46 protein-coding genes and 1 pseudogene are annotated in these 47,056 nt (G+C 58.9%); 21 read left to right on the top strand and 26 right to left on the bottom strand.

All coding sequences use genetic code 11. The features are described 5' to 3' along the window. The first annotated feature begins 131 nt into the window (after positions 1 to 131). Together ligA and BMY49_RS09265 are read left to right on the top strand one after the other, a co-directional pair. Positions 132 to 2,168, top strand: a complete 2,037-nt coding sequence (gene ligA / locus BMY49_RS09270) for an NAD-dependent DNA ligase LigA (protein WP_044629985.1) — start codon at positions 132 to 134, stop codon at positions 2,166 to 2,168. Continuing rightward, the gene (locus BMY49_RS09265; protein WP_044629984.1) at positions 2,165 to 2,437 is read left to right on the top strand and encodes a YheU family protein; all 273 of its coding nucleotides are present in this window, start codon (positions 2,165 to 2,167) and stop codon (positions 2,435 to 2,437) included. Before ligA ends, BMY49_RS09265 begins: the two co-directional genes overlap by 4 nt. On the opposite strand, the gene mnmC is transcribed toward BMY49_RS09265, so the two are convergent. Both mnmC and BMY49_RS09255 read right to left on the bottom strand, forming a co-directional pair. Continuing rightward, on the bottom strand, positions 2,431 to 4,461 hold the full coding sequence (gene mnmC, locus BMY49_RS09260) for a bifunctional tRNA (5-methylaminomethyl-2-thiouridine)(34)-methyltransferase MnmD/FAD-dependent 5-carboxymethylaminomethyl-2-thiouridine(34) oxidoreductase MnmC (RefSeq protein WP_089675427.1): 2,031 nt from the start codon (positions 4,459 to 4,461) through the stop codon (positions 2,431 to 2,433). The two genes, BMY49_RS09265 and mnmC, sit on opposite strands and share 7 nt — an antisense overlap. 157 nt (positions 4,462 to 4,618) lie before the next feature. Continuing rightward, positions 4,619 to 4,918, bottom strand: a complete 300-nt coding sequence (locus BMY49_RS09255; RefSeq protein WP_054641335.1) for a YciI family protein — start codon at positions 4,916 to 4,918, stop codon at positions 4,619 to 4,621. Between the two features lie 131 nt (positions 4,919 to 5,049). On the opposite strand from BMY49_RS09255, the gene BMY49_RS09250 reads away from it, so the two are divergent. After that, complete coding sequence (locus tag BMY49_RS09250; RefSeq protein WP_089675428.1) at positions 5,050 to 6,006, top strand: PHP domain-containing protein; 957 nt, start codon at positions 5,050 to 5,052, stop codon at positions 6,004 to 6,006. A gap of 55 nt (positions 6,007 to 6,061) precedes the next feature. Continuing rightward, the gene (locus tag BMY49_RS09245; protein WP_058579610.1) at positions 6,062 to 6,685 is read left to right on the top strand and encodes an L-threonylcarbamoyladenylate synthase; all 624 of its coding nucleotides are present in this window, start codon (positions 6,062 to 6,064) and stop codon (positions 6,683 to 6,685) included. A gap of 62 nt (positions 6,686 to 6,747) precedes the next feature. Here BMY49_RS09245 and BMY49_RS09240 read toward each other — a convergent pair whose 3' ends face one another. Beyond that, entirely contained in the window at positions 6,748 to 7,650 is a 903-nt protein-coding gene (locus tag BMY49_RS09240; RefSeq protein ID WP_054641336.1) for an ion transporter, read from the bottom strand. Between the two features lie 38 nt (positions 7,651 to 7,688). After that, positions 7,689 to 8,585 carry a CYTH domain-containing protein gene (locus BMY49_RS09235; RefSeq protein ID WP_089675426.1) on the bottom strand — a complete coding sequence of 299 codons (897 nt, stop codon included), beginning with the start codon at positions 8,583 to 8,585 and terminating at the stop codon, positions 7,689 to 7,691. 131 nt (positions 8,586 to 8,716) lie between these two features. Here BMY49_RS09235 and BMY49_RS09230 point away from each other — a divergent pair, with 131 nt between their 5' ends. The 4 genes from BMY49_RS09230 to BMY49_RS09215 all read left to right on the top strand — a co-directional run bounded on the left by BMY49_RS09230 (position 8,717) and on the right by BMY49_RS09215 (position 12,455). Then, positions 8,717 to 9,397 carry a TIGR00153 family protein gene (locus tag BMY49_RS09230; RefSeq protein WP_044629978.1) on the top strand — a complete coding sequence of 227 codons (681 nt, stop codon included), beginning with the start codon at positions 8,717 to 8,719 and terminating at the stop codon, positions 9,395 to 9,397. Positions 9,398 to 9,406: 9 nt separating this feature from the next. Beyond that, a complete protein-coding gene (locus BMY49_RS09225; protein ID WP_089675425.1) occupies positions 9,407 to 10,672 on the top strand; it encodes an inorganic phosphate transporter in 1,266 nt (421 codons plus the stop codon). 179 nt (positions 10,673 to 10,851) lie between these two features. Further along, positions 10,852 to 12,168 carry an amino-acid N-acetyltransferase gene (argA, locus tag BMY49_RS09220; protein ID WP_058578697.1) on the top strand — a complete coding sequence of 439 codons (1,317 nt, stop codon included), beginning with the start codon at positions 10,852 to 10,854 and terminating at the stop codon, positions 12,166 to 12,168. 89 nt (positions 12,169 to 12,257) lie between these two features. After that, positions 12,258 to 12,455, top strand: a complete 198-nt coding sequence (locus tag BMY49_RS09215) for a hypothetical protein (protein ID WP_044629975.1) — start codon at positions 12,258 to 12,260, stop codon at positions 12,453 to 12,455. 60 nt (positions 12,456 to 12,515) lie between these two features. Here BMY49_RS09215 and BMY49_RS09210 read toward each other — a convergent pair. Continuing rightward, positions 12,516 to 12,737, bottom strand: a pseudogene (locus tag BMY49_RS09210) (SDR family NAD(P)-dependent oxidoreductase); the annotation flags it as partial. 374 nt (positions 12,738 to 13,111) lie between these two features. Here BMY49_RS09210 and BMY49_RS18000 point away from each other — a divergent pair. After that, positions 13,112 to 13,246 (top strand): hypothetical protein, encoded by a 135-nt coding sequence (locus BMY49_RS18000; RefSeq protein ID WP_254893829.1) that lies wholly within the window; start codon positions 13,112 to 13,114, stop codon positions 13,244 to 13,246. A 14-nt stretch (positions 13,247 to 13,260) separates the two neighbouring features. On the opposite strand, the gene xseA is transcribed toward BMY49_RS18000, so the two are convergent. Continuing rightward, positions 13,261 to 14,604 carry an exodeoxyribonuclease VII large subunit gene (gene xseA, locus BMY49_RS09205; protein WP_058578696.1) on the bottom strand — a complete coding sequence of 448 codons (1,344 nt, stop codon included), beginning with the start codon at positions 14,602 to 14,604 and terminating at the stop codon, positions 13,261 to 13,263. A 228-nt stretch (positions 14,605 to 14,832) separates the two neighbouring features. Between xseA and BMY49_RS09200 the strand changes: the two genes are divergently transcribed. From BMY49_RS09200 to guaA, 4 genes are all read left to right on the top strand, one after another. Next, positions 14,833 to 16,032: a sodium:phosphate symporter gene (locus BMY49_RS09200; RefSeq protein WP_074210981.1), complete on the top strand. Its 1,200-nt coding sequence runs from the start codon at positions 14,833 to 14,835 to the stop codon at positions 16,030 to 16,032. A gap of 25 nt (positions 16,033 to 16,057) precedes the next feature. Further along, positions 16,058 to 16,744: a phosphate signaling complex PhoU family protein gene (locus BMY49_RS09195; RefSeq protein WP_058578694.1), complete on the top strand. Its 687-nt coding sequence runs from the start codon at positions 16,058 to 16,060 to the stop codon at positions 16,742 to 16,744. 162 nt (positions 16,745 to 16,906) lie between these two features. Further along, positions 16,907 to 18,376 carry an IMP dehydrogenase gene (gene guaB / locus BMY49_RS09190; RefSeq protein ID WP_058578703.1) on the top strand — a complete coding sequence of 490 codons (1,470 nt, stop codon included), beginning with the start codon at positions 16,907 to 16,909 and terminating at the stop codon, positions 18,374 to 18,376. 88 nt (positions 18,377 to 18,464) lie between these two features. Further along, positions 18,465 to 20,042, top strand: coding sequence for a glutamine-hydrolyzing GMP synthase (gene guaA, locus BMY49_RS09185; protein WP_044630771.1), 1,578 nt, complete (start codon positions 18,465 to 18,467; stop codon positions 20,040 to 20,042). A gap of 342 nt (positions 20,043 to 20,384) precedes the next feature. Here guaA and cadR read toward each other — a convergent pair whose 3' ends face one another. Next, positions 20,385 to 20,795 carry a Cd(II)/Pb(II)-responsive transcriptional regulator gene (gene cadR, locus BMY49_RS09175; RefSeq protein WP_170968092.1) on the bottom strand — a complete coding sequence of 137 codons (411 nt, stop codon included), beginning with the start codon at positions 20,793 to 20,795 and terminating at the stop codon, positions 20,385 to 20,387. 78 nt (positions 20,796 to 20,873) lie between these two features. Between cadR and BMY49_RS09170 the strand changes: the two genes are divergently transcribed. Further along, complete coding sequence (locus tag BMY49_RS09170; protein WP_042924021.1) at positions 20,874 to 21,779, top strand: cation transporter; 906 nt, start codon at positions 20,874 to 20,876, stop codon at positions 21,777 to 21,779. A 106-nt stretch (positions 21,780 to 21,885) separates the two neighbouring features. Here BMY49_RS09170 and BMY49_RS09165 read toward each other — a convergent pair whose 3' ends face one another. From BMY49_RS09165 to BMY49_RS17205, 6 genes are all read right to left on the bottom strand, one after another. Beyond that, positions 21,886 to 22,794, bottom strand: a complete 909-nt coding sequence (locus BMY49_RS09165; RefSeq protein ID WP_044630773.1) for a cation diffusion facilitator family transporter — start codon at positions 22,792 to 22,794, stop codon at positions 21,886 to 21,888. A 108-nt stretch (positions 22,795 to 22,902) separates the two neighbouring features. Next, positions 22,903 to 23,097: a DUF6316 family protein gene (locus tag BMY49_RS09160; protein WP_044629833.1), complete on the bottom strand. Its 195-nt coding sequence runs from the start codon at positions 23,095 to 23,097 to the stop codon at positions 22,903 to 22,905. Between the two features lie 81 nt (positions 23,098 to 23,178). Beyond that, on the bottom strand, positions 23,179 to 26,325 hold the full coding sequence (locus BMY49_RS09155; protein ID WP_062363111.1) for an efflux RND transporter permease subunit: 3,147 nt from the start codon (positions 26,323 to 26,325) through the stop codon (positions 23,179 to 23,181). Positions 26,326 to 26,338: 13 nt separating this feature from the next. Further along, the gene (locus BMY49_RS09150; protein WP_062363107.1) at positions 26,339 to 27,553 is read right to left on the bottom strand and encodes an efflux RND transporter periplasmic adaptor subunit; all 1,215 of its coding nucleotides are present in this window, start codon (positions 27,551 to 27,553) and stop codon (positions 26,339 to 26,341) included. A 23-nt stretch (positions 27,554 to 27,576) separates the two neighbouring features. Further along, positions 27,577 to 28,887 carry a TolC family protein gene (locus BMY49_RS09145; RefSeq protein WP_062363104.1) on the bottom strand — a complete coding sequence of 437 codons (1,311 nt, stop codon included), beginning with the start codon at positions 28,885 to 28,887 and terminating at the stop codon, positions 27,577 to 27,579. A 63-nt stretch (positions 28,888 to 28,950) separates the two neighbouring features. Continuing rightward, a complete protein-coding gene (locus BMY49_RS17205) occupies positions 28,951 to 29,277 on the bottom strand; it encodes a hypothetical protein (protein ID WP_137093405.1) in 327 nt (108 codons plus the stop codon). 130 nt (positions 29,278 to 29,407) lie between these two features. Between BMY49_RS17205 and BMY49_RS09135 the strand changes: the two genes are divergently transcribed. Continuing rightward, positions 29,408 to 29,668 carry a hypothetical protein gene (locus BMY49_RS09135; RefSeq protein WP_044629828.1) on the top strand — a complete coding sequence of 87 codons (261 nt, stop codon included), beginning with the start codon at positions 29,408 to 29,410 and terminating at the stop codon, positions 29,666 to 29,668. 15 nt (positions 29,669 to 29,683) lie between these two features. Here BMY49_RS09135 and BMY49_RS09130 read toward each other — a convergent pair whose 3' ends face one another. After that, on the bottom strand, positions 29,684 to 30,640 hold the full coding sequence (locus BMY49_RS09130; RefSeq protein ID WP_062363099.1) for an arsenic resistance protein: 957 nt from the start codon (positions 30,638 to 30,640) through the stop codon (positions 29,684 to 29,686). Positions 30,641 to 31,200: 560 nt separating this feature from the next. Between BMY49_RS09130 and BMY49_RS09125 the strand changes: the two genes are divergently transcribed. From BMY49_RS09125 to BMY49_RS09115, 3 genes are all read left to right on the top strand, one after another. Then, positions 31,201 to 32,004, top strand: a complete 804-nt coding sequence (locus BMY49_RS09125; RefSeq protein ID WP_074210977.1) for a PhzF family phenazine biosynthesis protein — start codon at positions 31,201 to 31,203, stop codon at positions 32,002 to 32,004. 169 nt (positions 32,005 to 32,173) lie between these two features. Then, on the top strand, positions 32,174 to 33,124 hold the full coding sequence (locus BMY49_RS09120; RefSeq protein WP_074210976.1) for a DUF808 domain-containing protein: 951 nt from the start codon (positions 32,174 to 32,176) through the stop codon (positions 33,122 to 33,124). Between the two features lie 75 nt (positions 33,125 to 33,199). Then, complete coding sequence (locus tag BMY49_RS09115) at positions 33,200 to 33,712, top strand: LabA-like NYN domain-containing protein (protein WP_074210975.1); 513 nt, start codon at positions 33,200 to 33,202, stop codon at positions 33,710 to 33,712. On the opposite strand, the gene BMY49_RS09110 is transcribed toward BMY49_RS09115, so the two are convergent. The 3 genes from BMY49_RS09110 to BMY49_RS09100 are packed head-to-tail and all read right to left on the bottom strand — an operon-like array spanning position 33,673 to position 35,060. After that, positions 33,673 to 33,969, bottom strand: a complete 297-nt coding sequence (locus tag BMY49_RS09110; RefSeq protein ID WP_058578686.1) for a DUF1330 domain-containing protein — start codon at positions 33,967 to 33,969, stop codon at positions 33,673 to 33,675. The two genes, BMY49_RS09115 and BMY49_RS09110, sit on opposite strands and share 40 nt — an antisense overlap. A 60-nt stretch (positions 33,970 to 34,029) precedes the next feature. Continuing rightward, a complete protein-coding gene (locus tag BMY49_RS09105) occupies positions 34,030 to 34,578 on the bottom strand; it encodes a hypothetical protein (RefSeq protein ID WP_244154940.1) in 549 nt (182 codons plus the stop codon). Between the two features lie 29 nt (positions 34,579 to 34,607). Then, the gene (locus BMY49_RS09100) at positions 34,608 to 35,060 is read right to left on the bottom strand and encodes a MerR family transcriptional regulator (protein WP_044629818.1); all 453 of its coding nucleotides are present in this window, start codon (positions 35,058 to 35,060) and stop codon (positions 34,608 to 34,610) included. Positions 35,061 to 35,131: 71 nt separating this feature from the next. On the opposite strand from BMY49_RS09100, the gene BMY49_RS09095 reads away from it, so the two are divergent. Continuing rightward, on the top strand, positions 35,132 to 36,157 hold the full coding sequence (locus BMY49_RS09095) for an SO_0444 family Cu/Zn efflux transporter (protein WP_089675424.1): 1,026 nt from the start codon (positions 35,132 to 35,134) through the stop codon (positions 36,155 to 36,157). A 39-nt stretch (positions 36,158 to 36,196) separates the two neighbouring features. Here the strand turns inward: BMY49_RS09095 and BMY49_RS09090 are convergent, their stop codons facing one another. From BMY49_RS09090 to BMY49_RS09070, 5 genes are all read right to left on the bottom strand, one after another. Continuing rightward, positions 36,197 to 37,588 carry a metal-dependent hydrolase family protein gene (locus BMY49_RS09090; RefSeq protein ID WP_052509948.1) on the bottom strand — a complete coding sequence of 464 codons (1,392 nt, stop codon included), beginning with the start codon at positions 37,586 to 37,588 and terminating at the stop codon, positions 36,197 to 36,199. 286 nt (positions 37,589 to 37,874) lie between these two features. Beyond that, the gene (locus BMY49_RS09085; protein WP_044629816.1) at positions 37,875 to 39,158 is read right to left on the bottom strand and encodes a PQQ-dependent sugar dehydrogenase; all 1,284 of its coding nucleotides are present in this window, start codon (positions 39,156 to 39,158) and stop codon (positions 37,875 to 37,877) included. Continuing rightward, positions 39,155 to 39,583 (bottom strand): DUF2231 domain-containing protein, encoded by a 429-nt coding sequence (locus BMY49_RS09080; protein WP_044629815.1) that lies wholly within the window; start codon positions 39,581 to 39,583, stop codon positions 39,155 to 39,157. The genes BMY49_RS09085 and BMY49_RS09080 overlap by 4 nt, the downstream gene beginning before the upstream one ends. 212 nt (positions 39,584 to 39,795) lie before the next feature. Next, positions 39,796 to 40,935, bottom strand: coding sequence for an MFS transporter (locus BMY49_RS09075; RefSeq protein WP_089675423.1), 1,140 nt, complete (start codon positions 40,933 to 40,935; stop codon positions 39,796 to 39,798). Next, complete coding sequence (locus BMY49_RS09070; RefSeq protein ID WP_044629813.1) at positions 40,932 to 41,459, bottom strand: TetR/AcrR family transcriptional regulator; 528 nt, start codon at positions 41,457 to 41,459, stop codon at positions 40,932 to 40,934. The genes BMY49_RS09075 and BMY49_RS09070 overlap by 4 nt, the downstream gene beginning before the upstream one ends. 243 nt (positions 41,460 to 41,702) lie before the next feature. On the opposite strand from BMY49_RS09070, the gene BMY49_RS18170 reads away from it, so the two are divergent. Next, positions 41,703 to 41,837 carry a type 2 periplasmic-binding domain-containing protein gene (locus BMY49_RS18170; RefSeq protein ID WP_235253799.1) on the top strand — a complete coding sequence of 45 codons (135 nt, stop codon included), beginning with the start codon at positions 41,703 to 41,705 and terminating at the stop codon, positions 41,835 to 41,837. Positions 41,838 to 41,865: 28 nt separating this feature from the next. On the opposite strand, the gene BMY49_RS09060 is transcribed toward BMY49_RS18170, so the two are convergent. From BMY49_RS09060 to BMY49_RS09045, 4 genes are all read right to left on the bottom strand, one after another. Beyond that, positions 41,866 to 43,941, bottom strand: coding sequence for an FUSC family protein (locus BMY49_RS09060; RefSeq protein WP_089675422.1), 2,076 nt, complete (start codon positions 43,939 to 43,941; stop codon positions 41,866 to 41,868). Positions 43,942 to 43,943: 2 nt separating this feature from the next. Continuing rightward, the gene (locus BMY49_RS09055; RefSeq protein ID WP_089675421.1) at positions 43,944 to 44,828 is read right to left on the bottom strand and encodes an efflux RND transporter periplasmic adaptor subunit; all 885 of its coding nucleotides are present in this window, start codon (positions 44,826 to 44,828) and stop codon (positions 43,944 to 43,946) included. Between the two features lie 35 nt (positions 44,829 to 44,863). Then, a complete protein-coding gene (locus BMY49_RS09050; protein WP_089675420.1) occupies positions 44,864 to 45,082 on the bottom strand; it encodes a DUF1656 domain-containing protein in 219 nt (72 codons plus the stop codon). 140 nt (positions 45,083 to 45,222) lie between these two features. Next, positions 45,223 to 46,125, bottom strand: coding sequence for a LysR family transcriptional regulator (locus tag BMY49_RS09045; protein ID WP_089675419.1), 903 nt, complete (start codon positions 46,123 to 46,125; stop codon positions 45,223 to 45,225). Positions 46,126 to 46,295: 170 nt separating this feature from the next. Between BMY49_RS09045 and BMY49_RS09040 the strand changes: the two genes are divergently transcribed. Continuing rightward, positions 46,296 to 46,874: an NAD(P)H-dependent oxidoreductase gene (locus BMY49_RS09040; RefSeq protein ID WP_089675418.1), complete on the top strand. Its 579-nt coding sequence runs from the start codon at positions 46,296 to 46,298 to the stop codon at positions 46,872 to 46,874. Positions 46,875 to 47,056 lie beyond the last annotated feature (182 nt).

Here is a 47,056-nt window from a genome sequence, read left to right as displayed (position 1 = left end):
ATGGCTTAGTCGTTCTTCATGAACCGCCGTGGTACGGAACCGTATGCCCGGTGGTGTGGGAGGGCGCCGGGGGTGACCCCGGCCCCTACCCGATACTAATTACCTGTTTTATTTGTCTTCGGAACCTCTGAATGAGTCAGCCTGACCCCACCCTGCTGGAAGAGATCAGCCAACTACGCGCTGATCTGGATGACGCCAACTACCGCTACTACGTGCTAGACGAGCCAACGTTAACCGACGCTGACTACGACCGTAAGTTGCAGCGCTTAAAGCAGTTAGAGGGCGAGCACCCCGAGTTGATTTCCCCCGACTCGCCCACTCAGCGAGTCGGCGCCGCTCCGGCAGAGGGCTTTCCCGAGGTTGCCCATGCCATTCCGATGCTCTCGCTGGATAATGCCTTTAGTCGTGACGATATTGTGGCCTTTGCCGAACGCGTGGCGGAACGCTTGGAGTGTCAGTCGGAAGAGATTGAGTTTAGCTGCGAGCCGAAGCTGGATGGCGCGGCGGTATCGCTGGTGTATGAGCAGGGCGTGTTGGTCAGCGGTGCGACCCGTGGGGATGGTCGCACGGGGGAAGGCATTACCTCTAACCTGCGTACCTTGCGCTCGGTGCCGCTTAAGCTCATGGGCAAAAACGTGCCTGAGTTGGTCGAAGTGCGCGGCGAAGTGATTATGCGCCACTCCGGCTTTGAAGCGCTCAACGAGCGCGCCAGAGAAGAGGGCAGCAAAGTATTTGCCAACCCGCGCAACGCTGCGGCTGGCAGCCTGCGTCAGCTCGACCCGCGCATTACGGCGACCCGCCCGTTGGAGTTCCACGCCTACCAAGCAGCACGCTTGGAGCCAGACTTGGGCGATGCCACCCACAGTGCGCTGATGGCACGGCTGTCCACCCTGGGCTTTCGCACTAGTGCAGAGTTAACCACGATGTACGGCCCCGACGCGGTAGCCGACTACTGCGAGCAGCTAGGCGCTAAACGCGACCAGCTTGGCTATGACATTGATGGTGTGGTGATTAAGGTCAACGACCTGCGCCACCAGCGAGAGCTGGGTTTTGTTGCCCGTGCCCCGCGTTGGGCGGTGGCGTTTAAATTCCCTGCCCAAGAAGAAGTCACGACCCTCAACGATGTGGAGTTTCAGGTAGGTCGCACCGGGGCGATTACGCCGGTGGCGCGCCTTGCGCCGGTCACCGTTGCGGGAGTGACGGTCTCTAACGCCACGCTGCATAACGCCGATGAAATTACTCGCTTGGGCGTGATGATTGGCGATACGGTAGCCATTCGCCGCGCAGGGGATGTGATTCCACAAGTGGTGCGAGTGGATGAAGAGAAGCGCCCGGCGGATGCCCGTGTGATTACCTTCCCCGACCACTGCCCCGTGTGCGGCTCGGATATCGAGCGCCTGGAAGGCGAGGCGGTGGCACGCTGCTCTGGTGGGCTTTACTGCGCTGCCCAGCGTAAAGAGGCGCTGAAGCACTTTGCCAGCCGTAAAGCGCTGGATATCGACGGCCTGGGCGAGAAGCTGATTGAACAGTTGGTGGATCAGGAGTGGGTGAAGACGCCTGCCGATCTCTTCCATCTCAGCGTAGAGCAGCTAAAGAGCCTGCCGCGTATGGGCGAAAAATCCGCCACCAACTTGGTTAACGCCCTGGAAAAGGCCAAGCAGACCACGCTGGCGCGGTTTATCTACGCGCTGGGCATTCGTGAGGTGGGCGAAGCCACGGCTGCTAACGTCGCCAACCATTTCGGCACGCTGCAAGCGCTGCAAGACGCCGATCAAGCGGCGCTGGAAGCGGTGAATGACGTAGGCCCCATTGTTGCCAAGCATATCCACACGTTTTTTCGCCAGCCCCATAACCTGGAAACACTCCAAGCGCTGATTGAGGCGGGCATTACTTGGCAAGAGTCAGAAGTCACCCAAGGCCCCACGCCGCTAGAGGGCCAAACCTGGGTGCTGACCGGTGCCATGGAGAGCATGACCCGTGACGAAGGCAAGGCGCGGCTTCAGGCGCTGGGGGCCAAGGTAGCGGGCAGCGTCTCTAAAAAAACGACTTGCCTAGTGGCGGGCGAAGCTGCAGGCAGTAAGCTCACCAAAGCCGAGCAGTTGGGGGTTGAAGTGATCGACGAAGCCACCTTTATTGAGCGTTTAGCCGCTTGGGAGCAAAGCGAATGAGCCGGTTTATCGAAGTGCCCGCGCGGATGCTGCCGCCAGAAACCTTAACCGCGCTGCTGGAAGCGTTTGTTACTCGACAAGGCTACGACACCACCGATACCGGCGAAGGCATGAGCGGCTGGGTCGCTGAGCTTAAGCAGCAGCTTGACCGACACGAGCTGATCATTGCCCACGACCTAGAGCTGGAAATGACCGAAGTGATGACCCTCGCCCAGTGGCGCTCCTTTGGGCGAGAGTTAGCAGATGATGAAGAAGAGGGCGATTACTGAGCCCGCACCAGCGCGCTAATGATGCGCCGCCCTGGGTGAAGGTGGTCAGCCAATGGCTGCTCGATGGGCAGCGGTTCATCGCAAATGCGCGATGCGATAACCTCCGCGCACAGCGGCGCGCTGGCCAGCCCTCGGGAACCGTGGGCGGTGGAGATCCACAGCCCTGGATGGTGCTCGCCATTAACAGGCGGCACTTTCGAGGCATCTTTACGCAGCACTGCGTAATCCCGCTGCCACGCGGCTGTGTGGGGCACCGGCCCGGCGTAAGGGGTTTTATCGGGGCTGGCGGCTCGCACTGCAGCCCGGCCTTCCAGCGCTTCTGGGCTTAACGTAACGCCAGCTGCCTCTAGCGCGGCGACCCACTCTGGCAGCGCTTGGCGTAGCTCATCAATATTGCGCTGGTGCTCTTCCTCGACCACTTGCGTTGTGGCGTTATTGGGCACAAAGCTGGCGCCAAAGGTCAGTACGTTATCCATCGGTGGTGATACATAGCCTCCCGCACATACCACTTTAGTGGGCACCTTCGTACCTGCTGGCAGCGTTAGCTCGCTGACCTGGCCGCGCACCTGCTGCAACGGCAGCTCGGCGGTTTGAGCAAACTGGTTAGCCAGGGATGCTGTAGCCACGACCACATGATCAGCCTGCAGCGTTTCGCCGCTGGCCAGAGTGACCTGCCACTGCGCCGTTTGAGAGGCTTGCTGTAGCTCGCTGACGTCGCCTTGCCGTAGGGTGATATTGTCGTGCTGCAACAACTGTTCGCAGAGCTTTTTGGGCTGAACCCAGCCCGCCTGGGGATAAAATAGCCCGTGGGCCGCAGAGACCGGTACTTCCGCCAGCTCGCTTAGCGCATTGGTCTGTGCAGACACGACCGGCTCCGGCAGCGGATGATTGGCCATAAAACGCTGCTGGCGGGTCGCCTCTTTATTACTTAGCGCGAGCTGTAACACGCCACAAGGCTGCCAGAGCGGCGGCTCCTGTGGGTGAGCTGAGGCCAGTTGGCCAAACCAGCGCTGGCTATACAGCAGCCCCGCTAAATAGAAGCGGCTTTGATGATTGGTTTCCACCGCCAGCTTCACATAGAGCGCCCCTTGACGATTGCCGGAGCCGCCCGCGCCAGGGGCGTCACGCTCAACCACCGTGACTTGCTTGCCGCGCTTAGCCAGCGCTGCCGCTACGCTGCTGCCCGCCATGCCCGCGCCAATTACAATCACGTGCTTTGCATCGCGGTGGGCAGGGGGCGTGAACCAGGGCGCCGCGTTGCGCCGCGTATCTGTGGGCGGTGCTTCTATACCGCCCGCTAGCATCTCCCGCTTACGGCCAAACCCCGGCACTTTTTTCCAGTGAAACCCCGCCGCTTTCAGCCCGCGCTTGACGATGCCTGCGCAGGTAAAGGTGGCAAAGGTGGCACCGGGGCGCGAACGGGCCGCCATGGCTTCAAAAAGCTCGGGCTGCCACATCTCGGGGTTTTTAGAGGGCGCAAAGCCATCTAAAAACCAAGCATCCACTTGGCCCTCCAGCAGGTTCAGCCGCTCGGTGGTGTCGCCAAAGTGCAGGTCGAGGGTGACGCGCTCGCTTAGGTGCAAACGGTGGATGCCGCTTACCGCCTCTGGCCATAGTTCGCACAGCACTTGTGAATAACCGGCCAGCGACGGCCACGCGCTTAGGGCGCGGGTAAGCGCTTCCCGGTCGAGGGGAAATTTTTCTGTGGATAACAGATGCAGCCGTGCGCCTTTTGGGGCGTGCTGCTCAAAGCAGGCCCAGGCGCACAGTATATTTAGCCCGGTGCCAAAGCCTGTCTCGCCAATCACAAAGGCCCGTGCTTCCTGCCAAGCCGCAAACCGCTCGGGAAGTCGGTTGGCCCCTAAAAAAACGTGCTCGGTTTCTGCACGCCCATCCTCACGGGAAAAATAGACGTCGTCGAAGGCGTCTGAATGGGGAGAAGTGTCGTTCCACGTCAGCTGTGGGGCGGTTAACGCTTCAAGTGGGGGTAGAGCACTAGGGGATTGAGCAGGGCGTTGAGTCACGCGAGCATCCGTGGTGGCGATAATTGGTTAAAAAATGATCAATTTGTTAATCGGGGCGCTATCTCTGGCTTATAGAAAAGCGTCCGCCGAGTTTTCACAGAGTTTTCCACAGGCTCTGTGAAAAAGCGGGCGGACCCTCCACACTCGCCCCTATTGGTCAAGGCAAAACTTTTTTGAACGGCTTAACAATTACCTTGGCATAGACCCCAGCGATGATGTATGGATCGGCATCTGCCCAGGCTTGGGCGTCCTCTAAACTATCGAATTCCGCCACCACTAAGCTGCCGCTAAAGCCCGCATTGCCGGGGTTGTCGGAATCAATGGCGGGGTGCGGGCCGGCCAGAATAAGCCGCCCCTCATCGCGCAGTGCTTCAAGCCGCGCTAAGTGGTCGGGGCGGGCTGCTAAGCGGCGCTCTAAGCTGTTGGCAACATCTTCACTGATAATGGCGTAAAGCATGGGGATAACTCCTTGAAGGCAGGGGTAACGTATCGGCCATAGCATTGACCGTACTCCGGTTAGCGCGCACCATGGCGAGCTTGTTCGTGTTCAACACGCCTATTCTAAACTCGCCACACGGCGTCATGCTAATGCCACTACTTCCTAACGCTCTTGCCTCCGTACTGCCTACCGCATTCGATGCCGACCAGCGCTACTCGGTTGACCTGCACATGCACTCAACCGCTTCTGATGGGGCGCTTTCCCCGACGGATCTGGTAACCCTATGCGCTGGGCGTGGGCTTACTCACATGGCGCTCACCGACCATGACACGATGGAAGGGGTGGAAGAAGCGAGCCGCGCCGCCCAGCAGGCAGGGCTTTGCCTGGTGCCGGGGTGTGAGTTATCCACCCGCTGGCAGGGGATTAATATTCACGTGGTAGCGCTAATGCCCGGCGGGCTGCAGGGGCCGATGATAGAGGGGCTTGAGCAGCAGCGGGAAGCGCGTATCAAGCGCGCTGAAGTGATCGCCGAGCGTTTAGAAAAAATGGGTTTACCCAACGCGCTGGAAAAAGCCCGCGCCCAGGCAGGCGGCGACCGCCCCCTAGGGCGACCTGACTTTGCCCGAGCGCTGGTGGCGGAAGGTGTGGTAGCCGATTGGGCCGGAGCCTTTAAGCGCTACCTGGGCAGTGGTAAAAAAGGCGATGTTAAAGCCCATTGGCCGGAAATTAGCGAAGCAGTGGGTTGGGTAGTGGCGTCTGGCGGAGTGGCCGTGCTGGCCCATCCGCTGCGCTACGGGCTTACCCGGCGCAAGTGCGGCCTGTTGATGGATACCTTTATGGAAGCCGGTGGCCAAGGCGTAGAGCTTGTTAGCGGCCAGCAAAACCCAGACGCCACCCGTGATTTGGCGCGCCAGTTGGTAGAGCGGGAGCTGTACGCCTCGTTGGGCAGTGATTTCCACTTTCCTGGCAGCCATGCAGCGCCTGGCAGCATGAGTCCGGTGCCCCGTACCGCCGCGCCGCCTATTTGGCAGCACCCCCGTTTAGCCCACCTGCGCGATGCCCCGAGCGGTATGCTGGGTGCTAAGCCGCTGAATAAGCTAAGCTAAAAGTGATATCGCTAAAAACCTTAGCTAACCAGATGCCTACGGGCAGGAGTAAGCGATGAGCCAATATTTTCAGATTCATCCGGAAAACCCGCAAAAGCGGCTGATTGACCAAGCCACCGAGATTATTCGTAAGGGTGGAGTAGTCGCTTACCCAACGGACTCAGGCTACGCGTTGGGCTGCCATTTAGGCGAAAAAAAGGCCATCGAGAAGATCAAATGGCTGCGCTCGCTGGATGACAAGCATAACTTTACTCTAGTGTGCTCGGATCTTTCCGAAATAGGCACTTACGCTAAAGTGGATAATGCCGTGTTCAGGCTGCTGAAGGCTCACACGCCCGGCCCCTACACCTACATTCTGGATGCCACTACCGAAGTGCCGCGCTTGCTGCTGCACCCTAAGCGCCGCTCAATTGGTGTGCGGGTGCCCGATCACCGCATCACCCACGCGCTGCTAGAGGCGCTGGGTGAGCCGCTAATGAGCGTGACGCTGATTCCGGTAGGCGAAGCGCTGCCGATGAGCGACCCCGAGGAGATTCGCGAGCGCTTTGGTGCCCATCTGGATTTGATTATCGATGGCGGTGCTTGCCACCTCGACCCAACGAGCGTGATTGATCTTCGTGAACTGCCGCCCAAAATCGTGCGGGAAGGGCGTGGCGATATAACGCCGTTTCAAGAGTAGCGGTCGCTGAGTACTATTAAAACGGGGGCGCTTAGCGTCCTCGTTTTCGTATCGGCGAGGTGCTATTTATCCTCGCTTGGCGTCTCATCGTCGCTGCTCTCTTTGTGCGCTTTTTTGCGCGGGTCCTCGCTGTTCTCATCCAGCCAAGTGCCGCAGCGCAGGCAGTAGCGGGCACGCTTTTCGTGGCGGTCGTGGCCGCAGCCAGGACAGGCTTCTTCTGAGTAGCGGTCTTCACGAATCGAGCGGATCACTTGGGCAGAAAACACCCCGGTGGGCACGGCAATAATCGAGTAGCCAATCAGCATCAGAATCACTGTGATGGCTTTGCCCAGCGAAGTGGTGGGCACAATATCCCCATACCCGACGGTGGTAATGCTCACGATGGCCCAATATATCGACATGGGGATGCTGGTAAAGCCCGACTCAGGGGACTCAATGGTGTACATCAGCGCGGCAAACAGTGTGACCACCATGAGAATGCTACTGAAAAATAGCAAAATCTGGCGCAGGCTACGTTTAAGCGCATCCAGCAGTAGCCTGCCTTCCCCCACAAACTCCATCAGTCGCAAAATGCGGAAGATGCGCAACACCCGCAAAATCCGCACCATCACCAGCGCATGCGCGCCAGGCACCAGCAGCACTAGCCAAGTGGGGATAATTGCAATCACATCCACCACGCCGTAAAAGCTTTTTAAATACACCGTGGGGCGTTCAAGGCAGTAGAGCCGTACCAGCAGTTCCAGGCTAAACAGCAGTGTAAAGGCCCATTCGATGTAGAAGAAAATATGCCCGTAACGCTCGGCATAGATCTCAACGCTATCGAGCAAAATCACCGCCACGCTCAGCAGGATGGCGATGATCAAGGCGATATCGAACGCTTTGGCCCCCGGGGTATCCGACTCGAAAATCACGTGGAATAACCGCGTGCGCAATCCTTCGGCACCGGGGCTGAGGTCAAAGCTCATGGTTTCGTCCTGAAATAAGCGGCCAAGGGGGATGCGTTTCAGCGTAGCGCGGTTTGCTGACCAAGGCGACGGGCCAGCGTCAACGCTGCAACGCCGTACGCCGCCGTGGGCTGGCCGGTGGCGCCCAGCTCGGCCGTCAGCGTGAGGGCCTCGCGCCGTGCGGCGTCATCCAGCGCCGGGTGCTGGGCCAGTTCACTCAGCGCCTGTCGGGCCGCCGCTAGGTGCTCGGGGTGGCCACTGTCATGGAAGGCATCTAGCGCCACGGTGGCACGGTGCAGCCATGCGCTGGGGGTGCTGGCCTCGGGCAGTGTCCACTGCTGCTGGCCCAGGGCATGGCCTCGGGCGGCCTTGCTGCTGTCGGAAGGGCGCAGTGCTACCTGCTCTGCCAGTGCCAGGGCCAATCTCCATAGCGCATCGGCGCTGCCCTCTTTCAGCTCCAGTTCGACCTCGCCAATAGGGGTGCGGGCGCTACCCGCCACGATCTCCCCTTCGTCCACCACCAGCTCGATGGCGCTGCCTTGCCATGCCAACGGCCAGGTACGGCGGTGGAAATCGGTGCTCAGCGTGGGTTGCAGCGCCGCTATCTGTTCGGCCAACGGCCCTTGAAACGGTGGCAGTTCGGCCAGCCCGGCCTGGTCGAGAGCGTGCTCGTCCAGCGGCCACTCCCACTCTTCACGGCGCGATAACCCGCCGCCGCCCTGGCCTGCGGTCTTGACCGTTTGCAGCACGCGCGGGCCCAGTCGACGCAGCCGAACGGCGACCCGGCCAACGGCCAGATGGCCCTGTGGAGTATCGAAATAGGTGTTAGCCAAGGCCTGCTGCTGGGGTGGGTCTGCCAAGAGCGGATGGGCCAGCAGCGCGTCGAGCGCGCCGGGCCCCAGAGCCAGCTTCAGTTCGACTTCCTGAGGGGCTGCCGGATGAGGGTGTTGGGTCATGACGCTTCCTGCCAAGTGGTCTATGTTGCGTATTGATGACGGTTGAATGAACTTTTTATGACGAAGCCGAGCGCGCTCTTTATACTGTCGCCCGCCATTTCCAGGCTCCCCGAAAACAGGCTAAAGGCTATATGGTAACCTCCAACCCTTTTTCCGCGATGTTTGGCCGCTCGCCATTCCAGCCGCTGCTGGCCCACATCGTCAAGGCCAATGAATGTGCCGACCAACTGCTGCCGTTCTTCGAGGCAACACTTGTCGGTGATTGGGACACGGCGGCTGAGCTGCGCGAGAACGTCACGCGCTTAGAGCACGACGCCGACACCCTGAAAACAGAACTGCGGCTGAACCTGCCTAACACCATGTTCCTGCCGGTATCGCGTTCTGACCTGCTCGATTTGATCAGTGTTCAGGACAAGATTGCCAACAAAGTGCGCGACATTACCGGCATTATGCTGGGGCGTAAAATGCGCGTACCCAATGAGCTGGCCGAACCGATGCGCGACTACATGCGCACCAGTGTGGCCTGTGTGGCCCAAGCCCGCCAAGCGCTTGAAGAGCTGAAAGACCTGCTGGAATCCGGTTTTGGTCGCAATGTTTCCGATGTCATGCAAAACATGATCCGCGAACTGCACACCCTTGAGCACCAGGCCGATAGCCAGCAGGTGGCGATTCGTCGTCAGCTGTTTGAGCTTGAGAGCCAGCTACCGCCGGTGGATGTGATCTTTCTCTACAAGATCATCGAGTGGGTCGGCGAAGTCTCTGATCGCGCCGAACGCGTGGGCAGCCGCCTGCAGATCCTGACCGCACGCTAAGGGATACTCATGCAGATTATTGCCCAGCACGGTGACATTTTTATCATTCTGGCCTGTTTATTTGGTTTCTTTATGGCATGGGGCGTTGGCGCAAACGATGTCGCTAACGCCATGGGAACCTCGGTGGGGTCGAAAGCGATTACCATCAAGCAGGCGATCCTTATTGCCGTTGTCTTTGAGTTTTTAGGCGCATGGCTGGCCGGTGGCGAAGTTACCAACACCATTCGTAAAGGCATCATCGACCCGGAGTTGCTGCAGGAAGACCCGCAACTGCTGGTGTACGGCATGTTAGCGGCGCTGCTGGCAGCGGGAACCTGGCTGCTAGTGGCCTCCATGAAAGGCTGGCCCGTTTCCACCACGCACTCCGTTGTGGGCGCGATTGTGGGCTTCGCGGTGGCAGGCCTGGGGGCTTCTACCGTGGATTGGGGGGCGGTTACCAAGATTGCGGCAAGCTGGGTCGTTTCCCCGCTGCTGGCCGGTACCATCGGCTTTGTGCTGTTCAAATCGGTCCACCACCTGATTTTTGAAAACGATAACCCGTTTACCGCCGCCAAGCGCTACGTGCCGGGCTATGTATTTTTGGTGGGCTTTATTGTTGCCATGGTCACGCTGACCAAAGGGCTCTCCCACGTGGGGCTCGACCTGACCTTTAACCAAAGCCTGCTGCTCTCCATCCTGCTCGGCTTGGTCATTATGGGCATTGGCATGCTGATGCAGCGCCGCATCAAATTCGAAAAGACCGCTAACGACCATTTTGGTTACGCCAACGTGGAGCGAGTGTTCGGCGTACTAATGATCTTCACCGCCTGTGCCATGGCCTTTGCCCACGGCTCTAATGATGTTGCCAATGCGGTTGGCCCGCTGGCAGCGGTGATCAGCGTGGTGCAAACCGGCGGTGAAATTGAGGGCTCGGCCCTTGTGCCCTGGTGGGTACTGGTACTAGGTGGCGGCGGTATCGTCGTTGGCTTGGTTACCTATGGCCATAAAGTCATCGCGACGGTCGGTACCGGCATTACTGAGCTGACGCCTAGCCGTGGTTTTGCGGCCACCCTGGCGGCGGCTACCACCGTAGTGCTGGCATCGGGTACTGGTCTGCCCATCTCGACCACTCACACCCTAGTGGGCGCGGTGCTGGGCGTAGGCTTGGCCCGTGGTATGGCGGCGCTTAACCTGCGTGTGATTGGTACCATTGCTATGTCGTGGCTGATTACGCTGCCTGCTGGTGCTGGTTTGGCGATTCTGTTCTTCTTTATGTTTAAAGGCATGTTTGGTTAACAGACGGAGCTAACCCCGCACCGAATGCCACAGCTCGGCTGAACCGCCAAGCCTACAGCGGCACCTTCTTAGCACACGATCTTTGAATAAGATCTTTGCAATAGAAGGTGCCGCTGTTTTTTGTGCTCTGTTAAAGTAAACAGCGTTACCTTCATTCACCTGCTGCCGGAGAGCGGCCCTTGGACACTCGTTTCCCCTTTGTAGATTGGTTTCGTAACGCCTCCCCATACATTAATGCGCACCGGGGGCGAACCTTTGTCATCTTGATTGAGGGCGAAGCCATGGCGTCGGGCCGAGGGGAGCAGCTCATCCAGGATTTAGCGCTGCTGCACACCTTAGGTGTGCGCTTGGTAGTGGTGTTCGGCATTCGCCCTCAGGTACATGAGGCACTGACTGCCGCTGGCGTAGAACCCACCCGGGTGGATGGCCGCTGGGTGGCCGATCGCGCGGTGATGGCCCACGTTGAGCAGGTAGCGGCGCACCAGCGGCTCTGGCTGGAAGCCCGGCTTTCCCTTGGCCTGCCGAGCACGCCGCTACACGGCGTAGAACTCAGCGTGATTTCCGGCAACCTAGTCACCGCCAAGCCGCTTGGCGTGCGCGAAGGAGTGGATTTTGACCATAGCGGCGAAGTGCGCCGGGTGCGGGCCAGCGCCATTGAGGGGCTGCTGGAAAAAGGCTCGCTAGTGCTACTGCCGCCGCTGGGATTCTCCAGCACGGGGGAAGTGTTCGATTTAGACGCCTCGGAAGTGGCTCAGCACGCCGCCGTGGCGCTCAAGGCAGACAAGCTGATTCTGCTGGGCGAGTCGGAGGGGTTGGAGGACGAGCAGGGCGCGCTCTTGCGCCAGCTTTCCCCTTTTGAGGCAGAGCCGCGCCTGCAGCAAGCCGCGCCGGGTAGCGAATTGGCGCGACACTTGAGTGCTGCCTGCACCGCCGCCCGTGAGGGTGTAGCACGTACTCACTTGCTCTCGTGGCGCAATCACGACGCGCTGCTGGGCGAGCTGTTCACCCGTGACGGCGTGGGCACCATGATTACCCAGCACCGCTACGAACAGCTGCGCCCCGCCACGCTGAACGATGTGGCAGGCCTGCTAGAGCTGCTAGAGCCGCTAGAGCGGCGCGGTATGCTGGTAGCACGCTCCCGAGAGCGGTTAGAGCACGAAATTGATGATTACATGGTGATTGAGCGGGACGGCATGGTAATTGGCTGCGCGGCGCTACACGTCTTCCCCGAGACCACCGTGGGCGAGCTGGCCTGCGTGGCCGTGCATGGCAATTACCGGGGCGGCGAGCGCGGCGAGCGACTGGTCGAAGCCCTGGAGCGACGCGCCCGCCAGCGGGGGCTTTCCGATATGTTCGTGCTCACCACCCATACCGCCCATTGGTTCGTGGAGCGCGGCTTCCGAGCCGCCAGCCTGGAAGACCTGCCCCCCCTCAAACGCGAGGCCTACAACCACGCCCGTAAATCCAAGGTGCTGGTGAAAAATCTGGCGGGTTAGTGGGGAAAACCGGCACCATGCGCGCTATCGACTACCTAACGAGAGTCACTTTGCGCTATGGTAAAAGAAACTAACCGAGGGATGCCGCAATGAACCTCAAACATATCGCACACATTGCCAGTGTCACTACGATCTTTCCGCAAAAGCGGCAGGCAATCCAACCTGTCGAGTTTGTCGTGCACGAGAGCGATGCAGAGGCATTGAGCAGCGATTTTCTGAAGGTTGGAAAAGATATGCAAAAGGCGATGGAGCAATATGACCGACTCCCCAGACTCTCACACTCGTGATTCATCGCAGCAATCACCAACATCTTCTAACAATTAGAGCATTATTGCTCAACAATTGACCTCCTTGAGGTGCACGATCACGCTGTCGGCCCCTTCACGGGCGTAGTGCACCGCAATGGCTCGGCCGATGCCGCTATCGCCACCGGTGATGATCGCCACTTTATCCAACAGCTTCTCGGCACCGCGATAGCTGTCGCGAATGTACTCGGGCTCGGGGCGCATGGCATGCTCATCGCCCGGCTGTTTTTGCTGATGCTGTGGGGGTTGCTGTTGGTCGCTCATGTGCGGTCACTCCTTTTTAGGCACAGACACGTAACTCCTAAGGACACACGACGCTACGACGAGCGCTGCCACCCGCATCCTGGGGTGCAGAGCGCTCCAGCGCCGTGCTTACAACGTAGACCAAAGGCGCAGGCCGGGGCAAATGCCGAAGAAGGCCATTCACTTCCGATAGCGACAATTAATAAATGCTATTTAAACACTGCATGAGTGGGTGCCAAACGGGCGGGGAAGGAGGTAACTCGCTGCTTTGGAAAGAGAAGCCTGAAAACCAGGCAGGGCATTGCACGGCCCTGCGGTGCGGCCTTCATGGCAAGCGGGTGGGGAGCGGCTATAGTGAGTGAGGCAACACTCACCACCAAGGATCAGGAGGTAGCATGTCCCCGGATAAACACGACCAGAAGCAAGAACAGAAAAAAGACCAGCGCGACGATCATCACGACGACGCCAACCCGATGCCGGATACCCATCACGTCAATCCTTCTCCGGACGAGTCATCGGACAAAAAGTAATCACCAGTGCGGCGCTATTTCTGATAGCGCCGTTTTACTTCCACGCTTAAACGCCCCTCACCCAGCTTCAATTTGAGCAGCTGGCCCGGCTGAGTATCCTGGGCGCGGCGCACGATCTGGCCTTGTTCGTCCTGGGCGATGGCATAGCCACGGCCTAGTACTGCCAGCGGGCTGACCGCGCTGAGTGCCCGGGCGGCGCTGTGCAGGCGTGCCTGGCGCGCTTCCAGCTGGCGCTGTATGGCGCTGGCCAGGCGGCGTTGCAGGCGTTCGATGCGCTCGCTTTCTGCCCGGTGCAGCCGGGCCATGTCCTGGCTGGCCAGCCGACGGCCGAGCTGGCCAAGCTGGCGCTGCTGCTGGCTCAGCGTGAGCTGCATGGCGCGCGCTAGCCGCTGGGCGAGGGCTTGCAGGTGCTGGCGCTGGTGGGTCAGCCGCTCTCCCGGGTGGCGGAGCCGAGCACGCAGGGCGTCCAGCCGCTGGTTATCGCGCTCCAGGTGGGTTTGCAGGGCACGCTGCAGGCGCTGTTCGGCTTGCCGAAGCTGGCGTTTGAGGGCGTGCTGGTCGGGTACCAGCCGCTCGGCGGCGGCAGAAGGGGTAGGGGCGCGCATGTCGGCGGCAAAATCCGCCAGGGTGACATCCACCTCATGGCCCACGGCAGACATCACCGGCAAACGGGAGTGGAAGATGGCCCGGGCCAAGTGCTCGTTGTTGAACGCCCACAGGTCTTCCAGACTGCCGCCGCCTCGGGTGATCAGCACCGCATCCTGGGCGGGGTCGAGCCGCGTCTGGCGGTTGATCAGCGCTAGGGCAGAGATCATTGCCGGGGCCGCCTCTGCGCCCTGTACCGGCACGGGGATCAGCGTCACGTCGGTCAATGGCCAGCGCGCAGCCAGCACCGCCAGCACATCGCGGATGGCGGCGCCGCTGGCGGAACTCAGAATCAGCAGCTTGCGGGGCGGAAAGGGTAGCGGGCGGGTGTTGGCAAATACCCCTTCGCCTTCCAGCTGTGCCTTCAAGCGCTCGTAGGCCGCCAGCAGCTCGCCCAGCCCCGCCGCCTGCACGGCGTCGGCGATCAGCTGGTAATCGCCACGGGGCTCGAACAGCGAGACCCGGCCGCGCAGCTTGACCTGGTCGCCATCGCGCATGGGGGCCGATACGAACCGCGCCCGCTGGCGAAACAGCGCGCAGCGTACCTGGGCGCGGTCATCTTTCAGCGTGAAGTAGATATGCCCGGACGCCGGGCGCGACACGTTGGAAAGCTCGCCTTCCACCCACACATCGCCCAGGTCGTTCTCCAGTGCCTTGCGCGCCTTGAGGTTGAGTTGACTGACCGATAGCAGGGGGGCGTTGGGAGCGCTCATCAGAGTTTCCAGTCGCGGGTGAAAGTGGGGATGCGGCCGCTCATTAGACAATACGTGCAGGGCGCACAGCAATGGCCCTGGCGGGTTCTCTGGGGTACCATGCGCGCGGAAGGTGGCGCTGCAAGATAAGCGTCATCAAAATGTCACAAAACCGTGTTACGGTGCCCGCCGACACAGAAGTGTCATGAAAGCGTCACAATAGATGTTCACCAACAGGGCAGATTGCTCATGTCGAATCTCGGACCTTCACAAGATCGTCCTGCGCTGGCTCGCCAAGCGCCTCACGAAGTGCCCGCCTGGCTAAGAGGTATCTACGCTGGCTTGTGCTTGTATCTGTTCCTGGCTGCTCTGAACGTTTTGGGTGCGGGGTTAGGCACCTTCGGCAGCGACAGCGACGTTCTGACCCGCGCTTTCGCCTATGGCCAGAACCCCTTCATCGCCTTGATGGCGGGCGTGCTGGTCACCATGGTCGTGCAAAGCTCCTCGTTCACCTCGGCGCTGATCGTGACCCTGGTGGCCAGTGGCGAAATGACCCTGGGCACGGCGGTGTTCGCTATCATGGGGGCCAACATCGGCACGGCCGTCACGGGCGTCATCGTGGCGCTGGCCAACGTGCGCATCAAGCGTAACTTCCGCCGCTCGTTCACCGCGGCGCTGATGCACGACCTGTTCAACATCCTCACGGTGCTGCTGATCTTCCCGGTGGAGTGGCTGACCGGCATGTTCCACGAGCGCGGCTACGGCATCTTCACCCGCCTGGCCGCATGGCTGGCGGACCTGATTGGCCTGGAAGAAGTCGCCCGCCCCAACAGCCCGATCAAGACCATTACCGCTCCGGTGGTGGATGCCGCTAACTGGCTGGGCGCGGCGCTGATGCCCACCACCGCCGCCGCTGGGCTGATGGTGGCTGGCATCGGCCTGCTGCTGATGTTCGCCGCCCTGGTGTTCATGGTGCAGAACCTGCGCGGCGCGCTGCTGCGCCATATGGATGGCCTGTTCCGTACCTACTTCTTCCGTACCGATGCGCGGGCCTACGGCGTGGGCGTGATCTCGACCGTGCTGGTGCAGTCCAGCTCGATCACCAGCAGCCTGATGGTGCCGCTGGCGGGGGCAGGGGTGGTGCGCCTGCGCCGTGTGCTGCCGTTCATGATGGGGGCCAACCTGGGTACCACCGTGACCAGCCTACTGGCGGCGACCGCCAACCCGATTGCGGCGGCGATGACGGTGGCGCTGTTTCACGTTATCTTCAACCTTACCGGCACCGCGATCTGGTGGCCGCTGCGGGTCATTCCGTTGCGCATTGCCACCTGGTATGGACGCCTGGCAGGGCAGCACATTCGCTATGCGTTCCTGTTCCTGATCGGTGTGTTCCTGATCGTGCCGCTGGTGGGCATCACGCTGACCGAATTCTTTATCCGCCTGCGCTAAGCGCGGCCAGTTGAGGGGTTTCCCCATGTTCAAACAGCTTTTTAGTGCGCTTACCTCGGAAACCAGCATCGACCAGGCCTACGCGGACCTGACCCAAATGCTGGAGCATGGCGCCTGGATGTTCTCACGGGCCAACGAGGTGCTGTACAGCACCGTGGCCGCCGAGGACGTACGCACGCCCCTGTACGAGCGCGACGTGGCGGTCAACGAGCTGGAGCGCTCGATTCGCCGCAAGGTGCTGCGCCACCTGACCGTCAACCCCGGCCACGACGTGGCCATTTGCCTGGCGTTGATGAGCGTGGCCAAGGACGCCGAGCGTATCGGCGACTACTGCAAGAACGTCTTCGAGGTAGGCGTGTTCTACACCGAAGGCTTCCATGTAGACCGTTACCAGAAGCCCCTGGACAGCATCTCCGAGCGCTTGCGAGGGCTGTTTAGCGAGCTGATTGCGGCCACGCGCAACTCCGATGAGCAAAAGGCCCACGGCGTCATCACCGCCACCCGGGAGATTCGTCACATCAGCGACGAGCTGATCGAATCCCTACTGCGGGAAGAGGACAGCATCGAGTTCCACGAAGCCGTGGCCTACTCGCTGCTGGCGCGCCACTACAAGCGTGTGGCCTCGCACCTGGCCAACATCGCCACGGCGGTGACGGGCCGCCTGGAAGACCTCGACTTCCCCAGCGAAGCCGACGACCACGCGCTGGACTAAACCGCCCGCACCGCACCACAGTGGGCTTCGCCCAGGCCAACGCAGAGGGCCACCTTCAGCAGATCATCGCAGGATGGTTTGCTGGGGCGGCCCTCAAAACGTTATAATAGGCGATTAACTTTTTACGCCCCATCTTCCCACTTCTCAATGGGTGTTGCCGCTATGCTACGTATGGCCCAAGAAGCGCTTACGTTCGATGACGTACTCCTCGTTCCCGGCTTCTCCGACGTTCTGCCAAAGGATGTCAGCCTCAAAACCCGCCTGACCCGCAATCTCTTCCTGAATATTCCCCTGCTTTCCGCTGCAATGGACACTGTCACCGAAGCGCGTCTAGCAATTGCGATGGCTCAGGAAGGCGGCATCGGCATCATCCATAAGAACATGACCATGGCGCAACAGGCCGCTGAAGTGCGCAAGGTGAAGAAGCACGAAAGCGTCATCGTCAAAGACCCGGTCACCGTGAGCCCCAAAGCCAAGCTGGAAGACCTGCTGGCCATGGCCCGCGAAAACGGCTTCTCCGGCTTCCCAGTGGTAGAAGGTGAAACCCTGGTAGGCATCGTGACCGAGCGCGACATGCGCTTCCAGCCTAACGTGGGCGACAGCGTTGCCGACATTATGACTCCCCGCGAGCGGCTGGTAACAGTGAAAGAAGGCACCGACCTTGAAACTAGCAAAGCCAAGATGCGCGAACACCGCATCGAGAAAATGCTGATTGTCGATGACGCCTTCCACCTGCGCGGCCTGGTGACTTTCCAAGACATCGAAAAAGCCCGTACCTACCCGATGGCCGCTAAAGATAGCGACGGCCGCCTGCTAGTAGGCGCAGCGGTCGGCACCGGCCCGGAAACCCCGGACCGCGTAGCCGCACTGGCCGAAGCCGGCGTTGACGTGATCATCGTCGATACCGCCCACGGCCACTCCCAAGGCGTGATTGACCGCGTTCGCTGGATCAAAGAGCACTTCCCCGAGATTCAAGTGATCGGCGGCAACATCGCCACCGCCGCCGCTGCCAAAGCGCTGGCCGAAGCAGGCGTAGACGCCGTGAAAGTAGGCATCGGCCCCGGCTCTATCTGCACCACGCGTATTGTGGCAGGCGTTGGCGTACCGCAAATCACCGCCGTTTCCAACGTAGCCGAAGCGCTGAAAGAGTTCGACATTCCGCTGATTGCCGATGGCGGCGTACGCTTCTCTGGCGACTTGGCGAAAGCCATTGCCGCTGGCGCAAGCGCCGTGATGGTGGGTGGCCTGCTGGCCGGTACCGAAGAAGCACCGGGCGAAGTTGAGCTTTACCAAGGCCGTACCTACAAAGCCTACCGTGGCATGGGCTCCATGGGTGCCATGTCGCAGAGCCAGGGCAGCGCCGACCGCTACTTCCAGGACAAGGACGCCGGAGCCGAAAAGCTGGTGCCGGAAGGCATCGAAGGCCGCGTACCCTACAAGGGCATGATGAGCGCCATCGTTCACCAGCTGATGGGCGGCCTGCGCGCCTCCATGGGTTACACCGGCTGTCGCGACATTCAGGAAATGCGCACCAAGCCCGAGTTCGTACAGATTACCGGCGCTGGCTTTAACGAGTCCCACGTTCACGACGTGCAGATCACCAAAGAAGCCCCCAACTATCGGGTGAGCTAACCAGCGCTTTAAGTTACACGGCGGCGGGCATTGCCCCGCCGCTTGCTTTTTAGCCAATGCGGCCGTTCCGCGTTATAGAGGCTCCGCCATGAGTGACATTCACGCCCATAAGATCCTGATTCTCGACTTTGGCTCCCAGTACACCCAGCTGATCGCCCGCCGGGTACGTGAAATCGGCGTATTCTCTGAAATCCGCGCCTTCGATATCACCGAAGAAGAGATTCGCGAATACAACCCTAACGGCATCATCCTGGCCGGTGGCCCGGAATCCGTCACCGAGCTGGATTCCCCCCGCGCCCCACAGTGCGTGTTTGAAATGGGCCTGCCGGTATTTGGTATCTGCTACGGCATGCAAACCATGGCCGAGCAGCTAGGCGGCAAGGTAGAAGGCTCTAACCAGCGTGAGTTTGGCTACGCCCAGATTCAAATCGACGCCGAGACCGCGCTGTTCAAAGACATCAAAGACCACGTAGACGCCGCCACCGGCAACGCGCTGCTGGATGTATGGATGAGCCACGGCGATAAAGTCGCCAAAGCCCCCGACACCTTCACCGTGACCGCCTCTACCCCGAGCTGTCCGATTGCGGCCATGGCCTGGGAAGAGAAGCAGTTCTACGGCGTACAGTTCCACCCGGAAGTGACCCACACCCTACAGGGCCAGCGGATTCTTGAGCACTTCGTGCTGGATATCTGTAAAGCCGAGAAACTGTGGACCCCTGCCCAAATCATCGAAGACCAAGTACAGCGCGTACGCGAGCAAGTCGGCGACCGCCACGTACTGCTGGGCCTTTCCGGCGGCGTCGACTCTTCCGTTGTGGCTGCGCTGCTGCACAAAGCGATTGGCGACCAGCTCACCTGCGTATTCGTCGATAACGGCCTGCTACGTAAAAACGAAGGCGACCAAGTGATGGAAACCTTCGCCAAGCACATGGGCGTGAAGGTGATCCGCGTGGACGCCGAAGAGCTGTTCCTCAGCAAGCTGGAAGGCGAGAAAGACCCGGAAGCCAAGCGCAAAATCATCGGCAACACCTTTATCGACGTGTTCGATGAAGAAGCCAGCAAAATTGAAGGCGTGGAGTTCCTGGCACAGGGCACCATCTACCCGGACGTGATCGAATCCGCCGCCTCGAAAACCGGCAAAGCGCACGTGATCAAATCCCACCACAACGTGGGTGGCCTGCCGGAAACCATGAAGCTCAAGCTCGTCGAGCCGCTGCGCGAACTGTTCAAAGACGAAGTGCGCAAACTCGGCCTCGAACTCGGCCTGCCCTACGATATGGTCTACCGTCACCCATTCCCTGGCCCCGGCCTGGGCGTGCGCATTCTCGGCGAAGTGAAGAAAGAGTACGCCGACATTCTGCGCGACGCGGATGCCATCTACATCGAAGAACTGCGCGCCGCCGGTTGGTACGAAAAAACCAGCCAAGCCTTCGCCGTGTTCCTGCCGGTGAAATCCGTAGGCGTGGTTGGCGACGGCCGCCGCTACGAATGGGTCATCGCGCTCCGCGCCGTCGAAACCATCGACTTCATGACCGCCCGCTGGGCGCACCTGCCCTACGAGCTGCTGGAGAAGGTTTCCAACCGGATTATCAACGAGTTGGAAGGCGTTTCGCGGGTGACTTATGATGTGAGCAGTAAGCCGCCTGCTACGATTGAGTGGGAGTAGCCGGCAACGACGGGCACTCTCTGGTAACCGTCTGTCAATGACAGGCGTTCATTCAACCCGGCGCCATTGCCGGGTTGTTTGTTTTTGGACTTTGATTAATTACCTGGAATTACCCGGTTTTTCTATTTGAACCTCAGTGCATCCACCAGCAAGCGAAACAGCGGGGATGATTGACGGCGACTCGGGTAATACAGGTAATAGCCGTCATAGGTGGTAAACCAGTCATTCAACAGACTGACCGGTTTTCCGCTGTGCAGTTCTTCTCTCACCATTGCGGTCGGCGCCCACGCTGGAAAAATGCCCCTGTTACAGAACGTTCAGGAGAGTTTTTGGAACCGGGTGTCAGCCGCTCGAAACCGGAGTAGCCGACAAATTCCGCAATATGCCGCATTGCTCGACTGTCCGACGGTTTGAACAGCTGCGGCGCAGCATTCTCAGTTGCTCGTTCAGTTTGGTTAGTTCCTGGATACGCGCCTCCACCTGCTCGATATGCCTATCCATCATCCGATTCACGTCATCACATTGTGCGCCGGGGGAACGGCTTAATCCCAATAATTGCCGGATCTCCGGCAAACTGAGATCCAGGCTGCGACAGTGCTTGATGAACAGTAATTGCTCAACGGCAACTTCATCGTACAGGCGAAAATTACCTTCACTGCGTTCTGCGGAGGCAATCAATTGTTCCTTTTCATAATGCCGGATGGTTTGCACGGAGCAGCCAGTCACTTTCGACAGTTCGCCGATTTTTATCATCTCTCAATATTCCGATTGACTCTATAGTTGTTATAGAGTTTATAGTGACCGTCTGTACATTCTCAAGGGCTTTTTTCGATGTCTGACCCGTGTAATGACAACTGCCAGAGCAACAAGATTGCCAGTGCCCCCACTTCTGGGATAGCGAATACTGATACGGCTTTTCAACATGGCTATGTCAGTGACTACCGGGTACCAAAAATGGACTGCCCGTCGGAAGAGGGGATGATCCGCATGGCTCTGGACAGTATTGAGCCCCGGGTTTTACTGGAGTTCGATACACCGAATCGGAAGGTGCGGGTATTCCATGGCGACAATGGGGCTGCCATCGAGGAGAGGATGCGTTCCCTGGGGCTGGGTGCCACGCTCGAAAAAACCACCCCGGCGGGGGAAGAGGATTTAGTCCTGGCCAGGGAGAAGGAAGAGGCAACCGCCCAGGTCGAAGCCGGTATACTGAAGTGGTTGCTGGCCATCAACGGCGTTATGTTCGTGGTTGAACTGACGGTAGGCTGGCTGGCGCAATCCACTGGCTTGATAGCGGATTCTTTGGACATGTTTGCTGATGCCGCGGTCTATGGCGTCGCCCTCTATGCGGTGGCGAACAGCCTTCGCACCAAGCTGCGCGCGGCGCATTTGTCAGGCTGGCTGCAGTTGATTCTGGCGCTGGGAGTCCTGGCTGAAGTCGGGCGGCGATTTGTTTTCGGCAGCGAACCCGTATCCGCGTTAATGATGGGTTTTGGTCTTGTGGCCCTGGCGGCCAACGTCTGGTGTCTGGTGCTTATCGCAAGAAACCGGCACGGCGGCGCACACATGAAAGCAAGTTGGATCTTTTCCGCTAACGATGTCATCGCCAATGTGGGCGTTATCGTCGCCGGTGTATTGGTCGCCTGGACGGGTTCCCGTTATCCCGACCTGGTTATTGGTCTGATCATCGGGCTGATTGTGCTGAATGGCGCCCGGCGAATTCTGCAACTGCGCTATTAGTCTCTGGTCCTTTCTCGCTGCTCGGATTCATGCCGGCAAAATTCCGCGCCTGGGCGGCCTATTAAAATAGTCGCCGCTCTCGCCGATGCTTATGGAGAATTTTCTGTCAACCGTGCCCATAGGTGTGGGCATCCTTGTGCATGTGGTCCGGGTGCTCGAATTCCAGTGTTGAATGACGTATGTTGAATTCCTGCGCCAGAGCCTGTTTTATCCTGTATTTGATATTCTCAAGCTGATCCCATGCACTTTCCTCGATAATCACATGGGCCTCCAGCGAGGCATCGTGTTCGCCCATCTGCCAAAAATGCACATGGTGAAGGTCGATAACGCCTTCGATGTTGGAGAGGGCAACAATGACGGCATCGGTATCGATGTCCACCGGGCTACCCAGCATGAGTGTTCTGATGGTGCCGCCGATTTCTGTCAGGCCCAGGTAGAGAATATAGCCCGCGATACCGATGGTGATGGCAGGATCAACCCAGCGCATGTCGTAGAGCAAAATAAGAGTCCCGCCAATGACCACGGCGACCGACGCGAGTGCATCCGACAGATTGTGAAGAAACAGTGCACGGATATTGACGCTGTCTTTCTGCATCGAATAGGTGAGCAACGCTGTCAAGGCGTCCACAGCCAGAGCGATACCACCAAGCCAGACGACCCACCAGCCCTTTACCTCTGGAGGATCGATTATCCGCATGCCACCTTCGTAAACCAGGTAGATCCCGATAATGATCAAGGTAGTGTAGTTGATGAGAGCTGCAACGATTTCAATGCGTCCGTAGCCAAAGGTCATCCTTGCGTCAGCCTGGCGGCGCGCAATTTTTTGCGCCGCGAACGCGATGACGAGTGCGGCCATGTCAGAGAAGTTATGCAAGGCGTCCGCGATAAGGGCGAGACTGCCGGCAAAGATACCTCCCCCAATCTGAGCCAGGGTCAGGATCCCGTTCGCCCAGATGGCGATGGCAACGCGTTTATCCTTGGTCTCGGGGGGTATATGCACATGGTCGTGACTCATTGGGTTAACCTAGTTGGTGGCTATTTATAAAGAGGCATCTGCTGTATTCAGCTTACTCTGTGCCTGGTCGCCTGTACCTTGGCGACTTTGTGGATTTTGGGCCATTGGCTACTCATCCATTTTGACAGTTTTCAGGAGTTCCGCAAGGCTGTCTTCGGCCGCTTTTTTGTTCGGGAATGGCCCGATATTTTGACCTTCACGGGTTAAAAAATACCAGTCACTGTTGATGGCGTGGATGCGATGTGTTCGAAAGGGTGAGGCTTCTTTCAAGTCATCTATTCGTTGCTTGGGTGGATCGTTCATAGTCTTTCCAGGATATAAACCGCAATAAAAGAACATTGAAAAAATCATGGGGAGATTCCCCCCCCCACGATGGAGTGTTGGTTAACTATCAGTGTCGTGATTAATGTCGCCTGTGGGCGTGGAGTTACTGGCACTTCTGCCATGCAACAGCGCATAGAGCACAGGGAGTACAAACAACGTCAACAGGGTGGACGAGATAATCCCGCCGATCACCACGGTCGCCAGAGGACGCTGTACTTCGGCACCGGTGCCGGTATTGAGTGCCATGGGTACAAAGCCGAGGCTTGCTACCAGGGCGGTCATCAATACCGGCCGTAAGCGGATCAGGGCGCCTTCGACAATGGCCTTCATCAGGTCACCCTGCTCGTGCCACAGATCGCGGATAAAGGCGATCATCACCAAGCCGTTTAACACCGCCACCCCGGAGAGGGCGATAAAGCCAACACCCGCCGAGATCGACAGGGGCATGTCTCGCAGCCACAGGGACAGAACCCCGCCGGTGAGGGCCAGTGGCACGCCGGTGAAGATGATCAAGGCATCTTTGAGGGAGCCGAAGGCCATCACCAAGAGTGCGAGGATGATGGCGAGGGTCACGGGCACCACGATGGCAAGCCGCTGACTGGCGGACTGCAGTTGCTCGAAGGTCCCGCCGTAATCCAGCCAGTATCCGGCGGGTAGGTCCACGTCGTCCGCAATGCGCGCCTGTGCTTCCTCGACAAATCCGCCCAGGTCGCGGTCCCGCACGTTGGCGGTGACCACCACCCGACGCTTGCCGTTTTCCCGGCTGATCTGGTTGGGCGCCGGAGCCAGCTCCAGCTCGGCCACTTCCGACAGGGGCACATAGCCACCGTCCGGCAGGGGGACAGGTAGGTCCGCGAGGCTGTCCACATCCCGGCGGATGTCTTCGGGAAGACGCACCACCAACTGGAAGCGGCGGTCGCCTTCGTAAATCAGGCCGGCGTTTTCGCCCCCGACACCGGCTGCCACCAGATCCTGGAGATCATCCACGGTCAGCCCGTAGCGGGATAGCGCCATGCGCTTGGGGTGTACCGACAGCATGGGCAGGCCGGTCACCTGTTCGACCCGGGCATCGGCGGCGCCCTCCATGGATTCCACAACCTCAAGGACGTCGTTGGCCGATGCCAGCAGCTGATCCAGGTCATCGCCGAACACCTTGATGCCGAGGTCGGCGCGCACGCCGGAGATCAGTTCGTTGAAGCGCATTTCTATGGGCTGGGTGAACTCATACTTGTTGCCGGGAAGCATTTCCACCGCTGCTGCCATTTCCGCCACCAGTTCATCCTTGGTTTTGTCTGGGTTCGGCCATTGGCTGCGGGGCTTCAAGATAACAAAGTTGTCCGCTACGCTGGGGGGCATGGGGTCGGTGGCCACTTCCGGCGTGCCGATCTTGGCGAACACCTTGTCCACCTCCCCAAAGGCCTTCAGCCGTTCTTCCAGCTGCGATTGCATCTCGATGGACTGCTCCAACCCGGTGCCCGGGATGCGCAGGGCATGGAGTGCAATATCCCCTTCATCCAGTTGTGGAATAAATTCCGACCCCAGGGTGGTCGCCAGCCAGAGACAGACCGCTACCAGCGTGGTCGCGCCGCCCAACACCAGCCAGCGGAACCTCATAGCCACCCGCAGCGCAGGCCTGTAGAGCGATTTAGCACCGCTGATTACCGGGCTTTCCTTTTCGCTGATCTTGCCCCCCATAAAGACCGCAACAGCGGCGGGCACCACGGTCAGTGACAGCACCATGGCCGCCAGCAGTGCCATTACGACAGTGGCCGCCATGGGGTGGAACATCTTGCCCTCGACCCCGGTGAGAGCAAAGATCGGCAGGTACACCACAGTAATGATGGCGACACCAAACAGGCTGGGACGAATCACTTCGTTGGTGGCCTCGAACACCAATTGCAGACGTTCCTTGAGGGCCAACTGACCCTGGTGCTGGGCCTGGGACAGGCGCCGGATACAGTTCTCGACGATGATGACCGCGCCGTCGACGATCAGGCCGAAATCCAGCGCCCCCAGACTCATCAAATTGGCGGATACGCCAGACCGCACCATACCGGTGATGGTGGCGAGCATCGAAAGCGGAATGACAGCTGCCGTGATCAAGGCGGCGCGCAGGTTGCCCAGCAACAGAAACAGCACCACGATCACCAGCAGTGCCCCTTCAAGCAGGTTCTTCTCCACCGTGGCAATCGCCTTGTCCACCAGGGCTGTGCGGTCGTATACCGCCTCCACCTTGACGCCGTCGGGCAGGGAGGGCTGAATGGCCTCCAGCTTTTCGGCCACCGCCTGTGCTACCGCCCGGGAATTTTCCCCCACCAGCATCATGGCGGTGCCCATCACCGTTTCCTTGCCGTCGCGGGTGGCGGCTCCGGTGCGCAGCTCCTTGCCAATGGCCACTTCAGCTACATCGGCTACCCGGACTGGCGCACCATCCCGGTTGGCAATCACCACCTGTTCAATATCGCCAATGGTGGCCAGCTGCCCGGGCGAGCGCACCAACAGCTGTTGGCCGTTGCGTTCGATATAGCCGGCGCCGCGATTGGTGTTATTGGCCCGCAGGGCGCTGACCAGTTCATCCACCGTGATGCCGAACTCCAGCAACCGTTGGGGCGACGGCGTGACGTGGTACTGCTTGTCGTAGCCGCCAATGGTGTTGACTTCGATCACGCCGGGCACCTGGGCCAACTGGGGTTTGATGATCCAGTCCTGGATCTCCCGCAGTGCCGTAGCGTCCAGCGGACTGCCATCCGCTTGAGCGGCGCCGGGCAGGGCTTCTACGGTGTACATGAAGATCTCGCCAAGACCGGTGGCGATGGGACCCATCTCCGGCTCCAGCCCGGGGGGCAGCGCGCTCTTGATGGCGCCCAATCGCTCATTGATCAGATTGCGGGCGAAATAGATGTCCGTGCCTTCCTCGAACACCACCGTGACCTGGGACAGGCCGTAGCGGGACAGGGACCGGGTATAGGACAGGTTGGGCAGGCCGTACAAGGCCGTTTCCACCGGGAAGGTGATGCGTTGCTCTGCCTCCAGGGGCGAATAGCCCGGTGCCTCGGTGTTGATCTGTACCTGGACATTGGTGATATCCGGCACCGCGTCGATGGGCAGGCGCTGAAAACTCCACACGCCCACGCCGACCAGCACCAGAATAAGGGATAACATTAAAAACCGTCGCTCTACCGAGAGACGTAAGATGGCATTGATCATCATAGCCTCCTGGTTAGTGGTCGTGGGATGCGCCGGATTTTTCGATATCGGCCTTGATCAAATAACTGTTTTCCACCACATAGCGATCGCCTGCTTGCAGGCCGCCCAGTACCTCAGTCAGGTTGCCGTCGCTGCGGCCCAGCTCCAGTGGGCGGATCTCGTAGGTGTCATCCACCTGAATAAACACCACGGTCCAGTCCCGGAAGGATTGCAGGGCGCGGTTGTCAACCACCAAGGGGGCCTCCACCGTTTCCACCACGATATCCCCGGCCACCAGCAAACCGGGGGTCAGCAGTCCCTCGGCATTGTCGACTTCGACCCGGGCCAGGGTGTAGGGCGCGTTGCCGGGTGCCGGCAGCAGGTGGCGGATGGTGCCTTCCCGGTCAATGCCGTCAGCCTTCAGTCGGACTTTCTGGCCAATGGCAACCTCGGCCCGTTGGCCGGGGAAGACCTTGAATTCCGCCCACAGAGTGGTCAAATCGGCAATGGCGAATAGGGGTTGCTCCCCGGTCATTTCTCCGTTGCTGATCCGACGCTCAATGACGATCCCGTCGATGGGCGCTCGCAGTGCGTAGGTTTGCAGGCTTTCGTTGGACTCGACTTGAGCGAGCACGTCACCACGCTCGACCCGATCGCCCAGATTGACCTTCACCTGGCTGACCACGCCCGGGAAACGGGCGCGGATCCGGGCAATCTGCTGCGGTGCCGTGGTCAGGCTGCCGTAGGTGGTGAGGCTGCGCTCGATGGCACTCGGCCCGGCTGCGGCCGTTGTGATACCCGCTTTTCGGGCGATAGCCGGGGCGATCCGGGTGCGACCTTCGTGGGATTCCCAGTGCCAGCGGTAGTTCTTGCCGTCCATGGCGAGGCTCACTTCTACGTCGAAGGAGTGGGGTTCGGTCACCACGCCATCCCCCAGCCAGTAGTCCCCCTGGTAGGCGAAGTCGAAGGTGTCCACTTGCCCACCCAGGCGGGTGAGCTGGACATTGAGGTCAATATCATCAGTAACGGCGCGGCCATCCCTGGTGACCCAGGCCCGGTATTCCGGTGGGACCCCCTGCTCGAAGATCTGCAGTTCGACGGTGGCGTCGTTCTGTTGCAGCAGTATGCCGCCGTTAGGCCCCTTGACCTCTGCCTGCGATTCGTCGTGTTGTTCCTCGGCAGCTTGTAAGGGGCTGATGGCAAGGCAGGTGGCCACCAGAATCAGACAGAGTTGTTTTATCAGTTGCATGGTGTGAATCCTGAATTTGTGGGTTAGCGCGTCGGGGCGCCCGGAACAGTCGCGAGTGGCTGCGCCGTAAGTTGTTCGATCAACGCCTGGTTGAGCAGCGCCGTGGTGGCGGCGTCGACCAATGCCTGCCGTGCTGAGAGCAGCTCCCGCTGTGCGGCGGTCCACTCCACATAGCTGTAGCGGCCGTTTTCATAGGCTTCGCGGGTCTGAGTGAGTGCCTCGGTCAGGTCGGGAAGCATTTGGCTGCGAATCTGCTCAACAGTCTCGATACTTTGTTGCCGCAAGTGGTAGGCGTCGAACAGGCGCGAATGGAGGCGCAGCAGGGTATCCTCCCGGCGGAATCGGACCTCATCCCGCGCCGCCAGGGCGGCCTGCACCTCGCCGCGATTGCGCCGTCCGGAAAAGAGCGGTACCGAGAGCCCAGCGGTCAAGCCCGTATCATCCGTCTCCTCGAAACGCCGGACGCCCACCTGCCAACGGATGTCGCTTTCGGACTGGCTGCGCGCCAGCTGAATCTCCGCTTCGCGGATACGCTGTTCGCTCGCGTAGATTTGAATGGCTGGGCTGTCGCTGACCCGCTGGTACAGGGCATCGAAGTTGTCGGATGAACCGAACTGGAACAGATCGCCTTCCAGCATTTGAAAGTCCGGGCTGGTATCGCCCCACAGGGAAGCCAGAGCCATTTTCCGGCTCTCGTAGGCGGCTCGAAGACGGGACTGCTCAATACGACTCTGGGTGAGCGCGGCCCTGGCGCGCAGGACTTCGGCCTGGGGCGCCGCGCCCCTGTCGGCGCGACGGGTGACGATCTCGTGGGTGGCCTCGGCCAGCGCCACGGCTTCAGCGGCGAGTTGGAGTTTTTCCTGCAGGGCCAGGGTGGCGACAAAGCGCTGGGTCACCTGTCCGAGCACATCCAGGGTCTCGGCCCGGCGCTCGGCCTCGACGCGCCCGTATCGTGAGTCAACCACGCTGACGCGGGCCTGACGCTTGCCGCCAAGTTCGAGAAGCGATGACAGGGATAGGGTGTACTCTGCCCCGTCAACTCCTCGCAGATTGTCGCTGCCGAGGAAGTTTTCCACTCCCAGGCCGGCCTCCAGGGCAGGATTTTGATCTGCCGTGATGCGTCGGCCATCAAGACCCTGAAGGCGAAAATCGAAGACCTGGAGGCCGGGGTTTTGTGCCATGGCCCGCGAGAGAGCTTTGGACAGAGTGAGCGGTTTCTCCCCGGCGAGTGCCAGGGTAGAACCAAATGCCAGCGTTAGAAGGCAAAAGGCATGGATAATAGAGTGGCACGGCATTGCGCGCCGCCCGTTTTTTACGGGCATTCTGAAAAGCATGGGACTGCTCCTACGAAAGTCTAAATGACAGTTGTTCCCCGGGTGGGGAAGGTATTCGCAGGGTCAGGAAATGGGAGGGCGGAAAAGGGAGGATTGAACCCCGGTGGTGAAGTTGGCTTGGTAGTCGGACTGTACTATTCCCGCGGTCAGGGTGAAAATATTGGTGAGGGTTCCCATCAATACCATGTGAAAGGAGCTATGGCTATGATGGCAATGGTCGGCTGAATGACTGGGGTTGTCGGGAGACGACTTGGTTGCCTGATTTTCGCTGGAAAAATCCGCTGATTCGTGTGAATGCGCATCATAATGTGGCATTGCGGGGTTGTGCGGCTGTGCCTCATAGGCAATAGACACCACTGATTGCAAAGCAATCAACAGCGTTATTACCATTATGAAACAGCGTTTAACCATGCAAGTGGTCCCGGAATTGGAATTTGACCGTGAGCCTAGCAGAAAGGCAACCACATGGAAAGGACTGGACTCCCATGGCGTTACGTGAGTCCGTAGTGGGCTGCCCTGAGTGGCGGGCGATTGCACCGACCAACCGCAGTTCGTCTATGTGGCTGCCGCCGGGGGCAGCCGGGCCGGGATCAATATGGTTGGCGGCGACGTTATGTTCGATCTTCGCGCCATGCCGGTGGTCATGGCGATGCGGGCCAATATGACCGTGCAGGAATTGGCTGAAGAGCTGTTTCCCTACCGGACCACAGTGGAAGGGCTCAAGCACTGCGCCCAGACTTTTACCAAGGACGTGACTCAATTGTCCTGTTGTGCCGGGTAAGGCTGCGTTCCCGGCTCAGTCGGAATGCCTGATCAGGTGCGGCAGCCAGCGCAGATACGCGACCATACCGAACAACTCGACCAGGGATTGGAAAACAATGACAACGACAGCGGCCCGCCAGGGTTCCGGCAGTGACAGGGCCAGCGGCAGCATGACGAAGGAGTTGCGGGTACCAAAGCTGAAGGTGAGGGTGCGGCCGATAGTGGGCGTGAACCCGAATAGCTCACTGAGCCCCTTGCCGATGGTAGCGGCGGCAACCAGATAAAGTACAAAAACCACAAGCGCCGACCACAGCAGGGCGCCATTGTCGATCACCAGGCTGACCTGGGAGCCGGCAATTAGAAACACCACCAATGCCAGCAACGGCACGGGCAGCCACCCAAGCCAGTCCACCAGTGTTTGCGCGCGCGGGTGCTTTTCCGTCAACCGTTCGGTAATCCAGGCCAGGATCAGCGGGGTGACAATCAATCCGAAGAATGCCGGCAGCAAGTGGCTGCCAACCGCCAGTTCAATGGCGATATTGCCCATGAAGAGCCAGATATAAATGGGTAGCAAAATGAGCTGGACCAGCAGAAGGATCGGCGCGGCCGCTATGGCCCTGGCACCGTCCCCACCACCGAGATGGGTAAAACTGATAAACCAGTCCGTACAGGGCACCAGCAGTACCAGCAGTACGCCGAGACGAATAGCGGGATCATCCGGTAACAGCCACAACAGAAGACCAACGACCACCGGTATCAGGATAAAATTGCCCGTCAGCAAAGCGGCCAGAAAGCGGCGATCACGAAATGCCGACCTGAGATGTATCAGTGGTACCTGAGTGAAAGTGGTGTACAGGAGAACGCCCAGTGCGGGCCAAAGCAGCGCTTCCCAATGACGGGTCTGCTCTGATGACATCCAGCCGATGGTCATGCCGGCCAGGATGGCTAGGAGATAAAGCCAGACTTGATATCGCTCCAATTGTTCGCGCATTTAAGGCTGTTCCCGCTGTTTTTTCGAGGGCACGATAGTATCATTGGGGCGCAATGAACTCCCGACACTTGCCCTGAGCATTTCGGCAGGCTTCGAGGGGGACTGAAATCTCTTTAGGTTGGGTCGGGAGAGATACGGTAAAATGGTTAGCGTCAGCGTTATACCTTTTTTCTGACAGTAGCGGGGATGGGCGTCTCCACAGGGTTGGTGGCTTTTTACCCGGTTTGGCTGGTTCTGACCCTGTTGAGAGGAGCTGTCAGTAAAAAATGAAATTATTTTTAAGGAATTTCTGAGCATGGTATTTATCATGGTGTTACCGATTATCAGTATAATAAGCCGTTGAAAATAAAAGACAAAAATGGCTTATTGATAATAGAGTGGGAGTGATCCTACGTCCAATTAGGGTAATGGTTAGCTAGACTCAACAAGGCCGCTCAACGATTGAGCGGCCTTTTGATTGCTGTGCTCTTCATGTTCATTAAAACGGATCACGCTTAGTACGCTACATCACCTGCCGATCCAGTTTGTATTCACTGCACCTTTCTTTCGAAGCTGATGCCATGAAAATCGACCTCTACCAAGTAGATGCTTTCGCCTCAAAACCCTTTGAAGGCAACCCAGCCGCCGTGTGCCCGCTGGAGGCGTGGTTGGATGATGCGCTGCTGCAGGCCATTGCAGCGGAGAATAACCTGTCCGAAACGGCGTTTTTCGTACCCACGGAAGCGGGCTATCACCTGCGCTGGTTTACGCCTTCGGTGGAGGTGGATCTTTGCGGCCACGCCACCTTAGCGGCGGCGTGGGTGGTGTTCCATGCCTTGGGCCTGGTGGCCGAAGCGGTGGCCTTTGAAACCAGGAGCGGTGTACTGACCGTTCGCCGTGAGGGCGATGTGCTGGTGATGGACTTCCCCGCAAAAACGCTCGCACCGCTAAACATGCACGCAGAGGTAGCCGCTACCCTGGGCGGTATCGAAATCGAGGAACTGCTGATCTCGGATGACATTGTGGTGGTCGTCGAGGAGGCGAGTGTGATTGATCGCCTTGCACCGGATATGCAGCGGCTTAAACAGTTACCAGGGCGAGGTGTGGCCGTTACCGCGAAAGGCGATGACGTGGATTTTGTGTCTCGCTGGTTTGGCCCCAAGGTCGGCGTGGAAGAAGACCCGGTGACCGGCTCGGCGCATACGTCGCTCGCACCTTACTGGGCAGCGCGTTTGGGTAAGCAAGCGCTGACTGCCCGCCAGGGTGGCGCACGTCTAGGTACGCTGATCTGCGTGTTAGAAGGCGAGCGCGTGATGATTAAAGGCTGCGTTGCGCCTTATCTCACGGGGCAAATCACGCTGCCTGAAAATGCTTCCTTAAGGTAGTACCCCTCACTCCATAGCGCGCTCCCTCGAAGGCCACTCTTCGAAGAGACACAGTGAGGGTAGGTCATGAAGGGAGCGAAACGACACTGCCCTTGGCATAAAAGAGTCCGCCCGCCCCAGCCACCGTGTGCTTTACTATCTGCAATGCTGATTCACGGAGGAAATACCCATGGCTATTGGCGGCTTGATTGGATTACTGGACGACATTGCCGCGCTGGCGAAGCTATCCGCTGCATCACTGGACGATGTAAGCGCCGCGGCTGGTCGTGCGACGGTGAAAGCGGCAGGGGTGGTGGTGGATGATGCGGCGGTGACGCCGCAATATTTGCACGGGGTAGTGGCAGAGCGTGAATTGGCGATTGTGAAGCAGATCGCGCTGGGCTCTATCCGCAACAAGCTGATTTTTATCCTACCGGCGGCGCTGCTGCTGAATCATTTTCTGCCCGGGCTACTGCCGATCATCCTGATGATGGGCGGCACCTACTTAGCTTTTGAGGGCGCGGAGAAGGTGTGGCATAAGCTCTCTGGCCAGCATGACGATGACAAGCCTGCGGTTGAGAAGGGGCCGGAAGCTGAGAAAAAGATCGTGAGTGGTGCCATCCGCACCGACCTGATTCTCTCTGCTGAAATTATGGTGATTGCGTTGGCGACGGTGTCTCACCAAGGATTCTGGTCACAGCTAGCCAGCTTGGTGGTGGTCGCGTTTGTGATCACGATACTGGTGTATGGCGTGGTGGCCATGTTGGTCAGGATGGACGATGTTGGCCTACAGCTTGCCCAGCGGGATCACTCAGGCGTACAAGCCCTGGGCCGTGGCTTGGTCACGGCCATGCCCAAAGTGCTCGCGACCATCTCAGTAGTGGGCACCATCGCCATGCTGTGGGTGGGCGGGCATATCTTGATGGTGAATCTGGGGGCAGAGGGAACGGGCTGGTTCAACGCGCCCTACGAGTGGGTGCATCACATCGAGCATGCCATTCATGAGTCCACCGGTGCCTTTGGTAGCACGCTGGGCTGGAGCTTCAAAACGCTGTGCTCGGCGGTGATTGGCTTTTTGGTGGGCTCGGTGGTGGTGGGGGTGTTGCGCTTCGTTCCTGCCAAGCGGGCGCATTCTAAATAGCGGCGCGGTACCATACCCGCTTACTAACGCCAGCCCCAAGAGGCTGGCGTTTCACTACCTGCTGAGGCTTTTGCTATGACACGCGTCGCTATCTTCGTGGATACCCAGAACGTCTATTACACCGTGCGCGAGGCCTACGGCAAACATTTCGATTACCGCCGTTTCTGGGCCCAGGCAACGGCCAACCGGGAGGTGGTGGCCGCCCGCTGCTATGCCATCGATAAGGGGGACGCCAAGCAGCGTGAGTTCCAGAATATCCTTCGCTCGATTGGTTTTGATGTCCGGCTCAAGCCCTTCATCCAGCGCGCGGATGGCTCCGCCAAGGGCGACTGGGACGTGGGCATCACCCTCGATGCCATCGAATACGCCGAGAAAGCCGATGTGGTAGTGCTGGTCTCCGGCGATGGCGACTTCGATCTGTTAGCCCAGAAAATTCGCGAGGTGCACGGTAAACGTGTCGAGGTCTACGGTGTGCCCCGGCTCACCGCTGCCTCGCTCATCAATGCCGCGAGCGAGTTCATCCCCATCGAGGGTGACTTGTTGCGCCATCACACCTCTTCGATGCCTTCTACCAAAAAGACGCGGTAATCGGCACCCAGGAAGCGGTGCTTGCGGGCTTCTTGGTAGGCGGGGCTTTGGTACCAGGCGCGGGCGGCGGCCATGTCCGGGAAGCGTAGAATCACCGCACCTTCCATCGCGCTGCCTTCCAGCACTTCAAAATCGCCGTAAAACGCTAGCGGCTGCGGGTCGTGGCCTTCGCGGGCGGCTTTGGCTTTTTCGCTGTAGCGCTGCATCTCTTCGCTGTTGTGGGTGTGTTCACGGGTCAGAACGATATAAGCGGGCATTGCTTTTTCCTAGATAAGATGACAAGACGCTCCAGCATACCATTGCCGACGGGCGCTGCGTTATGAATCAGGGCGAGTGGGGCCGTTGGTGGGGGTGTACGCGTCCGCTTCGATAACGGCGTCGTCCTCTACCGCGCGTTCGAGCTGGCGGTGCTCTAGGGCAGCGAGCGCGATGCGGTAGCAGTCGTCGATGTGGCTGTTACCCATGTATTTCATGACGGTAAAGCTGATGCCGCCTGCCACGGCACTGCCGATCAGCGGTACGAACTTGGATGCGCCTTTTGCCGCCACCCGAACGCCCATTTTGCTGAGTAGCGAGACGATGAGGTTCTGGGTGATGTATTTGCCCGCCATCTTGCTGCCGGTGTTGGAGATAGCGGTCATGACGAACAGCTTGCTCTCGGTATCCAGGCCGTCGATTTGCTCCGGTGTCACGCCAAACTGGCTATTAATTTTGGGGATGATGCGCATCAGAATCGCCACGTCCGAGCCGATATCCAGCCCCGGTACGGGGATGGTGGCGGTGCCCGCTGAGAGTCCAGCACTTTTGGTGACCATCGCTTGGCATGTCTTTTTGATGGCCTCGAGTTCTTCCTTCGTTTCGATCATGGGCAGTTCCTTTGGGGGATGGCCGCGCGTCATTTGAGCAAAGATTGGCGGTCGCCACAGCGGGTGTCACTGCAGCTGGGCTGGTGCTCATACAGCGTTTGGATGATTTGGCAGTCGGCGGCTTTGCCGCCCCGGCACTGGTGCACCACTTGGCGCAGCTCGTCGGCTAGCGCCTGAAGCTTGGCAATGCGTGCCTCCAGGTGCGCGAGATGGCGGCTAGCAATGTCATCGGCGGCGCTGCAGTCGGTATCTGGGTGGTCGGAAAGCTCGAGCAATTCCTGAATATTGTGTAGGTCTAGCCCTAGGCTGCGGCCATGGCGAATAAACCCAATGCGTTCCAGCGCGGCCTGACTATACAGCCGGTAGCCTTGCTCCCCACGTTTGGGTGGTGGCAATAGGCCCAGCTTTTCATAGTGGCGAATACTCTCTGGTGAGCAGCCTGTGCGGGCAGCAACATCTCCAATGCGGTAATACGTAGTCATCGGCTTGGCCCTGTAACGATTACAGGGTTTAGGCTAGTCCTCATTCCCACCGTGAACAAGTAGGTGATGAGATGACGCTGATAACCGAGCTGCTACAAATTGCCTTAACGGCGGCCCCGTGGCTGCTGCTGGGGCTGGTGATTGCCGGGCTGATTAAGGCGTGGTTGCCAGAGCGTCTACTGCAGCGCTGGATGGGCGGGCGCGGCCTGGGCAGTATTGTACGGGCGGCAGTGATTGGGATGCCGCTGCCGCTGTGCTCCTGCGGGGCGATTCCCACCGCGATTGCGCTGCATCGGGGCGGTGCGGGGCGCGGGCCTACCACGTCGTTTTTAATCAGTACCCCAGGCGTGGGCGTGGACTCGATATTGCTCACCAGCGTGTTGTTAGGACCGTTGATGGCGGTGGTCCGTGTGGCTGGCGCGTTGGTAACGGCCATTGTGACGGGCCTGCTGGTCGGTTTTACCCGCGATGCTGCAAAGGCCAGCCCCGCCGTCGCTTCCGCTGGCTGTTGCTCCTCGAGCGGTTGCCACGACCATCACGCTAACGCCAATGAGCCGGGAGGCTTGAAAGCGGGGCTGCGCTATGCTTTTAGCGACCTATTGGATGATATCAGCGCGTGGATGTTTGCCGGGCTGCTGCTTGCCGGTGTGCTGGTCACTCTGGTACCGCCGGATACGCTGGCGCAGTTTTCGGGCGGTGTGTTGGCGCTCATGCTGATGGCAGTGGTGGGTATTCCGCTTTATATCTGTGCGGCGGCAGCTACGCCAGTAGCGGCCGGGCTACTGTTAGCGGGTATCTCGCCTGGGATGGCGCTAGTGTTTTTGCTGGCGGGGCCGATTACCAGCCTAGCAACGCTGGCCATTCTGCGCCGCGAGCTGGGTAACCCAGCATTGGCGGTTTACTTGGCTAGCGTGCTGGTAGTGACCGTACTGGTAGGTTGGCTGTTCGATGCGGCCGTTGCCTTGGCCGGTTGGAACCCGGTGGAGCAGGCCAGCCAAGTGCAAGAGCTGCTGCCCCACTGGTTGGAGTGGTTGGCTTTGGTAGCGCTGGCGCTGGTAGCTATTAGGCCGCTGCGCCGCCGTTTACTGGGGTTTTAACCTTAGCTGGGGTTGTAATCTTGGTGTTTTAAAACGAGCTTAGCGGGTGTCTTTATAAATGCGCCCGCCTTTCATAATCATGCGCAGGTTCTGCTCTGGGTCGTGTAGGAAATCCAGATTGCGGCTGGGGTCGCCGTCTACTAGCAGTAGGTCTGCCCAGGCGCCGGGTTCGATCTTGCCTAATGTGCCGGGGTAGGGGTTGCGCGGGCCGGAAAGCGCAAGCAGCTCGCCATTGCGGCCGGTGGCCATGGCCAGCACGGTGAGCGGGTCGTAGAAGCGGGTAAGTTTGGCGAGCTGGCGCAGCTGGTTGGGGGTGTTTTGCGGGTTGAACAGAATGTCAGTGCCCCAGGCGGTTTTAATATCAAAGCGCTGAGCGAGTTCATAGGCGCGCACGGTGCCTTCTGCCACTTGCCGCTGAGACTCTCGGCGGGCGGCGTCGGGGTAAACGTTGGAATCTTCGTCCTGTAAAAACGGCTGTAGGCTCCACCATGCGCCTTCGCCTGCCATCATGCGGGCGGCTTCTTCATCGGCTAGTTGGCCGTGCTCAATGGATTTTACCCCTGCCCGCAGCGCACGCTGTATGCCCCTTGGGGTGTACACATGCACCATCACGTAGGTGCCCCAGTCACCGGCGGCATCCACGGCGGCGCGCAGTTCGCGCTCGGTAAACTGGGTGCTGTCGAGTGGGTCGTACAGCGAAGCCACGCCGCCACCGGCCATCAGTTTGATTTGCGAAGCGCCTAACATGAGCTGCTCACGGGTGCGGCGCAGCACTTCATCTTCTCCATCGGCAATCGCGGCGACCCCTTGGTGCTCTTGTTCACTCAGCGGCGTGGTGCTGCCCCGAGGAATATCATGACGCATGCGGAAATCGCCGTGCCCCGAGGTTTGGGAAATCATCGCCCCGGCGGGAAAGATTCGCGGGCCATCCACAATGCCTTCGTTAATGGCGCGTTGCAGCGCAAACGAAGGCCCGCCCACATCACGTACTGACGTTACTCCGCGCATCAGCGTGCGTTTGGCTTCTTGGGCCGCGACCAGATGAATGTAGCCCACATCAGCCGTCATGGCGGTGGTTTGGGTAATGGCCGCCAGCGTGGTGTGCCAGTGAGCATCAATGAGCCCCGGCATCAGTAGCCTGCCTCCACAGTCGAAGACTTCCGCTCCTTCGGCGGTGGCATCGGCGGGGAGAATGGAGTGAATCCGGCCCTCTTCAATACGCACTGACACGCCGCTTTGCACCGCACTGCCACTACCATCAAACAGCTGCAGATTGGTCAGCAGCAGCGGGCCGTTGGCTTGACGCGGCTGGGCACTCACCACCGAGGGCACGCTAAGCCCGGCAAACATCGCCATCACCGCAGCGGTGCCGCCCAGCACTTGGCGTCGGCTCAGGTCGGCCATGACCCGCTCATGAAATTGCTGCAGCATGGGTGAGCCACAGCAGCATGCGCCGGGCCCATGAGAAGCATGCCCATGAGGCAGAGGAGTGTGTATATACGGGGCGTGGAGCGTCTTGGCGGCGGGCATAAGCGGTCTCTCATCGGCTAAGGGCGATCATACTTAATAAACTATAGTGAGTGCCGGTAAGCAAGTGCGCGATGGGGAGTCAGTGCGAGGTGGGTAGATGCGGAATGAGCGGGTGGTCTGCCACCCGCTTAAATCCTACTGGTTATTCTTAAGGGCTCTTTTTAAGTGCTCTTTTTAAGGGCTCTTCTTAAGGGCTATCGGGTGTGACGCGCCAAATGGCGTTGGTTAAATCGTCGGCGATGATCAGCGCGCCGTCGGGGTCAATAGTGACGCCTACCGGGCGGCCACGAGTGCGGCCATCGTCGGTGAGAAACCCCGAAACAAAATCGATGGGGTCGCCGCTGGGCTGGCCGTTGCTAAACGGCACGAAAACGACCTTATAGCCAACGGGGTCGGCGCGATTCCAACTGCCGTGCTCGCCGATAAACACACCTTCAGCGAACTCATCGCCCATTTCAGGGGTAGAAAAGGCGAGGCCAAGGGGAGCCACATGCGAACCCAGGCTGTAATCGGGGGCAATCGCCGACTCGACCTTCTCAGGGTCCTGTGGGCGAACGCGGGGGTCGACATGCTGGCCCCAGTAGCTGTAGGGCCAGCCATAGAAACCGCCTTCCTGAACCGTCGTGAGGTAGTCAGGCACTAGGTCGGGGCCTAGCTCGTCACGCTCGTTGACGACCGTCCAGAGCTGCTCGGTGTCGGGCTGAATCGCCATGGCGGTGGGGTTGCGTAGACCCGTGGCATAGGGGCGATGCATGCCCGTGTCAGCGTCAATCTCCCATATTTCTGCGCGGTCAACTTCCGCTTCCATGCCGCGCTCGGTGATGTTGCTGTTGGAACCAATTCCCACATACAGAAACTCCCCATCAGCACTGGCGGTCATCGCTTTGGTCCAGTGGTGATTGATCGCTGAGGGTAGCTCGGCAATCACTTCAGGGGGGCCGTCGGCTTCGGTTTGGCCCTCTTCGTAGTCAAAACGTACCAGGGCGTCTTGGTTGGCTACGTAGAGGTTGTTATCCACCAGCGCCAGCCCGTAAGGGGCATTGAGGTCTTCGGCAAATACTGACTGCTGGTAAGTGCCATCGCCATTTTCATCACGCAGTAAAGTTAAACGGTTGCCGCTCTCTACAGCGGTATTGCCCTGGCTCTTGATATAGCCAGCGATGAAGTCTTTTGGCTTCAACTGCGGTGCGTTGCCGCCGCTACCCTCGGCCACCAGAATATCGCCGTTAGGCAATACCAGCGTTTGGCGTGGAATCTGAAGATCGGTGGCAATGGCGGTAATGGTATAGCCATCGGGCACGGTAGGCGTTTGGTCGCCCCACTCAGCGGGTTCCGGTACCGTCATGTCGGGTAAGAGCCCACGGTCCGGTTCTGGCAATGTGGGATTGGCGCCGTACTGCTGAGCGCTAGCGCTGCCCGCGATCAAAAGCATCGCTAGGGGCGTGACATAGCGAATGTTGGAAACCTTCATGGCTTATCTCCTGCGCTGCGAAGGGAAAAACCGATCCAGGTTGCCGCACAGGCCAGCACGGTAACGACAATCGAAAGAACAAAACCGGTGGGCATCATCGCCCAGGCATCCCTGGCATGAGTCAGCGCATTGATAAAACCGACGATCCAGGTGACAAGCAGCAGACACAAATAAATCAGCGAGATGCCGCGACGTCGATGAGCCCGAAAAAGGCCGATAATGGCAGCCAATATCGCGAAACCAGTAAAAACAAGGCCGCCCGCAATAAGCCAGGAAGAGAAGGTGCTCCACTGGATATGGTAGCTAGTTGAGTAGAGGTAATCGCTTAACGCGGCACCCAGAAAGAGAGGAATAGTCCCTGCAAGCAGTACTGCATGAAGCGGATGTATTCCGCTTCGAACAGTGCGTTCAACAGTGGCTGTCACGGCAAACTCCTTATGCTGTTCAGCGAGTTAATGTACCTAAACTGGCATGGCGCATACGCGCATCCAGCCCAGGCAACGACATCATGTTCGTTGTGGCGGAGTATAGTTGACGATTGGGAACTTGCCCAAAGCGCAGCGGAGACTTGCACGCTACGTTTCGGCCCGTCCGTTATGGTGGCGGTTACTCAATTAAGAGGCGTTGAAGGGTGAGCTCATGCAGTCTGGAGTTTAGCGTTTCCAGCTCTCGTCAATCCGGCTGTAAACGCAAGGCATGCGAAGATGGTCACGGCATAGTTGATGTTTAACTGATCCATCAGCAGCCCGAAGATTGGCGCGCCTGCGGTTTGGCCGATAGCGATGGTCAAAAAGCCAATCATTAGACCCGTGGCCGGTCGATCGGGCAGTGCAGAGACACCCCATATTAGATAGACACCGGTGAGCATGATGTACGCTGCGCCGAAGAGCATGCCACCGCAGAGTGCCAATAAAGGCGTTGTGATACTGGTGCCAACTAACATAATGCCAGCCGCTAATGCCGCAAGAAAAAGCCAATGCGTGCGATCAATCCCGAACCGCGCGACTAACGTACCGGCCCCTGCGCCAGCGATACCGGCAGCACCAATAGCGATCCAAAGAAGCCCTGCGCCTGTCGAGCTCCAACCAAGCTGATGGGTGACGAGCTGACCGCCGAAAGACCAAAGCGCGGTACTGGACGCCCCCATCAAAAATGCGGCCGCGATCAGGCGAACAATAACGCCATTAATCGGTGGCAAGCCGGTGGCCGTTTTCGGGGCCGCTTTTGTTTCGCTGGGAACGATGAATGCCGCAGCTATCGCCATTATAAAAGCAGCGACAGCAAAGCCCGTGAAGGCCAACCGCCATTGTCCGCCTAGCATTAACGCGATTGGCCCCGAAAGCACCACCCCTGCGCTGGTACCAGCATTGATGATGGTGTTGGTAAGGCTTTGTCGATCAGGACGGACGATAACGGCAACCGCAGCTGCCATAGGGGGAGATGTTAGCCCGGTACTGGACCCTGCCAGCATGACCGCAGTGGCGAGCAATAGTGGAGACGGTGCTACTGCAATGCCCACCATGCCCACCGCTGCGACAAGGGCTGCTGCTACAGCAACGGCGCGGGCACCAATGCGTTCGGTTAGATACGCCGATAGCACGATGGCGACACAGTAGCCCAGAAAAGCACCGCCGGATATCAAGCCGCTGATGGTAGACGATAGGGAAAGGTCAGCATCGATTTGGGGCAGAAATAGCCCGAAGGCGAAGCGAGCAAAACCGTAGCAGACGGCAATCAGGCCAAAGCCTGTAGCGCCCAGGTAAAGGCTGGGATTCATGTGCGTGCCTGCTGGATGAGCGCTGACGCAGCGATACGCGCCGACGTTATTGACTCAGCCCCGCGATAGACCGCGGCCGCCGTCGCTCCTTCAAACAGAATAAGGATCTGTTCGGCCAGTTCAGGATTATGTTTGCCGCCGGTCTCTAGGAATACAATTGCCTGAATTTTCTCATACAGACTCGCCTTGTGTGCCAGCACAGCATTGGCAATTTCCGGTGTATCGCCACCGGTTTCGCCGTAAGCGCGCAGGAACAGGCACCCACGAGAGCCCTCGATCCGGACCCACTCTTCCAGCGCGCAAAATAGCGCCTCTACGCTCTCTACTTCGATGCGCTGCTGAAACCGGCGATGCCGCTCTGCGAGCACGTCAGTTATCAGCGCCGTTTTGCTGCCAGCATGTTTGTAGAGCGTGCGGCTCGACATGCCAGCAGCCTGGGTTAGTTTGTCCATTCCGGTGGCGGTAAAACCATGCCGGTCGAAAAGGAGTTCTGCTGCTGAAATAAGCTTTGTCTTGGTATCCATGCGCAAAGTGTAAAACGATCATTTTACATCGTCAATTGTTACCTTTTGCGATGGAGTGCATGGAGGCTCACATTTTGTTGAGCATCTCCACCGCCTGATCGAAGTGTCCATCCCGCTCCAACCAGCGCAGGAACTTCACGTTCTATCGCTGGTGCAGGACACGTCTGCGCGCCGCATAATGCCTGCATTGTTGATCAGTACATTGAGGTTGGGGGGCTCGGCGTCATTTGGTTGCCGGATTTCATGGCCAAAGGGCACGTATCCCGTGGCGAGCTGGTGCGTTTGTTTGATGATTGGCACCTCAATCCAATGCCAATGTACGTGGCGTTGCCGCCGAATAGGCGCGTTAGCGCCAAGCTGCGCGTGTTTATCGATTAGATTGTGGCGTTGATGGCGCAGCACGCACCTACGGTTGATCGACGGGGGATAGACGTTTGATAGGTGGGTGGGGCCGCGTTGGCTGATTCGCCATGATGCGCGCCAAGCGCTCCAGGGCCAGTTCAAGCCGCTCAATCAAGCCCTCCAACAATACCTGGCGGTCGGCGGGCACATCGCCGTAAGCCTTTATCGCCTCATCCAACTGCTGGCCTGCTTCACGAATCCATTGGGGTGGACGCCCGTTAGCGCTCTCTTCAAACCCGCTAGCTAGCGTGCCTAGTAGGTGGCGATGCGCCTCGCGGATGCTCGGGTGAGGTGCATCATCCAGCCGGTCACGCAGGCGTAGCGTGGCAGTGCCCAGGTCGAGCCCGGTCAAACCAAGAATAAAAAGATGGCGTTGTTGTTCTGGCAGCATGTCGTCGTGTTGGGCAAGCTGCAGCAGGCGGTCCGCCATGTGACCGCTGAAGCGGGTTTCGGCATCGCGAATCGAGCGCCGCGTTAACTCATGAATATCTTTCGAAATAGCGTTGATCAGACGCCGGCGTCTAAGGCGTGTGCCCAGCCCTGGCAGCAGACGAAAGGACATGACCACGCAGCTGAGCCCGATCACCACGGCCACCACCCGGTTGGCGAAACTGTCGAACGAGAAGTCCATGCCGTTGCCGGGCATGGTGAGCAGGATATTGAAAATGGTAAATGCCAGGCAGTAACCCATGGTCGCCGGGTTGGTGGCGCCCAGCAGGCCTAGAAACAGCGGCGTGCCAAACAGCATGGCCAGCATCGGAAAGCCATTGGCCTGTGAGAGCAACACATGGCCGAATAGAAAGGCGCTGGGGATTGCCGCCAGCATGCCTTTGTAGAACATCATAGTGATCGCGATAGGGTTGTCACGGCTGGCGAAGAACGCGGAAAACAGCGTGCCGAGCATCATCGCAATCATGGCGCTCTGCCAGGCGGTGACAATCCAAAAAGTCGCCAGTAGCGAGAACAAAAGACCCGAGCGTATAGCGTTGATACTGGCGGCGAGGTGGTCACGGTGCCAGGCCAGTGGCGAAGAACGAAGCTTATGGCTTGCCGGTGAGGCAATCGCCTCGCGGGCGTCAAGCATGACCATGGCGTGACCGATCGATTCACGTAGCCCCAGGCGGAGGCGACGGTCGAGAGGGGCAAGGCTGGCTTCTTCTTCACTTTCATGAACCCGATGTCGTAACCCCTGCAGGGCTTTGCGGGCGTCAGCCACTCCTTTGACATGTTCGGCATCGCGAAAACCATTCGCTACCTGACCCGCAAGCTCGATACTTTCAGGGGCAAGGCGGTCAGCGTGGTCGTGCATCAATTGGTGAAGCGCCTGCAGGTTGGCGAAAAAGCGCAATGTGCGTCGCGTTAGAACATGGGTAGCACGCACTCGGCCGGGGCCCACTGGGCCTTCAAAACGAGCCGCCTGGCTGTCGGTTTCCAGCACGGCCAGCGGGGTGAGGCTACCGCGCAGGGCCTCCTGCATGGCAGCTATATCGTCGCTGGCTTCCAAGCGTAGGGCGGCGTGGGTGAAGGCCTCGTTAATCACCGTGTCGGCCTGGGTGGCCAAATGTGTGCCCACATGAGAGGGCCATAACAGTGCGCTGACCAGCATGGCGCACAGGGCACCCAACCCCAGTTCGGTCATGCGTGCCACAGCAATGTCGAAAATTCCGGCTGGGGTGCTGCCACTGGAAATCACCACGATCAACATGGCTGTCACGGCGGCCATGAGGCAGCCGTAGGTGTAGTTATTGCGCCACAGCGAGCCGACGTAGGTACACAGCATAATCCAGCAGGTGAGCGTGAGCAGTGCGGGCAGGCGTGCCTGGGCAAACAGCGCCATGATGAAGATACCCACGATAGCGCCCAGCGCGGTGCCACCCAACTGACAGAGGCCTTTCTCGACGACCATGCCACTCATGGGGCGAATTTGCAGAAACGCCGCGGAAATCAGCGCCCAGTAGGGGCGCTCCACATCGAAAGCCAGCGCGACGTAAAGCGCTAGCATCATGGCCAGCGTGGTTTTAATGGCAAACTTTACCGCCGTGGCGTTAGGCGTGAAGTAGGTGCGCAAAAAGGGCGGCATGGTTACGGCGAAGTGGCCTGAGAAGACGATTCAGGGTGGATGTGCACGGTTGCGGTCATGCCCACGCTTAGCAGGGTGTCGTCGGGTACCGCGTCTAAGGTGATGCGCACGGGGATGCGCTGGGCTAGGCGTACCCAGCTAAAGGTGGGCTCAACTTGAGGCAGTAGCTGTTGATTGAGGGTGGTGTTGCTGTCGGCAATGCCACGCCCAATGCCCGCCACTCGCCCATTCAGGTGGGTATTGCCATTCATTAGTACTACCTCTGCCGGGTCGCCCACCTTAATTGAGGCCATTTTGGTCTCTTCGAAATAACCCATGACGTAGTAGGAGTCATCGGCAATGAGCGCCATCACGGGCGTGCCGCGATTGACGAAGTTACCGGTGGTGAGCTGAACATTGAGCACGTGCCCGCTAACAGGAGCGACGACCTGGGTGCGTGCCTGATCAAGTTGCGCACTCTCCAACGCGGATTGAGCCTGCTTGACATCGGCTTCGGCAATGCGCGAGTTGATTTGGGCGATCTGCTGGGCTTCGGCGCTAATGGCTTGGCTGTTACCCAACTGGTTGCGGCGTCCAGCTTCCGCACGATTGAGTTCTAAGGTGGCTTGGCGATGTTCTAGCGTGGCTTGAGCGCTGTCGACGGCGGCTTGGTAGCGGGTGTCGTTAATGGTGAACAGCGTTTCGCCCTCAGCAATATAATCGGTGTCGGCCACTTCAAGGCTATTTACCCAGCCGGTGACATCCGGTGCAATAGTGACGACCTCGGCGTGAACACGAGCGTCGCGGGTCCAGGGGGTATAGAGGTAGTAACGCCACAGCCAAGCACCGGCGGCGATAGCAATGGCAACGATGATCAGAGTGAGCAAAATACGAAGCGAAGGGCGCATCAACAGTTCTCTCAAGGGCTGCTACAAGGGCTATATCACAGGCGTTCAAGCAAGACGGTAAACAGAAAAGTGGTTGCCGCCATTAAGATGACAAAAAGCGAGATATCGAACCAGGCTTCATACCAGAGTGCATGCTCACCAACCACCCAGTGCAGCAGCGAGCGAATGACCAGTGTGCCGATAAAAGCCATCAGCGCGTAGATCAGCAGTGGACTGAGATAGATGCCGCCAACGGCAATTTCTTGAAGGCCCATAACATCCTTACTTGGCAGGGTGTTGATAATGATAAAAGCAATATTAGCCTGTTAACAATAGACGGGTCAGGGACTTTTTCTCCCTTTAATACTCAGAATAAAGGATGAAATCGAGCCGGTTTAGCGATGCCATAATGTCGTTATCCCTGCAAATACTTGCCTGGAAGCCGCTCGGCCAAAAACTCCATAAATAGCCGTGTACGCTGAGAAAGTGTGGCTTGGCGATAGTAAACAGCGTTCACGGCTTGGGTTTTAAGCTCGGTATAGTCGGGTAAGATGTCAACCAGTGCTCCCTTCTGGCGAGGAGCGATGGTCATAAAGTCGGCCAAGCAAACAATGCCTTCTCCGGCGATGGCTAGTTCTATGAGCGTGCTACCGCTAGAGGCAGAGAGTGTTGGTGAGATGTGCAAACGCTTGCCGTCGGCGCCGATGAGCGGCCACTGATTAAGGTGTTCTAACTGACTAAAACCCATCAGGCTGTGTTGCGCTAATTCATCAATGCTTTGCGGAGCACCGTGACGTTGAATATTGCTGGGGCTAGCGAGAAGTCGCAGCGGGCTATGTCCCAGCAGGCGAGCATGAAGGGAGGAGTCTTCCAAATCGCCGATGCGAATGGCTAAATCGACTCGCTGTTCCAGCAGATCGACAAACCGGTCGTGGGTATCCAATTCCAACGTAATGCCGGGGTAACGGGCACGGAATTCGCCAATGACCGGCACGATCACAAACTGCATAAAACTAGGGGCGGCGTTAACCCGAAGTCTTCCTTGAGGCTGGTTGTGGCGGTCGAGCAGGGCCTCTTCGGCCTCTTCCACGGCGGCCAGGATGCGTCGGCAGTGGGCGAGAAAGGTTTCCCCTTCTTCGGTCAGTTCCAAACGGCGGGTCGTGCGGCGCAGCAGCGTCGTGCCAAGCTTTTGCTCCAGGCGGTTTAGCGCACGGCTGACGCCTGACACGGTAATACCCAACCGTTCAGCAGCGGCGGTAATTGAGCCGCAATCCACCACGGTGATAAACGCCTGCTGCTCTTCCAGGGTGCTTTTCATCGTTGGTTTGAGGTGCCTCGATAAAAGGTTGATTATTGATTTTAGCGCAAAAGTCTCTTGCTAGATGTTTGGTTTTTCTTTCCTGCTCTGCACTGCACAATACTCGCCAATTAATGCCCTGCTTACTTCTGTTAAGCGGGGTGGTCACGATATACGGTGAGGTTGAAGCAATGAAGATACTGTTAATCAATGGCGGTAAAGCGTTTGCCCACTCTGGTGGTGAACTCAACAATACCCTGCATGCCGTGGCGGTGGATACGCTGAAAGAGCTAGGCCATGAAGTACGCGAAACGGTTATCGAGCAGGGCTATGAGGTTGCCACCGAAGTGCAAAACTACCTCTGGGCGGACAGCATTGTGTACCAAATGCCCGGCTGGTGGATGGGTACCCCCTGGACCGTCAAGCGCTACATTGATGAAGTCTTCACTGAAGGCCATGGCTCTCTGTACGCCAGCGATGGTCGCACTCGTCAAGACCCAACCCAACAGTACGGAAGCGGCGGCCTGCTGCAAGGCCGCCACTACATGCTGTCGCTGACCTGGAACGCGCCGATTGAAGCGTTCGACGAGCCGGGTAACTTCTTCGAAGGCCGTGGGGTGGATGGCGTTTACTTCCCGTTCCACAAATCTCAGGAGTTTATTGGCCTTGCGGCTCAGCCGACCTTTATTGCCAATGATGTGATAAAGGTGCCGAATGTAGAGCGTGATAAAGCCGCTTACCGCACCCACTTGCGCCGCGTGTTTGGTTAATTCGCCACGCTGCTAAAGCATTCACACACGCATCAACACAAGCGCCCACCGACGTCGGTGGGCGCTTTTTTGTGGTGCGCCAGGCATGGCGCGAAGCGCCGCTCAGGCGCTATCCGGTCAACCGTGGTGGTTGGCGGGATGACTTGGGGGTGAGAGTCCCCTACGGACCCTGATAGCGGGAA

Source organism: Vreelandella aquamarina, assembly GCF_900110265.1.
Taxonomy (GTDB): Bacteria; Pseudomonadota; Gammaproteobacteria; order Pseudomonadales; family Halomonadaceae; genus Vreelandella; species Vreelandella aquamarina.
The sequence above is the reverse complement of the archived record's forward strand: the minus strand, read 5'-3'. Positions and strand labels throughout refer to the sequence as shown.

What these genes read in the sequence shown, in the direction of transcription:
- ligA (WP_044629985.1), top strand. Translation starts at nt 132, where the DNA reads ATGAGTCAGCCTGACCCCACCCTGCTGGAAGAGATCAGCCAACTACGC.
- BMY49_RS09265 (WP_044629984.1), top strand. Translation starts at nt 2,165, where the DNA reads ATGAGCCGGTTTATCGAAGTGCCCGCGCGGATGCTGCCGCCAGAAACC.
- BMY49_RS09255 (WP_054641335.1), bottom strand. Translation starts at nt 4,918, where the DNA reads ATGCTTTACGCCATTATCAGTGAAGATGTTGCCAACAGCTTAGAGCGC.
- BMY49_RS09250 (WP_089675428.1), top strand. Translation starts at nt 5,050, where the DNA reads ATGCCACTACTTCCTAACGCTCTTGCCTCCGTACTGCCTACCGCATTC.
- BMY49_RS09245 (WP_058579610.1), top strand. Translation starts at nt 6,062, where the DNA reads ATGAGCCAATATTTTCAGATTCATCCGGAAAACCCGCAAAAGCGGCTG.
- BMY49_RS09240 (WP_054641336.1), bottom strand. Translation starts at nt 7,650, where the DNA reads ATGAGCTTTGACCTCAGCCCCGGTGCCGAAGGATTGCGCACGCGGTTA.
- BMY49_RS09235 (WP_089675426.1), bottom strand. Translation starts at nt 8,585, where the DNA reads ATGACCCAACACCCTCATCCGGCAGCCCCTCAGGAAGTCGAACTGAAG.
- BMY49_RS09230 (WP_044629978.1), top strand. Translation starts at nt 8,717, where the DNA reads ATGGTAACCTCCAACCCTTTTTCCGCGATGTTTGGCCGCTCGCCATTC.
- BMY49_RS09225 (WP_089675425.1), top strand. Translation starts at nt 9,407, where the DNA reads ATGCAGATTATTGCCCAGCACGGTGACATTTTTATCATTCTGGCCTGT.
- BMY49_RS09215 (WP_044629975.1), top strand. Translation starts at nt 12,258, where the DNA reads ATGAACCTCAAACATATCGCACACATTGCCAGTGTCACTACGATCTTT.
- BMY49_RS18000 (WP_254893829.1), top strand. Translation starts at nt 13,112, where the DNA reads ATGTCCCCGGATAAACACGACCAGAAGCAAGAACAGAAAAAAGACCAG.
- xseA (WP_058578696.1), bottom strand. Translation starts at nt 14,604, where the DNA reads ATGAGCGCTCCCAACGCCCCCCTGCTATCGGTCAGTCAACTCAACCTC.
- BMY49_RS09200 (WP_074210981.1), top strand. Translation starts at nt 14,833, where the DNA reads ATGTCGAATCTCGGACCTTCACAAGATCGTCCTGCGCTGGCTCGCCAA.
- BMY49_RS09195 (WP_058578694.1), top strand. Translation starts at nt 16,058, where the DNA reads ATGTTCAAACAGCTTTTTAGTGCGCTTACCTCGGAAACCAGCATCGAC.
- guaB (WP_058578703.1), top strand. Translation starts at nt 16,907, where the DNA reads ATGCTACGTATGGCCCAAGAAGCGCTTACGTTCGATGACGTACTCCTC.
- guaA (WP_044630771.1), top strand. Translation starts at nt 18,465, where the DNA reads ATGAGTGACATTCACGCCCATAAGATCCTGATTCTCGACTTTGGCTCC.
- cadR (WP_170968092.1), bottom strand. Translation starts at nt 20,795, where the DNA reads ATGATAAAAATCGGCGAACTGTCGAAAGTGACTGGCTGCTCCGTGCAA.
- BMY49_RS09170 (WP_042924021.1), top strand. Translation starts at nt 20,874, where the DNA reads ATGTCTGACCCGTGTAATGACAACTGCCAGAGCAACAAGATTGCCAGT.
- BMY49_RS09165 (WP_044630773.1), bottom strand. Translation starts at nt 22,794, where the DNA reads ATGAGTCACGACCATGTGCATATACCCCCCGAGACCAAGGATAAACGC.
- BMY49_RS09160 (WP_044629833.1), bottom strand. Translation starts at nt 23,097, where the DNA reads ATGAACGATCCACCCAAGCAACGAATAGATGACTTGAAAGAAGCCTCA.
- BMY49_RS09155 (WP_062363111.1), bottom strand. Translation starts at nt 26,325, where the DNA reads ATGATCAATGCCATCTTACGTCTCTCGGTAGAGCGACGGTTTTTAATG.
- BMY49_RS09150 (WP_062363107.1), bottom strand. Translation starts at nt 27,553, where the DNA reads ATGCAACTGATAAAACAACTCTGTCTGATTCTGGTGGCCACCTGCCTT.
- BMY49_RS09145 (WP_062363104.1), bottom strand. Translation starts at nt 28,887, where the DNA reads ATGCTTTTCAGAATGCCCGTAAAAAACGGGCGGCGCGCAATGCCGTGC.
- BMY49_RS17205 (WP_137093405.1), bottom strand. Translation starts at nt 29,277, where the DNA reads ATGGTAATAACGCTGTTGATTGCTTTGCAATCAGTGGTGTCTATTGCC.
- BMY49_RS09130 (WP_062363099.1), bottom strand. Translation starts at nt 30,640, where the DNA reads ATGCGCGAACAATTGGAGCGATATCAAGTCTGGCTTTATCTCCTAGCC.
- BMY49_RS09125 (WP_074210977.1), top strand. Translation starts at nt 31,201, where the DNA reads ATGAAAATCGACCTCTACCAAGTAGATGCTTTCGCCTCAAAACCCTTT.
- BMY49_RS09120 (WP_074210976.1), top strand. Translation starts at nt 32,174, where the DNA reads ATGGCTATTGGCGGCTTGATTGGATTACTGGACGACATTGCCGCGCTG.
- BMY49_RS09115 (WP_074210975.1), top strand. Translation starts at nt 33,200, where the DNA reads ATGACACGCGTCGCTATCTTCGTGGATACCCAGAACGTCTATTACACC.
- BMY49_RS09110 (WP_058578686.1), bottom strand. Translation starts at nt 33,969, where the DNA reads ATGCCCGCTTATATCGTTCTGACCCGTGAACACACCCACAACAGCGAA.
- BMY49_RS09105 (WP_244154940.1), bottom strand. Translation starts at nt 34,578, where the DNA reads ATGATCGAAACGAAGGAAGAACTCGAGGCCATCAAAAAGACATGCCAA.
- BMY49_RS09100 (WP_044629818.1), bottom strand. Translation starts at nt 35,060, where the DNA reads ATGACTACGTATTACCGCATTGGAGATGTTGCTGCCCGCACAGGCTGC.
- BMY49_RS09095 (WP_089675424.1), top strand. Translation starts at nt 35,132, where the DNA reads ATGACGCTGATAACCGAGCTGCTACAAATTGCCTTAACGGCGGCCCCG.
- BMY49_RS09090 (WP_052509948.1), bottom strand. Translation starts at nt 37,588, where the DNA reads ATGCTGCAGCAATTTCATGAGCGGGTCATGGCCGACCTGAGCCGACGC.
- BMY49_RS09085 (WP_044629816.1), bottom strand. Translation starts at nt 39,158, where the DNA reads ATGAAGGTTTCCAACATTCGCTATGTCACGCCCCTAGCGATGCTTTTG.
- BMY49_RS09075 (WP_089675423.1), bottom strand. Translation starts at nt 40,935, where the DNA reads ATGAATCCCAGCCTTTACCTGGGCGCTACAGGCTTTGGCCTGATTGCC.
- BMY49_RS09070 (WP_044629813.1), bottom strand. Translation starts at nt 41,459, where the DNA reads ATGGATACCAAGACAAAGCTTATTTCAGCAGCAGAACTCCTTTTCGAC.
- BMY49_RS18170 (WP_235253799.1), top strand. Translation starts at nt 41,703, where the DNA reads ATGGCCAAAGGGCACGTATCCCGTGGCGAGCTGGTGCGTTTGTTTGAT.
- BMY49_RS09060 (WP_089675422.1), bottom strand. Translation starts at nt 43,941, where the DNA reads ATGCCGCCCTTTTTGCGCACCTACTTCACGCCTAACGCCACGGCGGTA.
- BMY49_RS09055 (WP_089675421.1), bottom strand. Translation starts at nt 44,828, where the DNA reads ATGCGCCCTTCGCTTCGTATTTTGCTCACTCTGATCATCGTTGCCATT.
- BMY49_RS09050 (WP_089675420.1), bottom strand. Translation starts at nt 45,082, where the DNA reads ATGGGCCTTCAAGAAATTGCCGTTGGCGGCATCTATCTCAGTCCACTG.
- BMY49_RS09045 (WP_089675419.1), bottom strand. Translation starts at nt 46,125, where the DNA reads ATGAAAAGCACCCTGGAAGAGCAGCAGGCGTTTATCACCGTGGTGGAT.
- BMY49_RS09040 (WP_089675418.1), top strand. Translation starts at nt 46,296, where the DNA reads ATGAAGATACTGTTAATCAATGGCGGTAAAGCGTTTGCCCACTCTGGT.